This window comes from Sphingobacterium sp. JB170 (assembly GCF_900163865.1).
In the GTDB taxonomy this organism is placed as follows: domain Bacteria; phylum Bacteroidota; class Bacteroidia; order Sphingobacteriales; family Sphingobacteriaceae; genus Sphingobacterium.
Map to the genome: position 1 here is coordinate 1 of NZ_FUKU01000067.1, position 57,671 is coordinate 57,671.

Here is a 57,671-nt window from a genome sequence, read left to right on the forward strand (position 1 = left end):
ATAGCGATGAAGACGGGCTTTCTGTACCCAAAAAATTATTTAGGACGCTACTGATTTCATATTCAAAAAACTTAACGATATACGCCAAACGGGGATGACATCAGTATGTGGAACCACCCGACCGATAAGCAATAGTATCAATTAGGAATTTATAAAAAAATATTTGCAGACAATGTTTTAATATCGTAATATTGCAATATATAAAAAATACAATGGGACTTACTAGATCAGAAATATTCAACGAGGAACAAAATAGGCTAGCTTCCCGATTTAAGGTTTTGGGTCATCCTGCAAGAATTGCAATACTGCAGCATATCATTGATCAAAAAACCTGTATCTGCAACGACTTGGTCGAGGAGTTGGGCCTCGCGCAGGCAACTATCTCTCAGCACCTAAAAGAACTAAAGCAGATCGGAATCATACAGGGGACGATCGAAGGTAAATCTGTTTGCTACTGTGTGGAGGAAACCATATGGAAAGAAATTCAAACAGAGTTTAATGCATTTTTCGATCAGAAAGTGAAAGTTAGCAGCTGCTGTCCGTAGTATTTCGTTTAGTATCTAATATCGTTATATCGCAATTTACAATTAAATAAAATTACATCTAAAATAGAGTCACTATGAAACTATCAAAAATCAAAGAAATCCTACAATCATTGGACAATGTTGAGTTTCAGTTAGAGGATGGAACATTAGTTCCTGAACACTTCCACGTCACCGAAGTCGGCCAAATTACCAAGACTTTTATTGATTGTGGTGGCGTAACCCGGCAAGAGCAAGTCGTAAATTTCCAATTATGGAATGCCGATGATTATGAGCACCGTCTAAAACCTAGCAAACTGCTCCATATCATCAACCTATCCGAAGAGAAATTAGGTATCCAAGATGTGGAGATCGAAGTAGAATACCAAAGTAGTACAATAGGTAAATATGATTTGGAATTTAATGGAAAACGTTTTGTTCTTCAAAATAAACAAACCGCATGTCTGGCAAATGATGCCTGTGGTATTCCACCGGAAAAGCAAAAAGTAGAATTAGATGTATTAATAAATAACAGCTGTACACCTGGCTCAGGATGTTGCTAGTACTTAAAATCCATCGAAATGTATCCAAATCTAGCGGCAACGATTAACGAAATAATCGAGACCTCTATTATCAGCGAAGAACGCAAATCTATATTACAACCACTGATTGATAGTATTCAAAATAAAGTTGACAGCAAACAAGCGGTAAATATCAATTTCATCTGTACGCACAACTCTCGACGAAGCCATTTATCACAAGTTTGGGCACAAGCGGCGGCGGCATATTTTAATATTCCAAACGTTTTTTGTTATTCGGGCGGCACGGAGGAAACCGCAATATTCCCAACCGTATTGGAAGCGTTGGCGCGTCAAGGTTTTGCCATTTTCAAAATTACCGATTCAGATAACGCTGTATATGGTATAAAGTACAATGACAATGTCCCACCGGTAATTGGTTTTTCTAAAAAATATGATCACCGGTTCAATCCGGTATCAACTTTTCTCGCTGTTATGACCTGCTCGCAAGCAGACAGGGGTTGTCCTTTTATTGCAGGTGCTGAAAAGCGAATACCAATCACATTTGAAGACCCTAAGGTCGCAGACGGAACTCCGGAACAATCGCAGGTATATATGCAAAGAAGTCTGCAGATAGCAGCGGAAATGTTCTATGTTTTTTCATTGATTAACCGTTAGCTGATGCAACCAAAACTAAAATTTCTAGACCGGTACCTTACCTTATGGATATTTATGGCCATGGCGATCGGAATCGCATTGGGATATTTATTTCCTGGAATTTCCAATATTAACGAAGATTTATCGGTTGGCACGACAAGCATTCCTTTAGCAATAGGACTTATATTAATGATGTACCCGCCGCTGGCCAAAGTAGATTATTCGTTACTACCAATCGCATTGAAAAATAAAAAAGTAATCGGTATATCCCTATTTCTCAACTGGGTGGTAGGAACGGTCCTAATGTTTGGATTAGCAGTGCTTTTTTTAAGAGATCAGCCAGATTATATGTCAGGCTTGATATTAATTGGTTTAGCGAGATGCATTGCCATGGTGATTGTGTGGAACGATTTGGCAAAAGGCAATAGAGAATACGCTGCTTTATTGGTTGCGTTGAACAGCATCTTTCAAATCTTAAGCTATAGCTTCCTCGTTTGGTTATTTATTAACATACTGCCCAGTAAATTGGGGCTAGCCAATTTCAATGTAAGTGTATCGATGAAAGACGTGACACAAAGCGTCTTAATATACTTGGGTATCCCGTTTTTTTCTGGTTTTATGACGCGCTACACACTTGTCAAATCAAGAGGTAGCGAATGGTATAACCGGAAATTTATCCCCAAAATATCACCAATTACGCTATATGCATTACTGTTTACGATTGTTGTAATGTTCAGCTTGAAGGGTGATAAAATATTGGAACTGCCAATGGATGTGATTAAAGTGGCTGTGCCGCTTGTCATCTATTTTGTGTTAATGTTTTTCGTAAGTTTTTTTATCAACAAGTCCTTAAATATTTCTTACGACAAGAATGCATCAATTGCATTTACCGCCACGGGTAATAATTTCGAGCTGGCAATAGCGGTATCTATAGCAGTATTTGGTATTCATTCACCCCAGGCATTTGTCGGTGTTATAGGACCGCTGGTGGAAGTGCCTGTATTAATACTGTTGGTTAAAGCGAGTTTATGGCTTAAGAAGAAATATTACACGTAATAGCAAGAAATCAACGAGCGCTTTATCTTTCAGAGATAAGGGGTACCAATTTGATGAATGACGCTCCCCTCTTCTACGCAATGTAGCGTATCCAAGAGAAGTACGCTCGGGCTTATTACATTTATTGGAACGCAGAAAATCGGAAAAAAGCCCCAACGATTAGATTCTAAGAATTATTCATCACGTTAAATTAAGCTAAAAACTGAAAGACAGCGGGTTATTGAGCGTAAATAATCACTAAAGGAATGATTTAATATGATCGTTATATCCATAAATTGCTAAGATATCACCAGTTTCTAGTTTCGTATCAGGTCTAGGAATGCCATGTAACACGGTAGTCACTACACTTTTTCCAAACGAGGTTTGTTTCTCCGTATTCTTTAAAATAGTCAGTACTAGCAACTCATACTTCTCTCGAAATCCGATTTCCTGAATTGTCTTACCAACATATTTTTGCGGGACCACCACTTCTACAATCGAATAGTTACTGTTTAATTCGAAAGAATCAACTAGTCCTGTCATACAGAGCCGTTTGGCCCATCGCTCTGCGGATTCTTCTTCCGGGTGTGCTATTTCGGACACACCCAGAGCACCAAGCACCTTTTCATGTAGACGATTGACAGCCCTACTGATCAAACGTTTTACATTCGCTTCTTTACACAAAGCAGTAACCATGATATTTGCACCCTCGTTCTCGCCTATTGCAACAATAAATACATCTGTGTTTTTTAAAGGCAAAGATGCAAACGCAGTTTCGTTAGTTGCATCAAGGCAAATGGTGTGTGTGATCTTTTCTTTTAAATCTGTAACCTTTTCTAATTGCCAATCCACACCAATCACTTCGTTACCTTGCATGGTAAGTTTTTCTGCCAATGATGCGCCAAAGTTTCCTAAGCCTATAATTGTAAATTTCATAAATAATTAATTTATTGTAAGCTCCTCAGGAGCATACTTATAATGCGTGTAACGTACCTTTTTTACAAGCGCAATCAGAACCGACAGCATCGTTACCCTTCCGATGAACATCAATAGAATTAATATAATCTTGCTCTGCGGTACAAAGTCACCTGTCACCCCGAGTGATAGACCAACGGTACTATAAGCTGAAAAACATTCGAAAGCGACATCGACCAAAGGTCGGCTCGGCTCGAAAAAAGTTATGGCAAAGACGCCTAACCCGATAACAAGCAATGAAAGAAACATAGTAGCAAAAGCACGTTGAATTGAAATCGTCGCAATTTCGCGACGAAAAATCTCCGTTCTGTCTTTTCCTTTTGCTAAACTAATAACATTTAATACAGCAACAGCCAATGTACTCGTTTTTATCCCCCCACCAGTAGAATTTGGTGATGCACCTATCCACATCAGTAGCATTATGAACAATATGCTGGAAAAATGTAACTGAGCAAAGTCGATACTGTTGAATCCCGCCGTTCGGGGGGTGGTTGCTGTCGAAAAGGCAATGATCAATTTACCCAGACCTTCATGTTGATCAAATACATGATCATACTCGTTGATGTAGAGAACCATGGTCGCGATTACGGAAATAATAACAGTTGTAATAAGATTGATTTTGCTATTAATAGTAATCACCCAAGGACGATGGTAATTTCCTTTTAAAGTCCATTTTTTAAATAGTCTGTTCAATAAGTGTTTCAAATATTTCAGTACGTTAATAGCGATCGGAAATCCTAAACCGCCAAAAATGTAGACGCATGCAATTGTAAACTGGAAACCATAATTATATAAAACCAATTCATTCATGAGCCCATTAGGCAGTACGGAAAATCCCGCATTACAAAAAGAAGAAACCGAGTGAAACAACGATAAAAAAATTCGCTGACTAACAGCTAATTCAGAGGGCGTTTCCGCAAGGCTCCAGTATATCGCGATGGCTCCAACGATTTCTATACCGAAAGTTATCAAAACTGTGCGTTTTAAGAGAACAAAGACCTCTCCTAAACGATTTGTATTTGAAAAATCCCGAATAGCTAATTGATTCTCGTAACTACTTCCGCCCTTAAGAAAATAAGTAAACAATCCCGCAAAGGACAAGATCCCTATCCCCCCCGCCTGTATCAGCAACATGATAAAGAGCTGTCCCCAAAATGTGAAATGTGTTGCCGTATCCACAACCGCTAAGCCCGTTACACAAACTGCGCTGGTGGCTGTAAATAAAGCATCTATCCAAGTCAGAGGTTCATTTACAGCGACGGGAAGACGGAGCAAAAGAGTGCCTAATGCGATGAGTCCCAAAAAACTAGAAATAAACAACTGCGCAGGATTAAAAAAACTTCGCTTGATCACTTTTCAATTATTTGCGGTAAAACTAATAAAATAACTTGGTTTGCGTAAAAATACAAATATTATCAGGGAAATAATCTTCAGCACACCCTTCAAATAAAATATAGACGTTTACAATTAAACACACATCGTAATATAATCAGAATCTATGCAATAATTCCACCTGTCTCCAATAGATTTATCTACTTTAGCAAATAGACAATGCAAGTACTAAAACGCAAATTTTGATAGATAAAATTTATAATATAATTTGGAGCGATGCGCTTGTTTACTTTTGCCTATTGACGGGGATATACTTCACGATTCGCTTTCGATTACCTCAAGTAACGCAGGTTCCAGAAATGTTACGCTTGCTTTTTAAGGGCAAAAGTTCGACTCGTGGAATATCATCCTTTCAGGCTTTTTCTTTGGCAATATCAGGGCGAGTTGGTACCGGAAATATTGCGGGCGTCGCAACAGCGATAGGAATGGGGGGACCCGGCGCGGTATTCTGGATGTGGGTTATTGCATTTTTAGGAAGTGCTTCTGCTATTGTCGAGGCCACGTTAGGACAGATGTACAAAGAAATCAACGATGGAGAATACCGTGGTGGACCAGCATTTTATATTTTAAAAGGCTTGAATTCAAAATCATTTGCTTGGACGTTTGCCATCGTCACAATTGTGAGTACAGGATTTCTACTTCCTAGTGTGCAGAGTAATAGTATAAGTGCGGTAGTGGAGTCTGCATTCAATATATCCCCGGTAGTTACAGGAATATTCCTTGCAATATTTTTAGCAATAATCATTGTAGGCGGTGTAAAGCGAATAAGTAAAGTAGCCGAATATGTTGTTCCATTTATGGCAGGTGCGTACATTTTAATGGCTTTAGTAATTATCGGACTAAATTTCACACAGATTCCTGACGTATTATCCCTAATTATTAAATCGGCCTTAAATATGGAGGCCAGCTTTGGAGCGGTTGCTGGAACCGCTATCGCGTGGGGTGTGAAACGGGGCATCTATAGTAACGAAGCTGGACAGGGAACGGCTCCTCATGCAGCGGCAGCGGCGGAAGTGTCTCATCCGATCAAGCAAGGCCTTGTTCAAGGCTTTTCCGTTTATGTGGATACGCTGTTCGTTTGTACTGCAACGGCACTTATGATATTATTTACGGGACAATATAACGTGCGTAACCCGGATGGTGGATTTATTGTTCACAATCTACCATCCGTTGAAATTGGCCCTGCCTACACACAACAGGCGATATCTCATCATTTCCCCGTTATTGGAGGGGCATTCATAGCTGTAGCACTGACGTTTTTTGCGTTTACAACGATTATGGCCTACTACTATATTGCTGAGACAAACATCAGTTTTCTAATTAGAAAAGCCAATAAAACATGGGCCATTTGGATACTTCGTGTTTTGATTTTGAGCTCGGTATATTTGGGATGCGTCAGTACAGCGAAGTCCGCCTGGACACTGGGGGACATCGGAGTCGGTTTGATGGCCTGGCTAAATTTAATTGCTATAATCCTACTACATCGCAAAGTTGTCATTCTTTTTCAAGACTACAATGCGCAGAAAACGCAAAAAAAAGACCCTATTTTTAACAACAATATATTCAAGTTTCCGAATATGGAGACCTGGCTAGAAAACAATAAACAACAGAAAGATGAATAAGTTGATTAATTTAACGGTCTTCAGGGACTTCTTCAAATCGAGTAACGCAGGAGGAATTATCCTATTTATATGTGTGATTCTGTCACTGATCTTAGCAAACACACCCGCAGGCGTTGGTCTGCAAAACCTCTTAGATCGGCGAATAGGATATGAATCAGAACATATACACCTGAATTACAGCATCTTGTTATGGATAAATGACGGTCTTATGGCAATCTTCTTCCTTTTGGTGGGGCTAGAGATCAAGCGTGAAATCGTAGAAGGAGAACTGTCATCTCCAAGAAAGGCATCACTCCCGATTTTATGCGCTATTGGTGGGGCTATCGTTCCCGCGTTAATTTACGTAAGTCTGAATGCTGGCACCGAAACAGCCAGTGGCTGGGGCATCCCTATGGCAACCGATATCGCGTTTGCCCTTGCCGTTATTGGTCTTCTAGGAAAACGCATACCGCCCAGCTTAAAAATATTTTTGGCCGCCCTTGCAATTGTTGACGATCTGATTGCCATCATGGTTATCGCATTCTTTTATTCTTCGGGAATCGAGACAAGCTACCTATTATATGCCGCCGCGGGATTATCGGTTCTTATTATCATGAATCGATTAAACGTACTGAATCCATATCTTTATCTTATTCCAGGCGTATTTATCTGGTATTTTGTTCACCACTCCGGTATTCATGCGACAATTGCAGGTGTGTTAGTGGCAATGACAATTCCAACAAATGACACCGACGTAGAATCACCACTCGAACGACTCGAGCACGCACTTGTTAGACCTGTCAATTTTCTTATTATTCCGCTATTTGCATTTGCAAATACAAATATCACTTTGGCCAGTGAAATGATTGACGGACTGACGGCTCCTTTGGGGCTGGGTATTGGGCTGGGGCTACTATTAGGTAAACCGATTGGTATTTTTCTTATGGCATATCTTTGTACGAAGCTAAATGTTACCACCTTACCAGTAGGCGGTACTTACAAACAGATCATTGGTGTTGGATTACTTGCTGGTATCGGATTTACGATGTCGATCTTTATCTCGATCTTATCTTTTGAGGATGCATTGCATGTTAATGAAGCAAAGCTATCCATCTTGATCACCTCGATACTCGCCGGTATTGCTGGATATCTTTTTCTATACAACTCTCGTGTCGAACAAGCAAATAAGCTATAGGCCTTATTTTTCATCTATAGCTGGCGCAGTAATAGATTTTCTATATAAGTGATACTACCGGTTATTAACGCGGAAGCTGGAATCCGTGTAAAGAAGGTCGGTGACCCGGCAGTTGTACGCGTTGCAAGGAAATTACTCTGATGGGATTTCAAGCGAGTATGCTTGGTTACCGGATATTCCCTGGGACTTCAAATATCCCCTTTTAATAAAATGCATGATAAATTCCGCCGGTAATATTCACTTTTGTGTCAAGCCCCGTAAAGTGGGAAAAAGCAGGTAAAAATCAAATGATCGTCACCAACCAAAAACGCGGGAAAGTGATGCCATTTATTCACCGAGAGCTTCACCCTCACACCTGGGTGCACGTGTCCAGAAATCTGAGGGGTCCCCGCAAACACTTTCGGTTGATGGTCTGGCAAGGCGACTCCCGCTTTGCTATAGGCGCGATTAAGCTTATCTATCGAATTATGAACATGAATTTGCGCGAGACCATCAACGGCCTTCATGATCCGTTGCGCCTTACCTAAAGAATAGCCAACAAATACCGAGGTCCGCTTATTGGACTTGTTGAGCGTAACCCATTCTGCAAGTGCACGGTTCTGGCGCGTGACAGTGTCCCACTGGTAGATAGGTAAGCCGAACGTACTTTCGCTCACAAACTCATGGCACCTCACCAACTCAAAAGGTGTACTAAGTCCGTCCTCTTGCAGCTTATAGTCGCCGGAAACCACAACAACTTTTCCTTTATATTCCATCCTGATTTGAGCAGATCCGATAATGTGCCCGGCAGGGTGAAACGAAACGTGGACATTGTTAATAGTCATGCTTTCTCCATATTCGACACCCTGAATACGGATATCCGCACCAATTCGAGATTGCAAGATCGGCACCGTATAGTGATGACATAAATATTTCGTCATCCCCGCGCGCGCATGGTCAGCATGTCCGTGTGTGATTAAAGCGAGTTCAACTGGCCTCCAAGGATCGATATAAAATCTCCCAACAGAGCAATAGATTCCTTCGGGCCGAAATTCAATAAGCTGCATATTGTTTATAACGATGTGCAGACTCGTTTTGTTTTGATACCGCAAAGCTATTACACTAAGAATGCTGTAAATATTGGGTTTATCTCTCCGTCCAGAATGATGCGTAAAAAAAAGAACGATCAATTGATGTCATCGCATGATCGTTCTAAATATTCTTTCCCAGAGGAAGCGTTTTTAAAGTAACTTTAACACTTTAAAAATTCTACCACCGTTATTGTGTTACTCAATAGCCTGGATTTTGCTCTAATATGCCGTATGCTAAATCTATCTGCTTTTGAGGCACAGGCATCAAGTACAACTTGTCATCCCAGATACGTTCCTGGGCAAGCGCATTTTTGACGTTATAGATACTACCCATCACCGTTGGCGCTATTTCCCAGCGGCGAATATCGAGGTAACGAACACCTTCTAAAGCAAGCTCCACTTTACGTTCTTGGCGAATCGCTTCACGTAGGGACTCTTTGGAAGCATACGTCGTTCGATTTAACGCTGGCATCCCTGCACGAGCACGAACCTGATCGACTGCGTCGTAAACAGACGCATCGGGACCCGACGCTTCGTTTTGCGCTTCAGCATAGCTTAATAAGATCTCCGCATAACGAAATATGATAATGTTACTGTGGTTATCGAGCTGCTCTTTATTTGCTACCGGGTCGACCATCTTGCGGAAGTTATAACCCGTTTTTGACATATTGCTAGCACCATCAATCCATTTAAAGGTGTAATTTCCGGCGGTCGTTAACGCGCTCCAGGGTGCTGTTTCAAATAAAATGGAAGCATAGAATCTTGGATCCCTGTTTTTAAACTCTTCCACGAAAGCTGTCTTGTCTTTGTTGTAACGCTCTGCGCGTACCGCAGGTGCAACTACATCGACTATTTCACCTGTTTTGAAGCTTTGATAGCTATCCACAAGACTCTGCGTCGGGGCGATAGAACTCCATCCTCCAATACTTCCTTCCATCAGGTAGGTATTGAGGTAGTTCGCCTGTACTTGTTCGATAAATTGTCTATCCAAAATCACCTCGTTATTTCCTTCATTTACTTGGTGAAAAAGACCTTCATAACTGCGCAAACCTAAGCGAAATTTTTGTTCTTCAGCAGCATTTTCGAACGTTACAAATTTCGTGTAATCGTCCTTTTTGTCTAACGCCGATTCGCTGTTCACTTTAAAGAGCGCGTATCCGAGTGCTATAACTTCTTTAGCTGTGGCAGCAGCTTCCGTGTACCGAGCTTCGCTCAATAAAACGCGTGTTTTCAACGTTAGCGCCGCACCTTTGGTAATCCGTCCCCGCTCTTCTGTCTTGCCTCCAGAATAACTCTCCGGTAATAAAGCAGCTGCAGCATCGAGCTCACGGATGACAAAATCAATCACCTCCGCTTTAGGCGTTCTGGGAACATTAAGCTGCTCCTCGGTAAAGTCAAGGACAGAAGTCACCAACGGAATATCCCCAAAAAGGTTGGTCATTTTGAAATAAGAAAACGCTCTTATAAAACGAACTTCCGCTTTATAGCGTTCTTTTAATTCCTGATTCATCTCCGCCTTATCTACATTCTCCAGAAAGTAATTGGCTTTGCGTTGGTCTTCATATTCCCATCCCGCATTCAACGATGAGTTAACCACTCCCGAGGAGATCGTTGTCGCCGAACTCTCCCACCCATACTGTCCATGGGCAATGTCCGTTGCTGCATCATCGTACATGATACCTTCACCCGGAAGTGTTGCGTAAATAGCGTTAACGGCTAAATAAACATCATTATCCGTTTTCCAAAAGGTTTCTTCGGAAACAGAGTTCAAAGGTGTACGCTCCAAAAATTCCTCACTACAGGAGGAAAACGATAAACTAGCAAGCAAACCAAAATATATTATTCTTTTCATTGTAATCAATTAAAATATTAAAAACTAGCGTTTAGACCAATCGAGAATGTCTTCACTCCCGGATAGCTCGCCCTACCCGAACCAGTTTCCGGATCGTAGTCTGAGAGACGCTTGTCAGCCATAATTGTGAAAGGATTGTTGGACGAGGCAAACACACGTAGGTTGGAGAATTTCGCTTTTTTTATCAGCTCTTTATCGAACGTATAACCAAGCGTGATCCCGCGGATACGAAAATAGTTGCCGCTAAACAGCCAAAAATCTGAAGTGACGTAGTTTTGAACTGCATCCGAAGTGGTAGTAATACGCGGGAACGGAGCGTCCGCCACGTTATTCTGTTCTGTCCACCCATCTAACCAAGTCGATTTAATGTTTCCGCCGTTGAAAAATGGCTGCACCGCCTCTTGCTGAAAGTAAGTTTTAACGCCCGCCACCCCGTAGGTAAGCACGTTAATATCAAATCCTTTGTATGAGGCGCTGAAATTAAATCCATAGTTAAGCCATGGTACATCGTTTCCTAGAATTGTCCTGTCTTCTGCGGTCAATACGCCGTCACCATTAACATCAACATACTTGATATCGCCTACTTTCGAGTTTCCAGCAATCGAGGTTTGGCTGGGATGGTTATCGATTTCTTCTTGAGAGGTGAATAATCCGTCAGATTTATAACCGTAGTAGTCACCTACCGATTCTCCAACACGGTTGATATATAACCCGTCGATGATCTCGTCCCTTCCCGTACCAAGGCTATTTATCGTGTTATTAATTTTAGATATATTTCCTGAAATCGAATACTTGAACTCTTCACCAACCTGACCATTATAAGTCGCAGTCACTTCGATACCTTTATTTGTGGTCTCTCCTTGGTTGAAGTAAGCTGCTTTTTCCCATCCCGAAGTAGCGAGGAATGTAGGTTGTAACAATATCCCTCTCGTATTTTTCACGAAGTAATCGGCGGTTAAGGCAACTTTACCTTCAAATAATGCCGCGTCGATACCCAGGTTTGTTTGGTAAACTTTTTCCCATAGTGCTGCTTTATTTACCGCTGCAGTTTGCTGCGCACCATCTACAGGTTCGCCCGCAAAGCTATATAGAGAGCTGATGCTAATAAGGTCGTAATAGTTACCGATGGCGACGGCATCTTGGTTACCTAAAACACCCCATGACCCTCTTACCTTCAACGCGTCAACCCAGCGTACCTCGTCCATAAACGATTCCTTGTCAATTGCCCATCCAGCAGAAACTGAAGGGAACTGTGCGCGGCGATTCTCGGGCGAGAAGCGAGACGAATAATCAATACGGTAGTTAGCCTCAAACAAGTATTTCTCCATGTAGTTGTAATTGAAGCGTCCAAAGAAAGAGCGGATAGACCATTCATCTTGGATAGTTCGATTGGCCAGCCCGGTGTCGTCGCTGCTCATATCAGACTGCGAGGACGAACCGTTAATAATTGTCTCTAAATCGTTGTTGACAAAGTTTTTACGACCTAGGAATGCCTCCCGATATACATTCGACTCTTGCGACACCCCGGCACTTACTTTCCCGTAGTGGGCACCGAAGTTTCGTTCGTAATTCGCTACTGCCTGCAAAAGAAGCTCTTGGCGTTTTCCCCAATACTCTTCCATCTCGTTAATAGGAACGGCGGTACCTGGAAGAGAAGCCCCGGTTAAAAAATCAGGGATGAAGTCTTGCCTTTTGGTGAAGTCCCAACTATTTGTATTGGTGTATTTAAGGGACATTAACCCGTCTAAAGAAAAACCTTCAAATGGTGTGAATGAAGCATTTCCAGCTAACTGCAAATAGTTATCTCTATTCCAGCCTTCACCACCTTCAGTAATAGCGCGCATTTGATTGGTAGCGGCGATAGTGGAATTGGCAGTACCATTGGATATTGATCCCCACTGCCCGTCGGATTGGCGCAGTACGGTCATTGGCAAAGCGCGTCCCATTTCTACCCAACTAATACCAAGTCCTTCGCGGTCGTAATCTTGTTTCAAAAACGATACGTTTGTCCCCACTTTCAATAGCCCATCAATCACGTCGGTGTTGGTGTTAAACTTGATGTTAATACGATCTTGCTTTCGACCAGGAACGAGTGAATTTTGATCGAAGTAGTTTAAACCTAAGTAGTAGTTGGTAATTTTACCCGGCGCATTGATGCTTAAACTCGCCTCGCGCTGCGGCGCACCCTGATCTAAGATTTCCTTATACCAGTCGGTATTCGGATAGCGGTCAGGATCGGCACCTGTGCGGTACATATCGATGATATCACCGGTGAAGTGTGTTTGCTTACCAGCATTCGCCATCGCGCGGTTGTAGAGCTCAATATATTCGAGCGAGTTTGCGAATTCAGGCACAAAGGTAGAATGCTGCCAGCCATAGCTCGCCGAGAAGCCGATTACTGCGCGATCACCACCACCTCTTTTGGTGGTTACCAAAATCACACCGTTGGCAGCACGCGAGCCATAAAGCGAGGCTGATGCCGCATCCTTTAGCACAGACATGCTGCTGATATCATTCGGGCTAATGGCAGTAAATTCTGCGGAAGTTGCCGGGGTACCATCGATGATATACATTGGTCCAGGAGCTCCCAGGTTCGAGCGGCCACGAACGGTAATCGTTGCATTGTTGCCCTTGGCGACTTCAGCTGGTCTACTCAGGACCGTAATACCTGGAGAAATACCTTGTAATGCATTTTGAAGGGATGAAACAGGGCGCTCCGCCAATTCTTTCGGAGAGATCGACGCAACGGATCCGGTTAAATTAACCTTCTTCTGCGTACCGAAAGCCACTACAACAACTTCTTCTAAACTTTCTTGGTCAGCCTCGAGATCAATATCTATTACGCTTCCCTGGATGATAGACTCTGTTTTAAGGTAACCGATCGCGCTAACCAGAAGCGTTTGCCCTTGGCTCGCTTGCAAAATAAACTTCCCGTTTGCATCGGTCGAAGTGGCAATCGATGGGTTTTCTTTAATCGATACTGTTGCACCAATTACTGGTCCATCGACAGATTTCACGACGCCCGTAATGGATTCCTGGTTTTGGGTAAATAGAACGCGTGTTTCCATTTTTGCAGCTGCAGCAAATCCGAAGGAAGGTATAGTAATTCCCAGCAGAAGAGCCGAAGCGAATGGATAGGTTCTATTTACTAAATAATTTTTAGTAAATCTTTTTTTCATGAATATAGTTATCTGTAAATTCTAAATATTACAACAGATGAAAGATATACATTAAACCAATATCCCGGTAACAATAGCTAAACACAATCGATTGCTTTATCACCTAATCACAAAATATATTGCACAATGACGCATCCTGAATTTCGCAACAAATAAGTTAAATCAATTAATAATTGGTATTTAGGCTAAATCGTCCATTTTAAATATCGCAAACTATTGCATCGACACATTTCCAATCACTTTTAATATGTCTGACTTAACGATTTTTAACAGTTTTTAGCTAACTACTAGATAGTCAGCAAATAGAAAGCAAATTTATTCTAATTTTAAATCTTTAATACGAGAAAATTTAAGTGTTTTTTAGAATTTTAAATCGACATAGCACATGCCTGGCAAGACTTTGTTAATTCAAAATATGCTAAAAAAGGGACTTGAAATTTAACTTTCAGCCCCTCCCATCGTTTCTCGTACTGATCTCGTGCCAGGATCGCAATAACGCTACATACCACTGCCCACCGGCATAGCTAACTTCTTTGATTGTCTATTCAATTTTTTTTTCTGCCCCACCAGATCATGAATCCAGTAAGCGGAAGGCTCGCACAAATAGCACTGATAATAAAAGCCAGTATCTTACCCCACATTCCACCGATAGCGCCTACATGAATATCATAGTTCGCATCTAGCACCTTCACCGCTAAGCTCTTATTCTGGTAATTCACCGTATTGATGATTTCCGCAGTGTTTGGATCAAACATCACACGGTGGCTAATATGGTAGGAATAATCAAGCTGCTTGACATACACTTCATACGGATGTTCTGGATGTTCGTATTCCATATGCTCATAAGGAAATACGATTGAGTATTGCGCCGCCGTGGGGTAGCGGGCGGCTACTTTCGCACTCATCTTATCAAGCATCGAGAATTCAAAATTCTCAGTATCCAGTTCCCGGTTATATTCGCTATAAAAAGGATACGTCTCCCCGGATTTCGCAAATGTCGTAAACACGAGCCCTTGTATAAAAAGGAAGCTATAAAAGGCTCCCGTGATTGCTAATATCAAGGCAAATGGTATGACATAGAAGCCCAGTATATTATGAAGATCATAATTTTTACGCTTCCACCCTTTAACTTTCTTCCATCGAAACCAGAATCGCTGTTTGATGGATCTGCTTTTTTTAGGCCACCATAGGTAAAGTCCGGACAGCAGCATAAAAATAAAAATCAACGTCGGAACGCCTGTTATCCACTTTCCCCAAGTAGAGTTGAAGAGCAAGCTAAAGTGAATATATTTAACGATATGGAAAAATGTGTGTTCTTCATTAATAAACCGAAGTACTTCGCCCGAATAGGGGTCGACGTAAACCGACTTATAGCTAACGAACTCATCGAAATAGTTCCAGGCATCCGGGTCCATTTCCAAATATATAAACACATAGGATTTACGTTTATCAAGCGGGATGTCAACCCAGAAGACCTCGTACGGCTCCTTTGTAAAGGCCTTAACGTTCGCCTCAAGCTGCGCGAGTGGTAGCACCTGTTTGTTAGCAATATTCGTTTGGTGGTAAATAATGTCGCGCCGCAACCAACTGGTAATATCCTGCTGAAAGGCAAATAAGCAACCTGTCAGCGCTACAATAAATACGATTGTGCCCACGGCAAGGCCCAATATCAAATGGAGCTTACCCACAGCCTTTGTCAGCAGGTTTTTTGTCTTCATCCTTTAAAATTTATACGTGACACTCGCCGCGAAAGAACGTAGTTTCTGCGGGACTGCATTCCCCCATCCGACCCAGTATTTCTGATCGGTGATGTTATCAACTTTAATTCCAAATCGGTATTTCGCTCTATAGTCGTAAAAAACATTTGCATTTAATAAAAAATATTCGGGCAGTTCAATGGTCCCCATACTGACGGAGTTGACCACATCGTAAGCGCTCGCGTAATTACCGCCTACACCCAAGCCTAGTCCCTGCGCTTTGCCGTGCAGCATGCTATAGCTGGCATAGAAATTCGCCAGGTAGGGAGATGTAGCCGTGCCCGGACGGCGTCCTTGCACGTCAGCATCGGCTTTGGTATATTTCGAATTATTATAAGCAAAGCCCGCAAGTACGTTCAATCCGTTAATGGGCGTCCCTTGCACCTCAAGCTCAATTCCCTCACTAAGACGCGTTCCATCTTGCACCTGTTCACCGATTACGCTTGTTGGAACAGCACGTAATACATTATCAACCACGACGTGGTAATACGAGACAGTTCCGTTTAAACGCTTGCCGAGCAGTTCCACTTTCGATCCAACCTCCCATTGGTTGGCGAACTCGGGATCTGCGGTTTTTGTCACCTCGCCTTCCGCTAAATACATTCCTTTATTCGTGAAGCTATTTTGGTAACTACCAAACACCGACCAGATCGATTTTATAGGCTGATAAACAACACCGAATTTTGGCGACACAGTCACTTGATCGTATTTTCCCGATTCGATCGCACCCACTAGGCCGCCAATATTATTAAAGTAATCAAAGCGCACGCCGGCCATCAAGTTAAAGTTATCCGTCAAGTCTAATACGTCGGCGACATACGCGCTGTAGGTTTCCATCGTGCCGTCCAGCGGATAGGTGAAGTCCACATCACCTGCGGCATATTTGGTCCACATATTCGTACCGTTAAATGCTGTTATATCGACCACAGCATCAGTCACATTGATCATATCAAAGCTACTTCCGTAGAAATATTGCTTATCCCGCACACGCAGGTAGTCTAAACCAAGGACCATCCGGTTGCGCATCGATCCAATCTTAAAATCAGCATTGAAATTCTGCTGGATCTGAAAGTAGTTTTTCTTACTATCGCGAGTCGACTGGTCTGCACGTTGAACGTAATCCGTACCGGCAGCACTTTCAACGCCCGTTGCCACCGAATTGGGCACAAAGTAATAATAGGCACCGAAACCGTCCGAATAATTTTGTGAAAAAGAAATATTAGTACTGGACTTTATAAAAGGAGATATTTCGTAGTCTAGTATGCCAAATAAGTTTAAATTGCGATAGTCTTGATCAAGCCCATCGCCCTGAAGCGATAAATTATAGTCGATCGAAAAATCTTTGATAGAACGCACGCCATACTGCGTATCAGGATAGCTAAAACCTAGCATCTGCCCCATGTTACTACTTTTGCCTTGCGTATATTCCGCCTCCAGGGTAATATGGGTACGCGTGTTTGGGCTGTATGTAAAAGTCGGACTTACAAAGAAATAGGAGGTTTTAAGGTTACTGTTCTGAAAGGAAGATTCGGTATTATAAGCAGCATTTAGTCGAAAGAGCGCGGTCTTTTCGTCGTTTAGCACCCGATTCACATCGACCTGCGCGCGCAGCATATTGTTGGATCCCCCCGCAAGACTCGCCGAGCCAAAGTTATGATCTTCCGCTTTTTTGGTGATCCGGTTAATCATCCCACCGTAGCCCGCTAGCACGTTACCAAACAAAGTTCCTGAAGGTCCCTTGAGGACCTCGAGCCGCTCTAAATTCGCTGCATCGACCGTCCCGGATATTCCACCAGCCAGACCATTGCGTAAGGTGTTGGTAGACACAAATCCGCGCAAGCTTACGTAAGCCCCGCCATCACCCGAGCGGCTGGTCGCGTTCCATATATTTTGAAGCCCCGTAATATTACGAGAACCTTCATCAACGTTGAAAATTAACTGTTGATCGAGTAGATTGCCATCGATAACTGAGTAAACCTGTGCGTTCTCTAAATTGCGTAGTGGAATTTTAGCCACGTTGTAAGTTGGTTTTTCCAGCACCATAGGCGATTTATACCCCGTTACACTCACTTCATCCATTTCTACGGCCGCTGACTTCACCGTAATTAAGCCAACATATTGGTTCTGATTTTGTACCCGCACGGTTTTGGCGTACACCTGATTGCCTAAATAGTGAATGCGAAGCATATAACTACCCTTTTCAGGCACGCTAAGCTGGAATTCACCATTTTCGTTCGCCTGCGTGCTCCGCTCCGCAGGTTCCATACTGATAGTAGCATTAGTTAGTGGTTCTAAAAATTCCGTTTGAACTTTTCCTGTCACTTGAAGTTGCGCTTGAGTCATATTGAAAAATGACAGAAGAAGCGCTGTTAGTAGATATCTTTTCATTGTTCGATTTGATGCTTTTGGGAAGTAAATGTAGAATTTATTTAGATTAATTAAAAATAAAAAAAACAAATTTATCACCAATAAAAAACCATCAACAAACCTGATTAACACGCACACCAACAGTGACTTACGTATATAATATAACCGTCAAAAGGACATTAATTGCGGATACGACAACAGAATAACGTGGCAAAAAAAGTAGTAGATGTAGAAAACAATTGTTATAACAGCAAAATATTCGCTAGCGGGATGCCATCTTAAAACTAGACATTTCCGCCCGACAAGCAAGTCATCCACACGGGAAAATCGAGGCGATAGATGCTGCATATTGCCTGTAGAATTCACCGATATATTTACGTTTTGTCTAGCGCGGAAATGGTTTTATTGACGCGGTCGGGTTGTCGCCTCAGGAAGCACTAAAGGGAAACTTGATAGAAGATTGTCCCCAGCCCACGGAGTTCATTTAATTCAACTTTTTGATCAAAGATTCCATATACCGATGAACCCGAGCCGGACATCGATGCATATAGTGCGCCACGCTCATATAAAGCCAATTTTATCTGGCGAATAATTGGATACTGAGCAAACAAGCCCTGCTCAAAATCATTTTTTACATAAAATTTCCAGTCCTGAATAGGAAACTTAATCAGGTCAATCAGCGCCTGCTCAGGGACCGCTGGGCTCACCCCGGCATAGGCTTGCTGAGTAGAAACGTGGATATCCGGCTTAATTAGCACAATAAATTTATCATTTAAATCTAAATCGATGGGCGTTAGTTCTGTCCCTGTGCCGATCCCATACATTGCTGTATTGCGGATAAAAAAAGGACAGTCCGCCCCTAGCTCTGCTCCGTGCGCCTCCAGCTCGCCGCTTGTTATCCCTAAATCGAACTGATCGTTTAACATCATCAGCACGCGCGCTGCATCCGAAGATCCACCCCCCAGGCCCGCACCAAATGGTATTTGCTTATGCAGATGAATATTCACTTGGGGAATCGGGTAATTCGCCGCTAGCAGGCGGTAAGCCCTTAAGCAAAGGTTCGATTCATCGCCCGGCAGATCCATCCCGGTAATTGTGAGGGTAGTGTGCTCCTGCGCTGGAGTGATCTCCAAGATATCATAGAGCGCAAATGGAAAGAAAACGGTCTGCAGCTCATGGTAGCCGTCGGGCCGCTTCGCGGTGACATTTAACCCAATATTGATTTTAGCGTTAGCGAATGAAATCATATTACAATAATAACTAATCTCTACAGACTTTACGCCCTTGAACGCTATTTTTTGTTCCCTTTGCAGGTTTTTTTAAACCCCATACGCATTCCCTATCCACCCTCCCTTTTCAGCTTTGACACCCCTCATCAGGCCTACCTAGCAATGCGCACTGATTTGCTAAAAACCTGTCCGCCGCGTTATTTTGCTTGAGATGCTTCCTTCACTCGCCCGAACAAGAATCGTCGATATATGCGAAAAAAACCGGCTATTTTCCCTATTTTTACCTACTTTCAGAAAAACTGACTTTTTCGAAATAATAGTATTTTGTAGTAAATGAGTGAAGAAACAAATTTTCCAGAAGAAAATCAGGACCTTAACGAGCAAGGTCAGGACAACGAACCTAATTCGATAACGATCCCCTTATCCGGACTGTACGAAAACTGGTTTCTCGATTACGCATCTTATGTTATACTAGACCGGGCTGTACCCCATATTAATGACGGATTCAAACCCGTCCAACGCCGTATCCTTCACTCCTTAAAGGAGATGGATGATGGACGATTTAACAAGGCAGCCAACGTGATTGGTAACACCATGAAGTACCATCCGCACGGGGATGCCTCAATTGGAGATGCCATGGTGCAGCTGGGACAAAAAGATCTTTTAATCGATTGTCAGGGTAACTGGGGTGATCCCATTACAGGTGATTCTGCCGCAGCACCGCGTTATATTGAAGGGCGTCTTTCCAAATTTGCCTTAGAGGTTGTTTTCAATCCCGACACCACCGATTGGCAGCAGAGTTACGACGGGCGTAACAAGGAGCCGATCACCCTACCTGTAAAATTCCCTTTACTACTCGCTCAGGGAGCTGAAGGTATCGCGGTGGGTCTAGCGACCAAGATCATGCCCCACAACTTTATCGAGCTGATCGATGGGTCCATACAGGTGTTAAAAGATGAACGCCCCAACCTACTGCCGGACTTCCCCACAGGTGGGCTGGCGGATATGTCCAACTACAACGAAGGCCGCCGCGGTGGTAAAATACGCGTGCGCGCGAAGATCGAAGAGCGCGACAAAAAGACGCTTGCCATCACTGAAATTCCTTTTGGAACAACAACGGGTGGGCTGATCGACAGCGTGGTCACTGCGAACGACAAAGGAAAGATCAAAATCAAAAAAATTGAGGACAATACAGCCAAAGACGTAGAAATCATCGTCCACCTGGCTCCGGGAATTTCTCCCGACGTCACAATAGATGCCCTGTACGCCTTTACCGCGTGTGAAAGCTCGATTTCACCAAACACCTGCGTGATCATCGATAATAAGCCGCATTTCATGAGTGTGAATGATATGCTTATCACAAACACCAAACAAACAAAGGCCCTAATCAAAAGAGAGCTCGAAATAAAGCTCCACGAATTGCAGGAGAAAATATTCTTTTCTACGCTGCTTAAGATATTTATCCAAGAAGGTATGTATAAGAACTCAAGTTATGAAAACTCGGGTGATTTCGATACCGTAGTGCAAGTTTTAAACGAGCTATTCATGCCTTTCTTCCCACAGTTCTATCGGGAGATTATGCCTGAAGACTACAAACGTCTAATCGACAAACCAATGAGCAGCATCACGCGCTTCGATGTTTCCAAATCGGATGAGCAAATGCGCGCGCTCGAAGGCGATATCAAAACGGTGCGTAAACACCTGCGCAACCTGACTGACTACACAATAGAATGGTTTGAGCACTTGCGTCAGAAATACGGTAAAGGCCGTGGTAGAAAGACAGAAATAAGAGTGTTCGATAAGGTGGAAGCCTCCCAAGTAGCACTTGCAAATGCGAAACTCTACGTGAACCGAGATGACGGTTTCATCGGAACGGGTATTCGGAAGGATGAATTTGTTTCAGAATGTTCGGATATCGATGACATTATTGTCTTCCGCGCCGATGGCAAATATGCGGTCACCAAGGTGCAAGAAAAAGTGTTTGTAGGGAAAGAAATTATCCACGTCGCGGTATTCAAAAAAGGAGACGATCGTACGATCTATAACGCCATCTATAAGGACGGAGTAAGCGGAACAAATTATATCAAACGTTTTGCAGTGACCTCCGTCACCCGCGATAAAGAATACGATATCGGTAAGGGCAGTAAAGGATCGAAATTACTCTACTTTACGGCCAACCCCAATGGGGAGGCTGAAGTGGTAAACATCCAACTAAAACCGCACACAAAGCTGCGAAAACTGAATTTCGATCAGGACTTTGCCGAAATCGCGATTAAGGGGCGTGCCTCACAGGGAAATATTGTATCCAAATATCCGTTAAAGAAAATTATATTTAAAAATGCGGGAGCCTCTACGCTGGCCGGACGTAAGATCTGGTTCGACGATGTGCTGCGCCGGCTGAATGCAGATGAGCGCGGCCGATATCTAGGTGAGTTCGATGGTGAGGACAAAATACTCCTAACTTACCCCGATGGCACCTATGAGTTTTCATCATTTGATCTGAATAACCACTTCGACGCCAACGTCCATCGGATGGAGAAATATAGCGCCCAACACGTTTACACTGCGATCCATCAAGATGGTAAATCGGGAACCTACTATGTGAAGCGCTTCAAATTTGATGACCAGCCTATTGGAAAACGTCTGCCATTCATAAACGAGGCACCGGGATCCAAGCTTATTGTGTTAACAAATGCACCGGAGCCGCTTGCCCGCATCGATCTTTTAAAAGGGAAGTCCCAGACACCCGAGACACTCGATCAGTCGTTGAACGAACTGATCGATATCAAAGGAATGAAAGCCCAGGGAAACAGACTTTCCTTCCATACGGTAAAAAAAGTAAAACTCCTATCAAGCGAGTTGGATCTCGCTGCCCTGCAGCAGGCTGATTCCGCTGCTACCGAAGATGCCAGTGAGAAAAATGCAGATGCGGAAGCCCCTGCGGGGACTTCCGATCCAGTACCTGCGCCGCGGGAAATACCAACAGACGCACCGCACAGCGACACCCCTCAGGAGCCAGATGAAAAAGGAGAGAACAAACAGGAAGGAAAAAGTGACCAAGTGGATTTACAGGAAAAGCAGTCCAGTAAATCATCGGAAGCAAACGATGACGTGAGTCTGGAGATTACCAATCCAGATGATATTAATTTAGACGATAACGGTCAAACATCGCTTTTCTAAATTAAAATATATAGTTCGAAAGCAGCTCATTGTGCAGCAATATAATAGCTTGCGCAACGAGCTGCTTTTTATTTTTTACAATGCGGATCCTACGTCCTTTTCTGCTTCCGATCAGCGTCGATGTTACAGTATCCCCTTATCTAGTCTCGGAGTGAAAAGGCTATCGGAATAGGTCCAAATACTAGCCGATCCCTCCTTGATAACGTTCTACTTTTGGTAAACCTTTTCGTCGTGGGTGTTTTATTCGGCCCAGGTTCCCCAATTATTGGATACATTTTTAAAATGCGGTTCAAAGTAGTCCATCGACCGCGCAAATTTACCCTCTGCGATATTACCCATTTCAAACACTAACCAAATCATCAAAAGTTCGTGAGACCCAACCAGCCATTACGACTGGTATTCCTTTAAAAATTTCTGCAGTTTTGGTGCTATCACCGCCGCGCAGTACGGATTTCCTGGATTCTGATTAAAATAATCATGATGGTAATTCTCAGCCTCGAAGAAAGTGACAGCGGGTTCTACGGCTGTTACAATAGGATCGGCAAACACCCCCTGCTCTTGTAAGCTACTGATGAATTTATCGGTCATCTCTTTTTGCTGCTCATCATGGTAGAAAACCACCGAGCGGTACTGCGTGCCCACATCGTTCCCTTGTCTATTCAATGTAGTGGGATTATGGGTTCTAAAAAAGATCTTGAGTAACGCATCGAAATCGACTTTGGTTTCATCAAAATCAATCTGGACAACTTCTACATGGTCCGTATTTCCCTCGCATACCTGTTCATAGGTCGGGTTTTCAAGTTTTCCACCCATATAACCCGGCAATACGGTATGTACGCCTTCTATGTTTTGAAATATCACTTCGGTACACCAAAAACATCCACCTCCAAACGTTGCTTTCATACTATCTATTTTATTTAGTGTGTTAACTAACAAACATTTAATCCCTTAATAATAATGTTCACCTTGGACAATTCTTTCTTGATCACGCTCCTCGCAAACAGCGAATGTGAATCCCTCTTGCAACGCAAAAGAGCCATACTCACCATTTTTATTTAACGCTAAAAAGCCAACCTGAATATCTTTAGCGATATCCGGTTTCTTTTTTACAATACGTTCGACGGCCTCGCGGCAAGCCTCCCGAGGTGAGTACCCTTGCCGCATCAACTCCACGACCAGAAAACTTCCGACCGTACGAATCACCTCCTCACCAACACCTGTGGAAGTCGCCCCTCCGATTTCGTTATCCACGTATAACCCCGCACCAATAATCGGGCTATCGCCCACCCGCCCGTGCATTTTAAAAGCCATACCACTTGTCGTGCAGGCGCCCGAGAGGTTTCCTGCCTGATCAAGTGCGAGCATGCCGATAGTATCGTGGTTGTATTTATTTCCCGGCAAGCGTTCCTTGTTAAACGACGCATTTTCAATATTCATAACCGGAGCATACTTCTTCTCCTTAAGCCACTCCTTCCAGGCTTTCTCGGACTCCGCTGTAAGTAAATTATCACGTTCAAAGCCGTTCTCTAACGCAAACTGCAGTGCGCCCTCACCAACGAGCATCACGTGTGGCGTCTTTTCCATCACTAAGCGCGCGACTTGTATCGGGTGCGCAATATGCTCCATTGCCGCAACAGCGCCACAGTTGCCTTCGCTGTCCATAATGCAGGCATCGAGCGTGACGTGTCCATCACGGTCAGGGTACCCGCCCTTGCCTACTGTTGTATTGGAAAGATCTGCTTCGGGGACCATAACCCCGCGTTCTACCGCATCGAGCGAGTTCCCCCCTTTTCCTAGGATTTCCCAAGCAGCACGGTTCGCCGCAACACCAAAATCCCAAGTGGATATCACTATCGGCCGCAATGGTGCAACTCTTTTCGTTTTCGCGGATAATTGACCGATCGCCCCAACGCTGGCTGCCCCAATTATGGACTGTTTTATAAATCGCCTTCTTGTACTCATTGAAAAATCCCCATTTTGAATAAACAATGATACGAAATTTGCGGTACAAGTGCGCTTTAGCTGGTAAATCACCCGTGGTATTCAATAAAATTATTACATTCAAATAATTTTATGCTACATGCACCACTTAAAAATACCGAAAGCACACCCGAACTGCTGATTACTACAATAGTATCGTTAAAACCAATAAAAAAACGCAAAATTAATAGTCTTTTCTTGCAATTTGCGTTATATTCGCATAATAACTAATATGAACATGGCATCAATGTACTGGAAATCAGCATGCATAGCATTGCTATCGTGTGCTAGTCTTGAGTCAACCGCGCAAGTTGATTCGACACTTTATAAAAAACTAATTACGCTCATCGAATCCACGCGTGAGCAGATGGCCCCGGACAAGCGGCTTGCGGTTATTGAATTTTCCAAAACGGAAGTTCCCACAAATAGCTATATCCTTCAAACCAGTGACGCTATTATTAAAGACACGTTAACCCATAGACTGGCACACCTTGGTGCGGATATACAGGTCGTTGCATTTCCAACTAGCACCGTTGCCGAACGTCCCTACGGCATTGTTAATTTATCGGTTGCCAACTTACGCACGAAACCGGCACATTCGGCAGAGATGGCCACGCAAATACTTCTAGGGGCTAGAGTCGACATTCTGGATAAAGATGGCGGCGATTTTCGCGTGCGCACGCCCGAAGGCTATATCGCATGGGTCCCAACTTCGTCCCTTGTCGCGGTTTCTGCGAAAGAACTAGCAGACTGGGAAAAAGGGGACAAACTGATTTTCACCAATGGCTTCGGGGAATCCTACAGCGAGCCAAACACTAAAAGTCAGCGCGTCTCGGATTTAGTTTATGGTGACGTGCTTACGCTAATCAACCAGCAAGGCCACTACTATAAAGTATCTTACCCAGATAAACGTATTGCTTATATTCCAAAAGATCAAGCTGTAGTTTTTGGAGATTGGATAGCCTCCAGAGACCCAAGCAGTGAAAACATTATTTCCAGTGCAAAGTCGATGCTTGGGCTTCCCTACCTTTGGGGCGGCACATCGGTTAAGGGAGTGGATTGCAGTGGTCTAACGAAGACATCATTCTTTATGAACGGTTATATTATTCCGCGTGATGCGTCGCAACAAGTATTACATGGTGAGAAAATAGACATCCTAAATGAGCAAGGGGAATTTGATGCTACAAAAGCATTGAAAAACTTAAAACCTGCCGATCTTCTGTTTTTCGCCGGTGGAAAAAATAAATACCCGAACGCCCGTGTTACACATGTAGCGATATATATTGGTGAGGGGATATTTATCCAGTCAGCGGGCACCGTTCGCATCAACAGCATGCTTCCTGAAGCAGAGAATTACGACGACATTCAAGCAAAAACAATTGTCGCTGCACGCCGATACTTAGGATCAGAGGATCCAGCGATACAAAAAATATCAGAGAACAAATATTACTCTAAAAATTAACACCCATGCAACATACTGATTGGCAAACTATCACGATGGGTAAATTTACCCTACGGATCCGGCCCTACACCTTAACGATGCGTCATGTATTCACTGTGGCTTCCTTCAGCCGAACTACAACGCCGGTGGTTCTCACAGAGCTTACCTACGAAGGTATAACGGGCTACGGTGAGGCGAGCATGCCTCCTTACCTAGGCGAGTCGCAGCAGAGCGTAATAAGCTTTCTGCAAAAGGTCGACCTCTCGCCTTTCACTTCGCCTTTTCAGACCCAAGAGATCCTAACATACGTAGATGGTATCGCGACCAAGAACACCGCAGCGAAAGCTGCAATCGATATTGCCCTGCATGATCTACTCGGAAAACTAATGGGCCAGCCTTTTTATAAAATTTGGGGACTCAATCCCGCCGATATACCCGCGACGTCTTTCACCATCGGTATTGACACCCAGGACATGATACGTAAAAAAGTTACCGAGGCTGCCGAATTCAAAATCCTGAAAGTAAAACTCGGACTGGACTCCGACAAAATGATAATCGATACCATCCGATCGGTGACTGACGTTCCTTTGTGTGCGGACATCAATCAAGGATGGACCGATAAGGAACGGGCCTTGGAGATGGCGCACTGGCTGGCAGAACGTGGTGTTGTATTTCTAGAACAGCCCATGCCTAAAGAACAGCTCGAGGACAACGCCTGGCTAACAGAGCGTTCGCCCATACCAACCATTGCCGATGAAGGGTGTCAGCGTTATACAGACATCGCAGCCCTACAGGGCGTATACTCCGGGATCAATATTAAGCTCATGAAATGCACGGGTATGCGTGAAGCCAAAAAGATGGCTGAGCTGGCCCGCGCACTCAAAATGAAAGTAATGCTCGGCTGCATGACAGAAACCTCTTGTGCCATCAGTGCCGCTGCACAGCTTGCGCCACTAGTCGACTGGGCGGATCTAGACGGTGCACTTTTGATCGCCAACGATATCTTTCAAGGTATGGAAGTTAAAGATGGCTATTGCTATCTTCCCGACCAAGCGGGCATCGGCCTCGTAAAATCAACAACATCATAGAGCAACCCGACGGTTGCTTTTTTTTTACATTGTTCGCTCGAGTCGCCATGGAGCCGAATTAAATTCTCTAAATTAAATTAATTTATTAACAAAACTTTAATCAAAAGAAAATAACAAGTATATTAGGATACAAAAATCTAAACGATGAATAGACCTCTACTAACCACCATGTGTCTGATCGCCTGTAGTGCATTTCAGGTCGTCAACGCACAGCAAACTTCCATCGCCGGTAAAATTACTGACGCCGATGGCTTCCCCATCACTGGGGTTTCAATCGCTATAAAAGGAACCAATTTAGGGACCTCGACGAATGAAAGCGGCCTTTTTTCCATCAATGCAAACCCTAATGCGACACTGGTGATTACGGCTATCGGATTCCAGAAGCAAGAAGTCGCACTGACTGGCAGAAAGACCATTAACCTAAGCCTTATTAGCAATGAAACATCCTTGGATGAAGTCATGGTTGTCGCCTACGGAACAGCAAAGAAAAGCACCTATACAGGGTCAGCCGCAACGGTCAGCGCCGAACAAATCGAAAAACAGCCAGTGACCTCTTTTGAAAAAGCGCTAGCCGGCCAGGTTGCTGGTCTTCAAGTAAGCACAACATCCGGACAAGCCGGTGCGACTCCGTCGATTCGTATTCGCGGAATTGGATCAATGAGCGCTTCAAATGAACCACTATATGTAATTGATGGTGTTCCAGTTATATCAGGGGAAACATCTCAGCTCGAAGATCACATCTACAACAGCAATAACGTGATGAGTACGCTCAACCCCAGTGATATAGAGAGCATGACGGTGCTAAAAGATGCAGCAGCGTCTTCGCTTTATGGTTCACGCGCGGCAAATGGCGTGGTGATTATCACGACAAAACGAGGTAAATCGGGCGCGCCAAAAATCGATTTCAAGTCCAGTCTTGGTCTTAGTCCTTCCTGGGCAACGGACAACTACGAGACAGCTGACCCGCAAGACCAGATCAACACCCTATATAGCCTGCTATTCGATTCACGGATTGCAGGTGGCTTAAGCGACCAAGCAGCGAACACCTGGGTGCTAAACCGCTTCAACAATAACTTTGGCAAGCACGGCTATGAATTCTCGACAGACGGCACATCGATGTGGGAAAATGTGCACATCAGCGGAAAAACCGATGGCATAGAGAATCGGGAGGGTAAATATTTCGACTGGGATAATGCCTTATTTAGGACTGGCGTATTCAACTCCAACGATATCGCAGTAAGCGGTGCAACAGAGAAGACCAACTACTACACATCGTTAAATTACACGACCGACAAAAGTAGGGCCATCGAAAACAACTATAACCGGGTATCGGGCCGCGTCAACCTAACGCAGAAAATAGGTAAAATGCTGGAGTTTGGCAGTAACATCAACTTCGGACGGACAAAACTAATAGGTTTAAACGACACGCGTAACACCAGTACAAATTATCTGTATCAAACGCGGAATTTATTATGGCCCCTCTATTGGCCGACAGATTACAAGACGGGAGAGGATTGGATTGATCGCTACGGTAGCTTAGCACAAAATCAACTATATTACAACAATGAATGGGAAAACTGGTCAAAGACTTCCCGCCTATCAGCTATAGAATCACTTAATCTAAAGCTAACAAATGACCTGAATATAAAAACAGTATTTTCTTACGATGACACGGAAACAAAGGATCATATCTACTACAGCGCCAAGCATTATACCGGCGCGACCGATAATGGTACTGTTTCGGAGATGTCAACCAACTACCGTAAATTGGTATCCTCTACTACTGCGAATTACAACAAGAGCTACGGCGTACATAATCTCGGTTTACTAGCAGGGTTTGAAGCGGAAAAGAACGACATTGAATATATCCGTGCTACGGGGAAAGATTTACCAAATTCAGGACTTCCAACTGTAGCGACAGCTGGGTCTCTTGATGCCACCGCATACAGCTGGGGAAACACGATGATGTCCGTCCTCTCGCGTGCGGAATACAATTATGACGAACGCTATTTTGCATCTGCTTCTTACCGCCGTGACGGATCCTCAAAACTGAGTCCTGATGAACGCTGGGGAGACTTCTGGTCCGTTGCAGGCGCATGGACGCTTTCGAATGAGAGCTTCCTTAAAGATGTACCCGAAATTAACAATCTACGTTTACGTGCATCCTACGGTGTAAACGGAACACTACCGATTGACAACTTCTCCTGGCGACCACTAGTCAGTTACGGGTCAAAATACATGGCAAGCCCGGGCGGTGGCATAAGTAACTCGGCTAATCCGGACCTCTCATGGGAGCGTAACTTCACCACCAATATCGCCGTAGAATTTGGCTTATTTAATAACAGGTTATTTGGTACCGTAGAATACTTTAACCGCGATTCTAAAGATCTATTGCAAAATGTGCCACAATCCATGATCACCGGTTTTTCTAGCAGCATGAAAAATGTTGGACAGATTAATAATAAAGGGGTCGAAATTGAACTAGGTTCCGAAATTGTCAAGAATGAAGACTGGAAATGGACGCTTTCTGTAAACGCTAGTCACATAAATTCGAAAGTGATCAGCCTTAACGGTGGAGAAGACATCATCTGGAATGATCCAACAGGGGGAGACGCTCGAGCGCGTTACATTTACAGGGAAGGACAATCGACATTAGCTTTCTATGGGTTGGAATGGGCCGGAACCGACCAAACAAATGGTAAAAACATGTGGTTTTTAAATGATCCAGAAGCTGGTGAAGGCGATTTTCAAATCGACGGTAGAGCAGCGAGCTATGACTATACAGCGGCGCAGCGTACCATCATAGGAAACGGTACACCTAAAGTATATGGCGGGATAAACTCCAGTGTGGATTACAAAGATTTCAGTCTGGGCTTAAACTTCATATATCGTTTAGGTGGAGACATATATGACTCTGCAGACAAAGATGTTGCAGATGACGGATATTACTGGGAACGTATACACTCCCAATATTTTATAGACGAAACCTGGAGCCCACAGAATCCCAACGGCACACTACCGATGGTATCCGGACGGGATTTAGAAGATGTTAATCAAGTTAGTTCGCGGCATCTTTACAGCGGCACGTACCTACGCTTGAAAAACGTCTCGCTGACCTATAACATACCTTCACACTTAACCGATCGAATTAAGATGAGTAACGCCCGCGTTTTCTTCAACGGTAGCAATCTCTTGACATTCTCGAAGTTCAAACATGCTGATCCGGAAGTGAACCAATTTAGCACACGTGGGTGGGAAACCCCAATAGCTAAAACCTATACTTTTGGTGTAGAATTCTCCTTTTAACTTTTTGAAAAAAAGCCATGAAAAAATCATTTATAATAACATGCTTAGCCGCGGCATTAATCTCTACCTCCTGTAGCGATTTTCTAAACGTTGAGCCAACAGACTCTACCGATGCACCCACTGCGATTGCCACATCTAAAGATGCACAGGTTGTCATCAACGGATTGATGAGCAAGTTAACATCTTCCGATTACTACGGAAGAACATTCCCTTTATACGCCGATGCCAAAGGTGGCGATATTACGATCGGTTCACAGGGCCGTGGATATGACGCATTATATGTTTTTAACCATAGCGAGTCTTCGAATGCCTATTCGGGTTTTTGGTCGCAAGGGTACCATTGTATACTTCAGGTAAATAACCTACTAGGAGCCATTGAGACAATGCAATCCCAAGGGAGCGCGGAAGATTTCGACGATAAAATCGGTCAAGCACTCACCCTCCGCGCGTTGGTATACTTTGATCTCGTCCGTTTGTATGGTGAGCCTTATAACGAAGATAAGACTGCGCTCGGGGTTCCTAATATCACGGAAGTCCTTCCCAACGAAGCTAAAGAGCTTCGCAATACGGTCGAAGAAAACTACGCACAGATTATTAGTGACCTTACCGCAGCAGAGGACCTTCTTAGCGATGACAAAAGCAACGGTTTTGTCAACTACTATGGCAATCTCGCGCTGCAGTCACGTGTATACCTGTATATGGAAGACTACGACAAAGCGTTAACGGCCGCGCAAAAAGTTATGGACTCGGAAAAGTACACCTTGTATTCAAACGATGAATGGGCGGCTTCCTGGACGAAAGAATTTGGAACGGAATCGATATTGGAATTCGGAATTTATCCGAACGAAGAAGACCTAGGAAATACTTCATTAGGGGCTATGTACCGTAAAAAAGGACACGGAAGCACCAGCATACTAGGTTATTTTATAGCCAGTACGGATTTCCTAACTAAACTATCCGAAGACATGACCGACGTACGCTGGGCAGTGATGGAAGAAGATGAATTTAGTGAGACCTCTGAACATCCGGCCGAACGATTGGGATCGTCCTACAAATACAGCGGGAGCACGAGTCTTGCCGGGGATAAAAACGCCTCGAACAGTACCGCGGTGAACATCAAAGTCATTCGCCTCTCCGAGGTATATTTGAATGCGGCAGAAGCGGCTTTCTTGAAACCCGCACCGGACAAAAAAGCAGCCGTAACTTACCTTAACGCGATCCGCAAACGCTCCCCAGGCTTGGTGCCAGCAACGGCAGCCACGCTTACATTCGACATGATTAAGTCAGAGCGCGGCAAAGAGTTGTTTACCGAAGGACATCGCTTTTTCGATAAAATACGCTGGAATGATAACATCACATTCGACGACGCATTAGGTTCGATTCCTACCATACACCGCGAGAAAACAATCGATAGAACATTCTATAAAACGATTCTACCGATCTCGATCGATGAAATAAATGCGAACCCAGAAATTGAAGCGCAGCAAAACCCAGGCTATTAAGCGCCGCAATCCGCGATGACGTTGCGGCTGAATCGCTACCATTAGCTCATTAACAAATTAGCAGAACGGTATGTAATCAGGCATCAGGGTCTGTCCCGCTACGGGACAGACCCTTTTTACTTCCCGCTATCGCTACTAGGATAAAGAAGCAAACTCTGGAGATCTCTTAGTTCAAGATAAACCTATCGGTGCCCTTTTAACGTTATGATATCGAATGCTATTTACGTAAAATTTCAAACTGAATAGGTTTAAATATAAAATTATTAGATTGCTCGGCCGAGCAGGCCGTTAGCCCCACAATTAAATCCATTTTTGCTTCAAACAAAACATAATCACCAGCCTTACTTTGAGGTGGATCTACCGAAAGTTCACCGTCTAAACCAAATTGAACATTCATAAATATATTAAAAGCCGTAGGAATATCGTCGGGTTGAATCCCATATTCGGCCAGATTGGTATAGAGATTTTCAAAACAGCTCGGATGATATTCCGGATTGTCGTAAAGTATCTGAAAAGTCTCCGGACTGCAGGGAGCCAAAAGAAAATCATTACGTCCATTGGTGTCTTCTAAGATATCCACCATTTTGCGACTTCTATTGCTCCACAAATGATGCCCTTTGGTAATCAATATCGTATTTTCGAAATCCATCGTTTTTCCAGCTGAAATTTTCTCTCTACTGTCCTGCGCATTAAAAAGCACCATATCGCTAACTTGTTCTCCTACGGGATCTATCACGCGTAATATCTCGCCTTTTTTTAATTTAAATGCTTTACCCGTTTGCTTTTCTATAGTTTGAATCATTTGTGTATTTTATGGTCTATCGAATATTTTAGGTTCATATAATTACCGTCGGAACGGACACTTCCAACTTTGGCCTACCTGACGACCACTATATTGAGGGGCTTCCAAACCTTCCCCGTGATCTTTTAACATGGGATTGATATCTCCGTCATACGTTGCTTCTCGCTCGCGGATAGCGCGTTTCATTTTTTCGTATAGGTTATTTTCACGAAGCTTTTCAAACTGACTATGTAGATTAAAGGCCATACCACAGTAGCCAAATCGTCGGGCCTTTCGACTAGCATTCGGGTGAATGCCCACGACAAAAAAGGCGGTGCCATGAAAACTAAAACTAAAATCATCCTCCTGAGGATTGCTGCTAACAGCAGGATCCCACGGTTGGCTACCTTTTTCGAAATCATGAAGGCTTTGTAACTGTTCCCATAATTTTTTTTCGAAGGCAAGTTCCGATTGCACGACATCTGTAAATACCGCAATCATCGTCATATACTGACTATCTGCTGCGATTGTTTCCTTTATATACTTTTTGAGATCCCTCGCGAGTGACACGGTGCTTTCGGGATTTCCCATTTCTTCGTAAATACCAAATCGGTAATGGTTGGTGTGTATTGCGGACTTAGCACCTAAACATGGGTAATCGGTAGCGTCTACCTTTTGAATAAAATCTTGATAAATTTTTTGTATTCTCTTACTTGACTCGACTTCGATATCTTGCGGCATATAATAGGTCTCTCTCTTCTTTATTTCCATGTTGCATCATTTACTTTGTAAGCTATACACCCCGGCACGTAATTGGCTGATTGCTTTTCCTTACGAACAATCAACCATCGGATTAGTTTTAATTTTGTCTTATCAACAGATGAATACTTCAGTACACTGTTTGCAAAAATGGATCAAAAAACAGCGCATAACAATATATTAAATAACACGACTGTATTTATTTTCTCATAGCCACTAGCACCTTTTACAAACAATTTTAGTGGTTGAATAAAGGAACGCACTACGGCTGGACAAGCCATTCATCACGATCGCTCCGACCTTGCCTGCCTCTGCCTCGAGCGGCAAGCAAAGTAGCGTAAAGTTAGGTGACTCCAATCATACCGCAAAAACACCGGTATGATTCCGAGATTACCCGAGCTCATCTACCATTGATCTACAGCTAGGCACTCCAAGACAATAAGTACCATATATTGTTATTTATCGTCCCTCTTGTGGGTAGCAACCTCTCAATGCTATCTGTCAAGATCGTCACCTACATACTGCCCGAACGCAAAAGGGGCTTACACGATGAAATGTAAGCCCCATTACCCTTATTAGCGTCCCTTTAACTACCAGTAAAACGCATACAGCGCGACGGTGATTAGAATTACAAGCAACGCGCCTGCAATAAATCCGGTGTGTGGTTTAAACATTTTCGTATCCACTTCAAGACCATTAGGAACAACTCCGCGCGCAATATCGATCTTACTGATGATAAACATCCCGATGATACATATAATGAACACAAAACCCATGCGGTCTAAAAATGGAATCTCGTAATATCCCGAAGCAGTGCTTAATACCGAGAAGCCCGATGAGCTTAAGAACGATAGATCCACATACGCCGGCATAAACTTAAATATAACCGATAATAGAAAGCCTCCTATTGTAGCAAACAAAGCAGCGTTCGACGTCGTTTTCTTCCAAAAGAATCCTAGGATGAACATTGCAAAAATTCCCGGAGAAACAAACCCAGTGTATTCCTGAATATACTGGAAACCACCCTTTTTATCGATTCCTAAGTGCGGCGCAATAAGTACTGCTAATACCATTGCTACAATGATCGTGATTTTACCTACGTTTACCAAGTTACGTTCACTCGCATTTCTATTGAAAACCTTCTGGTACACATCCAGCGAAAAAATCGTTGCAATACTATTGGCCTTCCCGGCAAGTGAAGCAACAACCGCTGCTGTAAGTGCCGCAAAAGACAAACCTTTAAGACCAACAGGTAACAGGTTCAGTAGAACTGGATATGCGCGGTCAGGGTTTAACTCCCCCCCTTGCAACATCTCGTTCTGGAAAAAACCATCTTTCCACAACACATACGCCGCAATACCTGGTAACACCACAATAATCGGCATCAAAAGTTTCAAAACAGCCGCAAAAAGAAGTCCGTTTCGCGCAGTTTTCAAATCTGCCCCCAATGCACGCTGGGTGATATACTGGTTACAACCCCAATAATTAAGGTTTACAATCCACATCCCCCCCACAAGCACTGTAAGACCTGGAAGGTCAAGGTAGTTCTCATTTTCTGGTTTAAGTATCATATGGAAATGTTCCGATGCCTTATTGACCATCGTTGAATATCCGCTGATAATTCCATCGCCTCCATAATGTTGCGAGACTAAATCTAATGCTAAATAGGTCGTTGCTAAACCACCTAAGATCAAAAAGAACACTTGTATAACGTCCGTGTAACCGATCACCTTCATTCCGCCAAGTGTAATAATCACGGCGAAGACAGCGATCGCATACATACAGAATTCCAAACTAAATCCTGAAATACTACTCACCGCAAGAGCACCGAGGTAAAGGATCGAGGTCAAGTTCACCACCACATAGAGCATCAACCAAAACACCGCCATAATCATCGCCACGGTACCATTGTACCGTTTGTGCAAAAATTGTGGCATAGTGAAGATCTTATTCTTTAAGTAGACCGGTATAAAGAAGACAGCTACAATGATTAACGTTATAGCCGCCATCCATTCGTAGGTCGCAATAGCGAGCCCCATCTTAAAACCCGAGCCGCTCATACCGATAAACTGTTCGGCCGAAATATTCGAAGCAATAAGTGATGCCCCAATCGCCCACCAAGTGAGTGAACCTTCAGCCAAGAAGTAATCTTTGGAATCTCCCCCCACTACTTTAGATCTTTTTCGGTTATAGACCCAAATACCGTAACCAGCGACGATTACGAAGTAAACAAGAAACACCAGGTAATCTTGCGTTGATAATATGTTATTCATTATACACGGTTTATTGTTATGATGGAAACGAAGGTAATAAAAGTATTAAAAAATTTATATAAACCGGTTAATTAAATTCTCTAAATACTCTTGTTTACCACTCGTGCGTGCTGGCTCTCCATGTTGTGCCGCGTAATTGCGTAGATCTTCTAAGCTTAGCTTACCTTGTTCGTAATCTGCGCCGATTCCACTATCGAAACTTGCGTAGCGCTCCTGACGAATTTTCTTGTAATCGGATTTCTGAAGGATGTTGTCTGCAATCACTAGTGCACGTGCGAAATTATCCATCCCACCGATATGTGCATAAAATAAGTCTAAAGGATCCGTAGAGTTACGTCTAATTTTCGCATCGAAGTTCACTCCGCCCCCCTGAAAGCCACCACCTTCAAGAATAATTAATAACGATTCTGTAAGTTCATTTAGATCCGTTGGAAACTGATCCGTATCCCATCCATTTTGGTTATCACCACGGTTCGCGTCGATCGACCCCAATAGACCCGCATCGACAGCTACCTGCAGCTCGTGCTGGAACGTATGCCCAGCAAGCGTCGCATGATTGACCTCCAGGTTTAACTTGAAGTCAGCTAATAAGTCGTACTTTTGCAAAAATCCGATAACCGTCGCCGCGTCGTAATCATACTGGTGTTTTGTCGGTTCACAAGGTTTTGGTTCAATGAAGAAAGTTCCTTTGAACCCATTTTTACGTGCATAATCTTTCGCTGTGTGTAAAAAACGGGCCAAATGCTCCTGCTCACGTTTCATATTGGTATTCAATAGCGACATGTACCCTTCACGGCCACCCCAAAACACATAATTTTCGCCTCCTAAAGCAATCGTTGCATCGAGAGCGGCCTTCACTTGCGCGCCGCCATGTGCGAGCACATGGAAATCAGGGTTTGTCGAAGCGCCGTTCATATAACGGTGGTGGGAAAATAGGTTTGCCGTCCCCCATAACAGTTTAATACCACTTGCCTGTTGCTTTTGCTTCGCGTATTCGACGATTTGAGCTAAGTGATCTTCATTTTCCTTAACGTCTTCTGTATAATCGACAAGGTCTACATCGTGAAAGCAGTAGTACGGGAATTGCACTTTGGTCATAAATTCAAAGGCAGCGTCCATTTTATCTTTCGCGCGATCAATTATCGTATCCTTGTTGTCCCACGGAAAGAACTGTGTCGGCCCGCCAAAAGGGTCCGAACCATTCGCATTGAATGAATGCCAGTACGCGCAGGCAAACTTAAAATGCTCTGCCATGGTTTTGCCGGCTACCACGCGCGAGGCGTCGTACCAACGAAACGCGAGCGGGTTGTCCGATTCGACGCCTTCGTAAGCGATCTGCCCAACATTTTTGAAATACTCCTGATTTCCTACTAAAATTTCCATATTATTTATTTTTTAATTTATTCTCTAATGATTCTTTCCACTGGCCATATAATTCCTCGTACAAAGCCATATTCGACGGTTCTACTTGACCATTTTGCTTCATGCCTGCAAAAGCCTCCTGTCGGTTCGTAAATGCAGAAGCACCTAAACCTGCTCCTAAGGCAGCACCCACACTACCATCATTATCATATAGTTGAACCGGAACATTAGTAACACCTGCAAAAGACTGCTGAAATACCTCACTCAAAAAAAGATTAGCATAGCCCGCCTTAATCACGGCCGGATTAATACCGTTCTCGCGCATAATATCAAGACCATAACGAAACGAAAAAGCGATACCTTCCTGTGCGGCACGCCATAAATGCGCTTGAGTGTGATGTACAAAATCTATATTCTCAATATGCGCTCCTACGGTACGGTTGCACAGCATCCGCTCGGCACCATTGCCGAATGGCAATATGCGCAGCCCCCGTGAGCCAATGGGTATTTCTGCAGCTGCTGCATTGATTTGGGGATAGCTTAAACCCGGAGCCGTTACGCCCTTCATCCAACTATTTTGAATTCCTGTTCCGTTAATGCACAATAGTACACCCAAGTTAGGTTTATTATGCTTGTGATTTATGTGGGCAAAGGTGTTTACGCGCGAGAGCTTGTCATACACCAGCTGGTCACTCACGGCATATATCACTCCCGAAGTACCGGCCGTGGAAGCTACTTCCCCTGGCTCAAGGACATTAAGGGAAAGCGCGTTATTGGGCTGATCTCCCGCCTTATAGGCGACAATCGCTTTGCTAGATAAGCCTAGCTCCGCGGCTACTTCGGCCCTAACCGATCCATAATTGGAGAATACCGGGTGGTTTTCAGGCACCAATGCTTCATCAATGTCGTAATAGCTTAACAGCTCCCTAGATAGTGCATTCTTCTCAAAGTTCCAGAATACGCCCTCCGAGAGTGAACTAATATTACTATTAATTTCTCCCGTTAAACACATACTCAGATAATCACCCGGTAGCATAAATTTATCGATCCTTTGATACACCTGCGGTTCATTTCGCTTAACCCACGCGAGCTTCGAGGCTGTAAAGTTACCTGGAGAATTCAGGTGCGACTGCAGAAACCCATTTGGAGCAAGAGCCTCAAAAGCTTCATTTCCTAGCTCAACAGCCCTGCTATCACACCATATAATTGAATTCCGTAAAACTTGCTGATCTTTATCAACGATCACGAGCCCATGCATCTGATAGGCAATACCGATCGCCCCGATATCTTTGGAATTATAAAGGCCCGTACTATTCACTTTTTTTATCGCTTGCTTGGTGTAATCCCACCAACTTTGCGGGTCTTGTTCCGCCCATCCGCTGTGATCAGACAAGATCGGAGCTTCTGATTCCGGGTAATTTGCTGAGGCAATTGTACTGCCCGTACTCCCGTCGACCACTGATACTTTTATAGAGGATGTCCCCAAATCTATTCCCAATAATAACATAGTTTTTTCATTAATATTAATGCAACCGCTTGCATAAAATTATTTATAATGTTTTATATTTACAACATTATTTTTTTAAAAACGTAAATCATTGGCAAAGAGAACCACCATATACGATATCGCGAAAGAGCTAAACATTACCGTTTCCACGGTTTCTAGAGCCTTAAACAACATTTCGACGATAAGCGAGTCGACGAAAAAATCGGTAATTGAAACTGCAAAAAAATTAAACTACCGTCCCAATAAAGTGGCTTCATCGCTCACTTCGGGTAAAACTTACATCATCGGTGTCCTAATACCCAGCGCGCAAATCCATTATTTTGCAAGCGTGATCCATACACTAGAGAAATATCTTAAGTCGTACGGGTATAGTATTTTGCTCTACCAAACTAACGAATCACTCGAGTCCGAGCAAAACGGTATATTGACGTTTCTCGAGGCGCAGGTTGATGGTATTATTGCATCGATGTCGTTAGAAACTCAGGACCTCTCCCATTTTAGAAAGGTGATAGATGAAGGAAAACCTCTGATTATATTCGATCGTACGCATGATGATTTGCAATGTCCGACGGTCAAGATCGATGATAAAAAGGCAGGTTATCAGGCAACAAAACATCTGATTGATCAAGGGTATAAAAAAATAGCGTACCTGACTACGATAAATCAGATAAAGATCTTCCGGGAACGTTTTGAAGGTTATAAACTTGCCCTTGAGCAGGCTGGCCTCCCGTTTGTACCCGAGCATGCCATCTTTGGTGAGCTCAACGTAGAGGGAGGCTATAGCGGCACAACACAGCTGCTAGCTTTAAAAAATGTGCCCGATGCGATAATCGGCGGCGACGATTACGTAGCGCTAGGAATCATCAAAGCGTTACACGAGAATGGAATCACACCGCCCAAAATTGGTGTAATCGGATTTGCAAATCAGAACTTCTCCGAGCACATTATCCCGAGTCTATCGACGATCGATCAACAGGCACCAAAAATTGGTAAAGAATGTGCAAAAATGTTTTTAAAGATCATTGAGCGTAGCCCTTTCTCGGACCCACAGATTGAACCGGTTGTCGTTGAGTCGATTCTCCTCGCAAGAGCCTCGACAGATAGACAGAAATAGTGTTTCACTTGTATTCGATTTTGCAAGATATCAATAACTGAGTGCGTCGAACCGTATGTAAACAATAAAGCCACGACCGGGGTGACGTGGCTTCTATATTTGATTACAAATTTACTTTTAATCAGCGTTTTGTATTCTTAAATCTTTTCTATAATCTTGTCAGCAAACTCGCTCGTTTTAAGGAGGGTTGCGCTCTCCATCAAGTTATAGAAATCTACCGTAACCGTTTTATCTTTGATCGTCTGCGAGAGTGCTGAAACAATCGCGTCCGCGGCCTCCTGCCAACCCATGTATTCCAACATCAACACCCCGCTTAGGATGACCGACGAAGGATTCATTGTATCCGTATCTGCAAAACGTGGCGCCGTACCATGGGTTGCCTCAAATACCGCATATCCCGTTTTATAATTAATGTTAGCTCCTGGAGCAATACCAATCCCGCCGACCATTGCAGCCAACGCATCAGATATATAATCTCCATTCAAGTTTAACGTTGCTACCACCGAAAACTCACGTGGCGCCAGAAGAATCTGCTGCAGGAAGTTATCGGCAATCATATCTTTAATGATGATCTTTCCATCACGCTCTGCTTGCTGCTGCTCATGATTTGCTGCATCTTGGCCTTTTTGTGCCTTGGTCCGCTCCCACTGTCCCCAAGTATATGTCTTATCTCCAAATTCAGTCTCCGCGAGATCAAACCCCCATTGCTTAAAGGCTCCCTCGGTAAATTTCATGATATTCCCCTTATGCACCAGGGTAACGGAACTTTTTTTATGTTCAATTGCATACTCGATGGCTGATCGAATCAGTCTTTTGGAGCCGTTTTCGGATACTAGTTTGATGCCTATACCCAAATCATCCGTAAAGGGATAATCAACATTCAAGGTGCCACCTAGAAAATTTTGCAACTGCTTGCTTTCGCTAGATCCTGCAGCAAACTCAATCCCGGCATAAATATCTTCCGTATTCTCCCGAAAGACAACCATGTCAACATATTCCGGGTGCTTAACTGGAGATGGAACACCCTGATACCATTTTGTAGGACGCATACATACATATAAATCGAGTTCCTTGCGTATGGCGACATTTAATGAGCGGATACCACCACCAATCGGCGTGGTAAGGGGCCCTTTAATGCCAACCAGGTATTCTTTAAATGCCGCGATGGTTTCAGGGGGCAACCAGTCTCCCGTTTGATTAAATGCCTTTTCGCCTGCAAAAACTTCCTTCCATTGAATTTTACGCGTACCGTCGTAGGCCTTGTTAACTGCGGAATCAAATACACGCACGGCGGCATGCCAGATATCCGGCCCGATCCCATCCCCAATGATAAAAGGTATTGTTGGCTGATTTGGGACTTGCACGCGCCCTTCTTTAGAAATTGTTATTTTATTATCCATATCAATCCTCCGATTACTACTCTTTATTAAACATGTTTCCTATCTCACGGCTGATCTTCCGAAATATCGGTGCTGTTTTCACATCTTCGTATGCATCAATATGTATACTTGCCCTGCGCGCGGGATAAATTAAAATCAAATTTTGCTTTTTATAGTAACGACCTACTCGTTTGGCTAGACCATCCAACGAATCACGATACGAAACATCTCCATATCGAGCAGATATAAAGACCAATAGATCCTCGTCCGTGCTAAATTTGGTTAATCCAAAAATATTATTCCAGTCGTGGTATTCCAAGAAGCTTGCGGATGTATTGGATTTCATCTCTTCCATGAGCTCCATGACAGCATACTCGGTACGTTTAGTACAAACAAATTTCAACGGTAACGATAGTTCAAGAGCGAGCTTCAAGATTTTTTCCATCCAGAATTCAAACCCCACCTCGGATTCCGAAAATGGCGGAGAGAACACGATAATAGACCTATGGGTTAACAATGGAATATCAAGGCGGCACATGAATAATGTCGTGTCTGTTCTATTCAGAATACTTTCCGCTTTCTCGCCTACGATTTTTTCAATAAAGGAAGTCGCACTAGGCCACCCCAAGATAATACCATCGGCGAACAAATTTTTAGAGGTGTGACCAATTCCGTTGGCAATATTATAATCAATTGTCGTGATCAAATCCAACTCGGTTTCCGAGCCTGATGCGTATTTTGCCATTTTATCCAGATTCTTACGCGCAAGATTAATATTCTTTGCTGCCTGTTGGTTATTTTCAACCACACTTAGAATGTGCAAAGGATATGGGGATTTCTTTGATTTAACGAGAGTAGCGAAATCGATAATCGGTTCCATGTTATTTAAGTTGGCAATCGGAATCAAGATTTTCTCCTCATGCGCTTGTACATGCCCAGCATCGCTATTATCTTGATGCCCTTCCAATACTACTTTTTTCGACGCTTTCTCCGTGAGCAGTGATGCGAACAGACATGAAATCAATATAAGCGCAACAGCTCCATTTAGCATACTCTCATCAACAATCCCTATATCGTGCCCCACTAGAATTACAGCTAAGGTTGCTGCAGCATGCGCATTACTCAACCCATGCATTAAGTTCCGTTCATTATTCGTGTATTTAAATACCAGCTGGGTAACAAAGGCAGCAAGAAATTTACCCAAAATAGATACGGCAGCCAGCGCAACAACGATAATCAGTGCCCAAGTACCGCTGAAAAGCACCCCTAAATTTACGATCATACCTACCGAAATTAAAAAGAAAGGTATAAATAAGGCGTTACCGATAAACTCGATACGGTTCATTAGAGCCGACGATGGTGGTATCAACTTGTTCAACGCTAAACCAGCGATGAAAGCCCCGATGATATGCTCAAGCCCCGCCAATTCAGCTAAAAATGCAGCAACAAACACAACTGTAAGCACAAAAATGTAATGCGAAGTCTGCTCTCCTTGAACCTTAGCAAAGAACCATTTGGCAACCCTGGGTATAACACCAAACATAATTGCAATAAATACCGCTAAAGAAATCCCTAAGGTTAACCAAAAATCCATTCCTATTTGTCCCTGCGACAAGCCTTTAATTACGGCAAGTACCACCAATACGGCTGTATCGGTAAGAATGGTACCTCCTATAGTCACAGCGACAACTTCATTTTTGGAAATACCGTAGCTTGTCACGATCGGGTACGCTACGAGCGTATGGGTAGCAAACATGCTTGCTATCAGCACACTGGGCAGCAAGTCATAACCTAACAAGAAATAACTCACAGGAAACCCAATACATATAGGGAATGCGAAGGTTAAAAAACCAAAAAGTAGACTCTTATTTTTTGTTTTCTGAAACTCGTTCATATCGAGCTCGAGGCCTGCGATAAACATAATATACAGAAGGCCGATCGTCGAAAACAGATCTATGCCATCCACGCCGGTCATGTCACCCGTGTGGCCGTCCATTTTTGCTAACCAATTAAGCCCATGTGGACCAATCAGCACGCCAAGTAAAATAAAACCAATGATTCCAGGAATTTTTATAGGCCGTAAAATTATCGGAGAAATCAAGATAATAAATAACACGACGATAAAAACCAGAACTGGGTTAGTTAACGGGGAGGTAAAAGCCTCTGAAGCATGTTCTAAGAATTTATCCATAGAATTCATAAAGCAATTTTGTTGTAAAGTGCAACGAAAAGTAAGAAAAACTTAAGCTATTTCCTAATTAAATAAATGTTACTGCTTGTATACCACTGATAATAAGATCAAACCACAGATTTAAAATTCACGTCTTTAGGAGGTAGCTACCTTTGGTGGTTACCCTTGTTCCGCCAAAACTGGTATAGACCTTTAATTCGATAAGAAACTATAGAGGCACTATCATTCAGCTTGAGAAGTACTACTATTTTATGAGGGGAGTTATAATACAAAGGCTTGCACAATACCCCAAATCGAGGTTAGTATCACAAGTGTACTCACCATGATCATAAGGATTTTTGCGTTAATTCTTGATGCGAAATATGCGCCAAAAGGTGCTGCTAAAACCCCTCCTATTACAAGCCCCAACACGATATCCAAGTGCTGAACGCCAAGAACAAATATAAAGACGGCTGTTGCAAAATAGGTCACGAAGAACTCAGCAGTATTCACTGTACCAATTGTATGTCTCGGGCTATTCCCCTGACTCAATAAATTGGACGTCACAATAGGTCCCCATCCTCCACCACCAATGGCATCCATAAACCCGCCAAAGAAAGCCAAAGTAGAAGCGTATTTCGTTTTTGGCTTCGCCTCAGATTTCTTCTTAAATGCTTTGGTAAAGATATAAATCCCCAAAAAAAGCAAATAGATGGAGATATAAGGTTTGATTAAATCCCCGTCAAGTAGGTCTGAAAGTAAATAAGCACCAAGTACAGCGCCAATCACCCCGGTGATGACAATCTTAAAAAACAATTGTTTGTCAATGTTTTTAAAACGAATATGCGAAAGACCTGAAACCCCAGTTGTAAAAATTTCAGAAGTGTGCACACTCGCGGAGGCTAATTTTGCTGGTACCCCCAGGCTCAAAAGAAAACTTGTACAACTTACCCCGTAGGCCATCCCAAGCGCACCATCTATCATTTGTGCAATGAAGCCAGCAACGATGTATAAAAGAAACATCGAATCAAAATGAATATTATTATTAGCAATACCTGTCACCAAATAGTAACCCATAAACGCCGTTACAAGCAATTTCATAACCAGAATAGTAACCGCCAGATATGAAAACCCAATATCCCATGCTTTCTTCTTTGGTAAGTTTATTGCTTTTGTTTTTGACTCCATATAAATGCTTCTGCCTTCAGTTTAAGCTTGATATTTAATTAATAGGATCAAAAATAGTAAATGTTTTATTTAAAAACTACTAATTCTATAGAGTTAATCCTAATATTTACAAAAAAGCAAATGCCGACCAGTGGTTGCAGAGAAATCGTCTGCTCCATTACGCTAAGTTAAAAGCAAGTATTATAATGCTTTACAATAAATTAAAACGCGAAACCGTTAATAGTTTTGAGTTCATATTTAAAAACAAATTATTTTAACAAATTGTAATATTTACTGATATTGGCTACGGGAATTAAACATAATGACCTCAATTGATGAAATACTCACAAATTATAATACAAATCATTGTAGGTTATTACCTCTCCCCTTATCCAATAAGAACATCTAATGCCTTCCATGTAGACTCTACCTCTCCGAATTATCAACATCTTAATCTAAGATATCAATCACGCCTAAAAAAAACTACAAATAGAGCCTTTCACGTCGAAAACTCATACGTTCACGTCGTATATTGATACTTTCACGTTTTTTTGAACCCGTATTTTTTATGTGCCGATCACGCCGGCGAGAAAAATGCGCATTTACGAACACCAGTCTTCAAAGTAAAAATAGTAGTCTTATAGCAAAACAAGAAGAACTACTGCACAGTCTGGATAGTCTTCGCCGCCATCTGTTCGGCATTGTACCTTATTCATGCCATTTCTAGTAATGTCAGGTCGGATACATTTCTTAAATTAGCATCTGAATAATAGTTTAGTAAAAGAAATAGAATATCGGTTAAATAAGCACAGTTATGAAAAAGCAAATTTCCCCCTTTAAGATCAATATACCTGACGAACGATTGGCCATCATTATGGCAAAGGTCATTGCTTACGATTGGAGCCAGCTTCCTGATGCGGGAGGTTGGACATCCGGCGTCGGGATTACCGATCTCAGGCGGCTGGTTGACTACTGGCAAACAAGCTTTGACTGGCGTAAGGTCGAACGGCGTCTCAATGAACTTCCCCATTTTACAACAGCTATCCAGGGGCAGCATATCCATTTCATCCATTTAAAGGGCAACGGCTCCAAACCGCCTTTGCTTCTTTTGCATGGCTGGCCAGGGTCGTTCCTTGAATTCGAAGCCATCATCCGTCCGCTTGCAGCGGATGGGCATGATGTGATTGTTCCTTCACTTCCCGGCTTCGCTTTTTCCAATCCTATTACTGGTATAATTGGCCCCCGCCAGGCGGCAGAACTCATGCAGGGTCTGATGGCCCAGCTTTTCGGCGAAACGCGTTACATTGTTCAGGGTGGCGACTGGGGAGCACATATTGCGAGCTGGATGGCTTATACGAAACCGCAGGCCTTGCTGGGCTTTCACCTCAATATGGTTAGTATCTATGCCGAGGATGCTGTCCCGACATCTCCCGAAGAAAAGGACCTTTTCTCTCGCCGTGCCCTTATCCTGGACTGGGAAACTGGATACAATCATGAGCAGGAGACTCGTCCGCAAACACTGGGCGTAGCAATGGCTGATAGCCCTGTTGGCGCCGCCGGATGGATCCTGGAAAAGTTCGGGCAGTGGGCGGACCTGCCCAAACTGGCGGACGGAAGCCCGGATATATGGAGCAAGTTCACGGAAGAACAACTGCTGACCAACATCATGCTCTATATAGCCCCGTCTGCAGTCGTCACCGCCACCTGGATATACCAGGGAAAGCGACTGGAAGGTTCAAGTCATTTTCCCGCCGGAACCCACATCAGCGTGCCGGTTGGCGTAGCTGCATTTCCCGATCCTGTATTCCTGCCCACGCCGCGCTCATTCGCCAAAAAAACTTACAACATTATACACTGGACTGAAATGCCTGCAGGAGGGCATTTTGCCGCGCTGGAGCAACCCGAGCTGATGCTGACAGATTTCCGGAAATTCATTTTTACGGCATCAGGAGGGCAAGAATGAAGTCGGAAATTTCGGCTTCCCAGGCCCGTCGCTTTGCACTCACCGCTCAAGGTTTCAATGCCTTGTCCCGCGACAAGAATGTAATTTCGACGCATATTAGAAATGTGATTGACCAACTCGGACTGCTGCAAATAGACAGCGTGAACGTTCTTGTCCGTGCACAATACGTTCCAGTTTTTTCACGCCTCGGCTTTTATGACCGTAGTGCTCTTGACGCGCTTATCGCCGGTCGGCCCCGACGCTATTTTGAATATTGGGGACATGAAGCATCAATACTGCCCGTTGACTGTCATCCGCTGCTCCGTTGGCGTATGGCCGATGCGTACCAAGGAAAGGGGATTTGGCGCCAGCTGGAAGTTTATGCCGGTGAGAAGCGTGGCGAGGCTGACGCATTACTTGAACGCATACGGGCCGAGGGACCTTTAGCCGCTTCAGATGTGGCGGGCAGCAGAGCCCAAAAGGGGATGTGGGTATGGAGCGGGGCCAAACATGCGTTGGAATGGCTGTTCTGGGCCGGGCGGATTACGGCTACTCACCGTCGTGGTAGTTTTGAGCGGGTGTATGATCTTCCTGAGCGTGTGCTGCCGCAGGCTATTCTACAGTTGCCCACGCCTGACCAAACTGATGCCAAACGGGCGCTTCTTGCCCGTTCCGCGCGGGCACTGGGCATTGCCACGGCAGATGAACTGCGCGATTACTACCGTATCCCGGTAAAGGAGGCACGACTGCCGTTTGAACAGTTGGTGGAGGAAGGCACCGTGATCCCCGTGCTCGTGCGTGGCTGGAAGCAGCAGGCCTATTTGCATAAGGATGCACGTGCGGGCCGCCGCGTTGGGGGTGCTGCTTTATTATCACCTTTTGATCCGCTGATCTGGCACCGCGCACGAACGGAAAGATTGTTCGACTTCCGCTATCGGCTCGAAATCTATACACCCGCGCATAAGCGCGAGCATGGATATTATGTGCTGCCATTTTTATTGGACGGCGCCCTGGTCGCTCGTGTTGACCTGAAGGCTGACCGCCAAAACAGCACCCTGATTGTTCGGCGATTGCACATGGAACCTAATGCACCACCACATACAATAGAGATGCTAATGAACGAACTGCGAATGATGGCATTATGGCTTGACCTGACGGACATTGTTGTTCCGGAAATCTCTTCGGCTTCACGTATACAAACGAACTAGCCGTTAAATTCAGGCGATTCAATTGGGATATTTTAAATTTCTGAATGAAAAGCGTTTACGCTTCGCTTTATATCAGCATATCACCAGCTTTTGGCTCCATGATCGATAGCGAATATACCGACGAAAAAAAATATTGATATGTGGTTTTTATGTCAAAAACGATATGGTTCCAATATTTTTTCATAAATAGATAGTTCGATATCTAACTATTTATTTTACCTTTGTACCCGAAATGAAACAAAGAAAAGAAATTAGAGAAGCGAAAGAATTCGTAACCGCCATGAATAATCTGAGAACAGGCATGCGGAATTATATTCGAAAAAAGCTTAGAGAGTCTAATTTAGATTTGACCTATGAGATGCTTCAAGTTCTTGGCGTTTTATGGTCTAGAGGAGATCTTAATCAACAAGATATCGCCGATACCGTTGCAAAAAATAAAGCTAGTTTAACCTCCATTCTAGATAATCTAGCTAAGCGTGACCTAATCATCCGCACGGAAGATCCTGCCGACCGTCGCAGTAAAATCATATCCCTGACAAAAACGGGCCAGGTATATGAAGATGAGTTAGACGCACTAATGAATGGCTTATACATAACTTTAAAAGCCAAGCTTCCCGAAAAGGATCTTGTCTATGCCACTTCGGTGATAACGAAGATGTCCGAAAATTTGTAAAAAGCATTTAATTTTTTTTCGCCTTATTAGTTTGATATTAAACAGTCAGTATTATTACTTTAATGAAACACACAATTCTTCTATTGTTAATTGGTTTATATTTACCTTTTTTTTCCACCGCACAACACGTTTATACGTTAGAGCAAATTTTTGAGCTCACCTTAAAAAACAATCAATCCTTAAAAATCAGTAACTCCGCAGTAGAAGTTGCCAAGCAACGTGTCGAGGTAGCCAAGCTGCAGCGATTACCAAATCTTGACGCGTCATTAACTGCCGGCTACATGGGAGATGCTTTAGTAATTGACAAAGATTTCTCCAGCTCCACGCGGATCCCGGTCCCGCATTTCACCAATACATTTGCGCTAGAAGCAAGTCAAGTCATTTTTAAAGGGAATGCGGTCAACAATTCGATTGCTAACACATCGTTGCAAGAGCAGGTCTCTTTATTAAATATGCAAGAAAATACACTGGGAATTAACTTGCTGGTAGCGGGTAATTATCTAGATCTGTACGCCTATTATAATCAACGAAATGTTTACGAGCAAAATATTGCGCTCGCGGAGATGCGACTCGCACAAATCGAGAAGTTCTATCACCAGGGCATGGTAACACGAAATGATGTTATACGTAGCGAACTGCAAATAGCAGATTTAAATCTCGCATTAGAAAGTGTGAAAAACCAGATCAACGTCGTCAATAAGCAACTTGCAATGGCGACTGGTTTGCCCGACAGCGTATCGATCTTGCCCGACACGACGATATTAAATCGAAATCTTTCAATTTCATCACTCGAAGCATCCCAACAGACGGCATTAAAAACGCATCCGGCTATCCAGTCAGCAGATATTCGTACCCAGATTGCTGAAAAAAATTTAGCAATCACCAAGGCTGATCGCCTCCCTACACTGTCTGCTTTTGCGGGTAACAACATGCAACGTCCAATTACGACAAGTAGCCCTGCAGTCGATAAGTACAGCAACGGATGGCAGGCAGGGTTTAGTCTCTCCTACAATATCGCTTCGCTTTATGATGCAGCAAAAAACATTCATTTAAGCAAGCTCCAAGTAGATGAAGCCAACGAACAAGCAATCTTAGCGCGGCAAAATAAAGAGGTAGCGGTGAATGCCGTTTACATCGCGCATCAAGAAGCTTTAACCCGCGCTCAAACGTTGCAGCAAAACGTACGCCTGGCGAACGAGAATTACCGAATTATCGAAAAAAAATATATGAACCAGCTTGCCCTTTTAGTGGACATGCTCGATGCATCAAACGCCAAACTTGGGGCCGAATTACAACAAACAAATGCCGCAATCAATGTTTTGTACACTTATTATCAGTTGCAAGCAGAAATCGGGGCACAGTAAAACAGGACACCATTATATTTTAGAAAATTTACACACGATATTATATGTCTAACGGTCAATTACAAAAGCGCAAAGCAGGAAAGAACAATCGCCGAATTACCATCACAAATTTCTTGATTTTCTTAGTCGTCGCCTTAGCTTTATTATGGATTCTGAAAAGCTATCTACACATCGGCGATAAAGGATACGTGAACGATGCGCAGGTAGAGGCTTTTATCAACCCCATAAATAGCCGGGTATCTTCATACATTACAGAAATTCGATATACCGAACATCAACGCGTAAAAAAAGGAGACACGTTGGTAATACTAGACGACAGGGAAATTCAAACCCAATTAGGGCAGGCCGAAGCAGCTTATATGAACGCTCTGGCGAGTAAAAAAGTTAGTTCTTCGTCAATTAGCACCCTGAAGAATAACGTCGAGGTCGCTAACGCAAATATTGCCGGCGCAAATGCTCGCCTATGGAACGCAGAGCAAAACTATAAACGTTATGAAAGCCTCCTGGCCGACGAGGCGGTAACTCGGCAGCAGTTCGAGCAGATCAAAACCGAATACGATGCACAAAAAGCGGCCTATGAATCGTTAATCAGTCAGCGTGGAACCTCCTATCTGACGGTAAATGAGGCAATCAGCAAAGTGGAGGTCAACGACGCAGAAATCAAACGTACCTCGTCGGCGCTTGAAATGGCGCGCCTCACGTTATCGTATACCGTCATTACGGCGCCTTATGATGGCGTGATGGGTAGGCGCATCATTAATGAGGGCCAGCTTCTTCAGAGCGGGCAACAAGTAGCAACCATTGTCACCGAAAACAGTAAATGGATTACGGCTAATTACCGAGAAAAACAATTATCGCAAATAAGCATCGGAAAAAAAGTAGATATCAAAGTGGATGCGCTAGATGGCAAAGGATACGAGGGCGTCGTCACGGCGATCTCCGAAGCCACAGGTGCAAAATACTCGGCCGTACCGCTCGATAATTCAACGGGAAACTTTGTGAAGGTACAACAACGGATACCCGTGCGCATCGAATTCACCTCGACAAACAGCAAAACGAGTCTCGATAGTTTACGTGCCGGGATGAACGTCGAATTAAGATTTAAATAACATGTACACGAAAGAGCTTTTTCATTCTTGGGTGCCTAAAGTATTACAAAAAATCTTCCTGTTTGTACTGGCCATACCTCTACTTGTCGGCTCTAGCATATATACGGCGAATATGGGAGATATGTATTCTGGGCTTGGAACATACGCCGAAACATTAACCTTCGCCAACTATAGCTCGACAATAGGCATGATGGTGGGGCTGGGTGTGATATTAAAAATAAAGCCGCGCTTTAAGTCCAAAAACATCATAGTTTTCGCCTTTATCAGCTTAGGACTATTGACCCTTGCGATAGGTTCTACCCAGCGTATAGATATCATTGTCGTGTGTAGCGTGATAATGGGTTTCATAAAAGTGTTCGGAATGATCGAGCTGGTGGTGCCGATTATGTTTATCGTGTCCCCAAAAGGCGACAGAGGTGAATTCTATGTGGTATTTTATCCGCTAATACTCGGAGCAAGCCAGCTCGTGGGTTTTCTTACTGCGAATTTAGCCTACAACCTAAACTGGAATGCGGTTTATTTAATGAGCGCGATAATATTATTCGGATGCGCGTTACTATGTATCGCGTTAATGCATAATAAATGGACAGCGAAAAGGATGCCTATCAAGGGCCTCGATTGGTTCAGTATTGTGTCGTTTACCGCAGCCTGTTTACTGTTAAACTACATTTTGGTCTTCGCCAAACAGCAGGGCTGGTTTTATGCATCGATGAATTTAAGGTTAGCATTGGCCGCGTTTATTATATGTGCGGCACTATTTATCTATCGGCAAAGGACTGCAGCGATACCGTTTTTCTCGCTCGCCATTTTCACTAAGCGCCGTGTTTTGACGGCTATCGTTTTATTTTCTTTGATGGGCATGTTTACAGCAACGTCTTCGCTGCAGTCTGCCCTTACTTCAATCTTACAATATGATGCCCGCACGAATGCAACGATAAACCTCGCCATGATACCTGGCATTATACTAGGAGGCTTTATTTGCGCTATGTGGTTTAAGCGTGAGGGCTCAACACGGTCCCTATTATTTATTGCTTTCAGCTGCTTTTTGTTGAATACGATTTGCTTGTACTTTTTAATTTCGCCGGTTGTAGATATCCGGTATTTCATATTGCCAACCTTCGCTAAAGGTTTGGGCATGGCACTGGTGTATATTAGCGGTGGATTCTACTTTGCGAGTTCGCTCAAACCAACAGAACTAATGGGGGCCTATCCTGTTGTTATCGGGATACGTTCGTTTATCGGCACTGCTTTTTTTAGCGCCGTGTTTTCGTGGGGACTTTATCAATTCCAGTCCGATAGCATGATGGAGCTGGCCAACGGAATGGATACGATGGATGCATGGGTACAAGCGCGCGGCGGAGGAATGCAGCTCTACGCCAGTGTGCGGACACAGTCCACACTTATCGCAGTTAAAGAACTTTTTGGATATACAGCGCTAGCGGGTATACTTGTACTTGTGTATATTTTACTACACCCTTTTCACCATTTGCACCGTCGTCAATTAATTATACGGCGCAAACGTCTTAAAGGCGAATCGATAGACGGTCTGCGTGCCGAGAGTTTTGATGGCAAAGATATTACAGCTACGGCGGCTTCGGTATCCACGTAATGCCCCCTATACTTTCCTAGCGTTGGATGTTAAATTCTATATGCTCGCCGGGAAACTCTCGCGCCGGGGGGATTCTATTTAAACTGAATGGTTTTAATAGGTGAAATACTTGTAATGAGCATGGCAGGAATAAACAAGGTCAATATACCGATAACCGCCACACCCAAGTTTAAATAAAGCACTTCCAGCCAGGAGATGGCCATTGGCACATATTCTATATAATACGTCGAGGGGTCCAAAGCAAACAGGTGTGTACTGGTTTGAAAAAAGTACAGCGCTAAAGCGAGCGCGTTACCAATTAATAGTCCAATCCCTATCAGGTACGCCGAGTTATACAGAAAGACCGTTCGGATACCATTACTGTGATACCCGAGCGCTTTGAGTATCCCGATCATGGAGGAACGCTCCAAAATCGTGATCAATAGTGCGGAGATCATATTAATCACCGCGACCACCACCATCAAAGCGAAGATGATGTTATCGTTCATATCCAACATATTCAGCCAGTTGAAGATATCAGGCATTTGTTCGACGATGTTCGTTGCATTAAGCTCCGGGGGTAACACGGCATTGATCGCACTGGTGGCAACCGCCAAGGAATCAAAAGAATGCAAACGGATTTGATAAGCACCAACCTCACCCGGATTTAAGTTATTTAACCGCCGTATCAAATCCAATGATCCAATAACATAGGTTTGATCTAATTCCTCGGCATGACTGCTGTATATACCTTTGATCGTAAAAGGCCGTTTCCGTATAGGCTCCTGAATAAAATACATAATGAATTTATCCCCTACCCGAAGCCCTAGTCGGTTCGCAAAATATTCAGAAATCAACAACTGCGTATTCGGTTGGTCTGCGAAATCAAGGGTATCCCCTTCGGTGATACTGCGCATCAAGAACTCCTGGTTGTAGCTGCTATCCACGCCCTTCATAAGCACGCCTTCAACCTCCCCATCTACATTCATGATGCCCGCTTTGGTGGCAAAAGGTGTAATATGATCTATATGTCCCGCGCTTGCGATCTCCGAAAGTTGCTCGCTGGATAGGGAAATCGGCGAATTCTCATAAGAGGCATTCAAATCGTTCTGTGTAACAATCACATCCCCAAAAAATCCGCGCTGCTTTTCGATGATTTCCGATTTAAAGCCGTTGAGTATCGCAACCGAAAGGATAATCGCAGATATGGCAAGCGCTAATGCACCGATTGTCACACGTACAATTAGTTTCGAGAAAGTACGGTGCCCCTTGGACATAATCCGTCTGGCTATAAAATATGGGAAATTCAAGCTGAAAATTAATTTGTAACTTCGCAAAGTTAATAATTTTTGTCAGTTAGCGACAGCTTGTACCGATTACATCAGAAAAAATTAAACAATACCTATGCGCATAGTATTTATGGGGACGCCGGATTTCGCCGTAGCGTCCTTAGAAGCATTAATAAATGCAGGAGAAACAATTGTAGCCGTAATAACAACTCCCGATAAGCCTGCTGGGCGCGGACAAAAGATGCATGAATCTGCGGTCAAGCGCTTTGCACTTTCCAAAAACTTACCCGTATTACAACCGGTAAAGCTAAAAGACCCTACATTTTTAGAACAGCTGAAATCCTATCAAGCAGATCTGCAAGTCGTTGTTGCTTTCCGTATGCTACCGCAGGTCGTCTGGAATATGCCCAAGCACGGCACAATTAACGTTCATGCATCCTTGTTACCGCAATACCGTGGTGCCGCGCCGATAAATCATGCCATTATGGCCGGTGAAGAATTTTCCGGTGTAACCACCTTCATCCTGCAACAAGAGATTGATACCGGCAATATTTTATTTTCCGAAAAAGTAGCTATCGGCCCACAGGATGATGCAGGCGTGCTTCACGATGCGCTCATGGACGCTGGAGCACGCGTCTTGATTAAAACGGTCGATGCGTTAAAAACAGGTGACTACCAGGCTATCGCACAGGACGAAATTCCCGAGCAGAGGCTCAAACCGGCGCCAAAAATATTTAAGGAAGATTGTGAAATCGACTGGAAACAACCGACTATCGACGTATATAACCAGATACGCGGTCTCAGCCCCTATCCAGCAGCATTCACGAACCTTGCGGGAAAAGTATTAAAAATATACAAAGCTGAAAAAGGGGAACCGATCGGCGAAGCGCCGGGAGAATTTCAGAGCGATGGTAAAACTTATCTTCGTTTTGCAACAAAAGACGGCTCTCTGCATATTCTTAGTCTTCAGCTCGAGGGAAAGAAAAAGATGGGTGTGGAGGAATTTCTACGCGGATATCGGTTTACCGAATAAGCGAGCATCAATTATCTTCCTCCACATATTCGATAATGTCTCCCGGTTGACAGTTGAGCGCTCGACATAACGCATCTAGTGTACTCAACCGAATTGCTTTGGACTTTTCGTTTTTAATGATGGACAGATTAGACAGCGTAATGCCAACTTTCTGACTTAGCTCATTCAACGAGACCTTATTTTTGGACATGATGTCATCTAATCGGATTCGAATAGGCATAATCTAACAGTTGTTAATTTTATAAGTTTCGACTTCTACCTAATTGTAACAACTATAAAATACAAATGTTTTACGGTTTGTCAAAACAAATAAAAAAAGATTAAACCAATTCATACTAAACAAGTTACAACACACATTTCTTATGCATTGGTCAAAACAATTCATTTACCTGTTGGTTTAACTACAAAAGGAAACGGAATTGGAATAATTTTTGCTAGTGAGAAAGCACAAAACTGATTTTCTTAACTATCTCATAATGAGTGATTAATTTACACTCATATGAAGATATTTTGGCGAAAATTTACTATGTTTGCAAACATTTCAAAGAGAAAGGTATTTATACAATAAATGAGACAGCTCAAAATCACACAATCCATTACCAATCGTGAGTCCCAGTCACTAGACAAGTACTTACACGAAATTGGTAAAGTAGACTTAATTACCGCGGAAGAAGAAGTTATCTTAGCCCAACGTATACGCGAAGGTGACCAAGTCGCTTTGGAAAAATTAACAAAAACCAACTTACGTTTCGTTGTATCAGTAGCAAAACAATATCAGAATCAAGGTCTTACACTAGGTGACCTGATTAACGAAGGCAATTTAGGCTTAATTAAAGCTGCTAAACGTTTTGACGAAACAAAAGGGTTTAAATTTATTTCCTATGCTGTATGGTGGATTCGTCAATCTATCTTGCAAGCAATCGCTGAGCAGTCGCGTATCGTACGTTTACCGTTGAACCAGGTAGGTTCACTAAGTAAGATCAGCAAAGCCTTCTCTAAACTAGAGCAGACCTACGAACGCGAACCATCCCCGGAAGAACTGGCGGACATCCTGGAAACGACCGTCGACAAAGTGTCTGATACGTTAAGTAACTCCGGTCGCCACGTGTCCATGGACGCTCCATTCGTACAAGGGGAAGAGAATACGCTTCTTGATGTATTAGAAAACGCGGATCCAGAGACCGATAGCATCCTGATTGATGAGTCGCTTTCCGAAGAGATCAAACGCTCACTCGCGACTTTGACAGATAGAGAACGTGAAATCATTGTCCTATTTTTTGGTTTGGGAACGAATCACCAACTTTCACTTGAAGAAATTGGAGAGAAGTTTAGCTTAACCAGAGAGCGCGTGCGCCAGATTAAGGATAAAGCACTTCAACGTCTTCGTCATACTTCACGCAGCAAAATATTAAAATCATACTTGGGTTAACTCCTCAAAAAAACATGCAGATGCGCAACTTAACCGTTGCGCATTTTTTTTAACCTATATTCTCAGAAACCCCACTTTTACCCGATTATTTTAAATTTGTTATACGTTAACTCAGGCTAGCCAGCAAATTTTGGTTAATATTGACCAACCAAACAACGAACATGACAAAACAAAAAATCGGCCTCTTGTTTTTGGGATTAAGTATAATATCGCTTTCTTATGCCCAAAAAAAGCCGCTCACTCACGATGTGTATGACGACTGGAAATCCGTAAACGACGCGCAAATAAGCAAATCCAGCAAGTACGTACTCTACACCGTATCTCCGCAGCAAGGAGATGCACTATCGCGGTTAACAACGCCCGATCAAACGAATATTTTGCAGATTCCGCGCGGGTTTAACCTTTCCTTGACCGACGACGAACAGTATCTGGTCAGCCTCATTAAAGCTCCATTTGCGCAAACCAGACAGGCGAAAATAAAAAAGAAGAAAGCCACAGAGATGCCTAAGGACTCCCTTCTGATATTTCATATTGCTCAAAATACAACAAGCAAATTTCCTAACGTCAAATCCTTTAAATTACCCCGTCACGCCTCCACCCACTTAGCATTTCTATCGGAATGCCCTGCGGCGGTAAAAGACTCTGTCGCCCTAAGCGCTAACGAAAAAAAATCAGATAAAACGGAGGCTGTGTTGTCGGTTTTAAACCTCGCTACCGGCGACACCACGAACATCGCTAAAGTCGACGCCTATCAATGGTCTGAAGACGGCAAGCAGCTTGTGTACAGCATTAAATCCACTGGCAAAGATTCCCTGAACGAGTCCGGTCTTTTTATCCTAAACGTTCCCGCGCTCACAAAAAAGAAAATCAGTAGCGGGAAAGGAAACTATAAGAGCTTCACGTTTGACGATGCATTCAGCCAATTGACATTTTTGGCTGACAAGACGCCCGAAAAATCCTTGCTCAAAGAATTCAATCTCTATTATTACACCGCTAATCAAGATACGGCAGTCGTACTCGCAAACCGACATAGTACCGGCATGCCACAAAACTGGTTCGTATCGGGCCATGGTGAGCTCAAATTTTCAAAATCGGGCACAAGGCTCTACTTCGGACTTGCACCGATCCCAAAAGTAAAGGATACAACACTGGTAGAATTTGAACACGCCAAGCTAGACGTATGGCACTGGAAAGACGAATACCTGCAGCCCATGCAGCTGGCAAACTTAAAACGTGATCAAACAACATCCTACACAGCAGTACTTAATTTAAAAACCAATCGCACGATACTTCCACTTTCGGATCAAAGGTATAACCGCATTTCCTTAACCCCAAATGCCGATGAAACATGGGCCTTAGCCACCTCGGACAAACCATATCGCATTGAGTCACAATGGATTGGCCGCGCGAAATCCGATATCTACGTCGTCTCGACAGTAAACGGTCAACATAAAAAGATTGCGCAAGCGAATGCGGGTTCGGCTTATCTCTCTCCTAACGGCGAGTACGTGGTGTATTTTAATGGCGAGGACAGCAACTGGTATAGCTACCATATTGCGTCCGAAGCTACAAACCTGTTAAACGACGGCGTGCCGGTAAGCTTTGTCGATGAAAAGAATGATGTTCCCTCTTACGCTCGCCCTTACGGCATTGCCGCCTGGTCTGAAGACGGAAAAAAC

Annotated in this window: 41 protein-coding genes (1 of these 41 running past the window's edge); 21 read left to right on the forward strand and 20 right to left on the reverse strand. The window is 43.5% G+C overall.

The genetic code is table 11. From position 1 onward, the window contains the following. The first annotated feature begins 212 nt into the window (after positions 1 to 212). The 4 genes from FM107_RS16955 (at position 213) to arsB (ending at position 2,752) form a co-directional block, all read left to right on the forward strand. Complete coding sequence (locus FM107_RS16955; protein ID WP_086949676.1) at positions 213 to 545, forward strand: helix-turn-helix transcriptional regulator; 333 nt, start codon at positions 213 to 215, stop codon at positions 543 to 545. Positions 546 to 619: 74 nt separating this feature from the next. Beyond that, entirely contained in the window at positions 620 to 1,084 is a 465-nt protein-coding gene (locus tag FM107_RS16960) for a DUF6428 family protein (RefSeq protein ID WP_086949677.1), read from the forward strand. 18 nt (positions 1,085 to 1,102) lie between these two features. Continuing rightward, entirely contained in the window at positions 1,103 to 1,717 is a 615-nt protein-coding gene (locus tag FM107_RS16965) for a low molecular weight phosphatase family protein (protein WP_086949678.1), read from the forward strand. Positions 1,718 to 1,720: 3 nt separating this feature from the next. Beyond that, a complete protein-coding gene (gene arsB / locus FM107_RS16970) occupies positions 1,721 to 2,752 on the forward strand; it encodes an ACR3 family arsenite efflux transporter (protein ID WP_086949679.1) in 1,032 nt (343 codons plus the stop codon). Positions 2,753 to 2,989: 237 nt separating this feature from the next. On the opposite strand, the gene FM107_RS16975 is transcribed toward arsB, so the two are convergent. Both FM107_RS16975 and FM107_RS16980 read right to left on the reverse strand, forming a co-directional pair. Next, a complete protein-coding gene (locus FM107_RS16975) occupies positions 2,990 to 3,667 on the reverse strand; it encodes a TrkA family potassium uptake protein (protein ID WP_086949680.1) in 678 nt (225 codons plus the stop codon). A 6-nt stretch (positions 3,668 to 3,673) separates the two neighbouring features. After that, the gene (locus FM107_RS16980) at positions 3,674 to 5,059 is read right to left on the reverse strand and encodes a TrkH family potassium uptake protein (RefSeq protein WP_086949681.1); all 1,386 of its coding nucleotides are present in this window, start codon (positions 5,057 to 5,059) and stop codon (positions 3,674 to 3,676) included. A 221-nt stretch (positions 5,060 to 5,280) separates the two neighbouring features. Between FM107_RS16980 and FM107_RS16985 the strand changes: the two genes are divergently transcribed. Together FM107_RS16985 and nhaA are read left to right on the forward strand one after the other, a co-directional pair. Then, positions 5,281 to 6,720: a sodium:alanine symporter family protein gene (locus FM107_RS16985; RefSeq protein WP_256959607.1), complete on the forward strand. Its 1,440-nt coding sequence runs from the start codon at positions 5,281 to 5,283 to the stop codon at positions 6,718 to 6,720. After that, positions 6,713 to 7,894 (forward strand): Na+/H+ antiporter NhaA, encoded by a 1,182-nt coding sequence (gene nhaA, locus FM107_RS16990; protein WP_086949683.1) that lies wholly within the window; start codon positions 6,713 to 6,715, stop codon positions 7,892 to 7,894. The genes FM107_RS16985 and nhaA overlap by 8 nt, the downstream gene beginning before the upstream one ends. A gap of 248 nt (positions 7,895 to 8,142) precedes the next feature. On the opposite strand, the gene FM107_RS16995 is transcribed toward nhaA, so the two are convergent. The 6 genes from FM107_RS16995 to ispE all read right to left on the reverse strand — a co-directional run bounded on the left by FM107_RS16995 (position 8,143) and on the right by ispE (position 19,366). Further along, positions 8,143 to 8,985, reverse strand: coding sequence for a hypothetical protein (locus FM107_RS16995; protein ID WP_086949684.1), 843 nt, complete (start codon positions 8,983 to 8,985; stop codon positions 8,143 to 8,145). Between the two features lie 178 nt (positions 8,986 to 9,163). Further along, the gene (locus FM107_RS17000) at positions 9,164 to 10,816 is read right to left on the reverse strand and encodes a RagB/SusD family nutrient uptake outer membrane protein (protein ID WP_086949685.1); all 1,653 of its coding nucleotides are present in this window, start codon (positions 10,814 to 10,816) and stop codon (positions 9,164 to 9,166) included. 17 nt (positions 10,817 to 10,833) lie between these two features. Further along, positions 10,834 to 13,995 carry a TonB-dependent receptor gene (locus tag FM107_RS17005; protein ID WP_086949686.1) on the reverse strand — a complete coding sequence of 1,054 codons (3,162 nt, stop codon included), beginning with the start codon at positions 13,993 to 13,995 and terminating at the stop codon, positions 10,834 to 10,836. Positions 13,996 to 14,540: 545 nt separating this feature from the next. Further along, positions 14,541 to 15,713 carry a PepSY domain-containing protein gene (locus FM107_RS17010; RefSeq protein WP_086949687.1) on the reverse strand — a complete coding sequence of 391 codons (1,173 nt, stop codon included), beginning with the start codon at positions 15,711 to 15,713 and terminating at the stop codon, positions 14,541 to 14,543. Between the two features lie 3 nt (positions 15,714 to 15,716). After that, positions 15,717 to 18,140, reverse strand: coding sequence for a TonB-dependent receptor (locus FM107_RS17015; RefSeq protein ID WP_086949688.1), 2,424 nt, complete (start codon positions 18,138 to 18,140; stop codon positions 15,717 to 15,719). A gap of 416 nt (positions 18,141 to 18,556) precedes the next feature. Further along, positions 18,557 to 19,366 carry a 4-(cytidine 5'-diphospho)-2-C-methyl-D-erythritol kinase gene (ispE, locus tag FM107_RS17020; protein ID WP_086949689.1) on the reverse strand — a complete coding sequence of 270 codons (810 nt, stop codon included), beginning with the start codon at positions 19,364 to 19,366 and terminating at the stop codon, positions 18,557 to 18,559. 315 nt (positions 19,367 to 19,681) lie between these two features. On the opposite strand from ispE, the gene FM107_RS17025 reads away from it, so the two are divergent. Next, positions 19,682 to 22,528, forward strand: coding sequence for a DNA gyrase/topoisomerase IV subunit A (locus FM107_RS17025; RefSeq protein ID WP_086949690.1), 2,847 nt, complete (start codon positions 19,682 to 19,684; stop codon positions 22,526 to 22,528). Between the two features lie 387 nt (positions 22,529 to 22,915). Here the strand turns inward: FM107_RS17025 and msrA are convergent, their stop codons facing one another. Then, entirely contained in the window at positions 22,916 to 23,431 is a 516-nt protein-coding gene (gene msrA, locus FM107_RS17030) for a peptide-methionine (S)-S-oxide reductase MsrA (RefSeq protein ID WP_086949691.1), read from the reverse strand. Positions 23,432 to 23,476: 45 nt separating this feature from the next. Further along, positions 23,477 to 24,490 (reverse strand): N(4)-(beta-N-acetylglucosaminyl)-L-asparaginase, encoded by a 1,014-nt coding sequence (locus FM107_RS17035; protein WP_086949692.1) that lies wholly within the window; start codon positions 24,488 to 24,490, stop codon positions 23,477 to 23,479. Between the two features lie 265 nt (positions 24,491 to 24,755). On the opposite strand from FM107_RS17035, the gene FM107_RS17040 reads away from it, so the two are divergent. The 4 genes from FM107_RS17040 (at position 24,756) to FM107_RS17055 (ending at position 31,845) form a co-directional block, all read left to right on the forward strand. Next, positions 24,756 to 25,970 carry an SH3 domain-containing protein gene (locus FM107_RS17040; protein WP_256959608.1) on the forward strand — a complete coding sequence of 405 codons (1,215 nt, stop codon included), beginning with the start codon at positions 24,756 to 24,758 and terminating at the stop codon, positions 25,968 to 25,970. Positions 25,971 to 25,975: 5 nt separating this feature from the next. After that, positions 25,976 to 27,037, forward strand: coding sequence for a dipeptide epimerase (locus FM107_RS17045; protein ID WP_086949693.1), 1,062 nt, complete (start codon positions 25,976 to 25,978; stop codon positions 27,035 to 27,037). A gap of 144 nt (positions 27,038 to 27,181) precedes the next feature. Beyond that, positions 27,182 to 30,343, forward strand: a complete 3,162-nt coding sequence (locus tag FM107_RS17050; RefSeq protein WP_086949694.1) for a TonB-dependent receptor — start codon at positions 27,182 to 27,184, stop codon at positions 30,341 to 30,343. 17 nt (positions 30,344 to 30,360) lie between these two features. Beyond that, a complete protein-coding gene (locus FM107_RS17055) occupies positions 30,361 to 31,845 on the forward strand; it encodes a RagB/SusD family nutrient uptake outer membrane protein (RefSeq protein WP_086949695.1) in 1,485 nt (494 codons plus the stop codon). A gap of 217 nt (positions 31,846 to 32,062) precedes the next feature. Here the strand turns inward: FM107_RS17055 and FM107_RS17060 are convergent, their stop codons facing one another. From FM107_RS17060 to FM107_RS17080, 5 genes are all read right to left on the reverse strand, one after another. Continuing rightward, entirely contained in the window at positions 32,063 to 32,647 is a 585-nt protein-coding gene (locus tag FM107_RS17060; protein WP_086949696.1) for a DUF1989 domain-containing protein, read from the reverse strand. A 42-nt stretch (positions 32,648 to 32,689) separates the two neighbouring features. Then, positions 32,690 to 33,397, reverse strand: a complete 708-nt coding sequence (gene gntA, locus FM107_RS17065) for a guanitoxin biosynthesis heme-dependent pre-guanitoxin N-hydroxylase GntA (RefSeq protein WP_086949697.1) — start codon at positions 33,395 to 33,397, stop codon at positions 32,690 to 32,692. Between the two features lie 578 nt (positions 33,398 to 33,975). Continuing rightward, complete coding sequence (locus FM107_RS17070; protein WP_086949698.1) at positions 33,976 to 35,658, reverse strand: sodium/sugar symporter; 1,683 nt, start codon at positions 35,656 to 35,658, stop codon at positions 33,976 to 33,978. Between the two features lie 54 nt (positions 35,659 to 35,712). Then, entirely contained in the window at positions 35,713 to 37,041 is a 1,329-nt protein-coding gene (gene xylA / locus FM107_RS17075; protein ID WP_086949699.1) for a xylose isomerase, read from the reverse strand. Between the two features lies 1 nt (position 37,042). Further along, positions 37,043 to 38,527, reverse strand: a complete 1,485-nt coding sequence (locus tag FM107_RS17080; RefSeq protein ID WP_086949700.1) for a xylulokinase — start codon at positions 38,525 to 38,527, stop codon at positions 37,043 to 37,045. Positions 38,528 to 38,618: 91 nt separating this feature from the next. Here FM107_RS17080 and FM107_RS17085 point away from each other — a divergent pair, with 91 nt between their 5' ends. Next, positions 38,619 to 39,641: a LacI family DNA-binding transcriptional regulator gene (locus FM107_RS17085; protein ID WP_086949701.1), complete on the forward strand. Its 1,023-nt coding sequence runs from the start codon at positions 38,619 to 38,621 to the stop codon at positions 39,639 to 39,641. 137 nt (positions 39,642 to 39,778) lie between these two features. On the opposite strand, the gene icd is transcribed toward FM107_RS17085, so the two are convergent. From icd to FM107_RS17100, 3 genes are all read right to left on the reverse strand, one after another. Then, on the reverse strand, positions 39,779 to 41,041 hold the full coding sequence (gene icd / locus FM107_RS17090; protein WP_086949702.1) for an NADP-dependent isocitrate dehydrogenase: 1,263 nt from the start codon (positions 41,039 to 41,041) through the stop codon (positions 39,779 to 39,781). 16 nt (positions 41,042 to 41,057) lie between these two features. After that, the gene (locus tag FM107_RS17095) at positions 41,058 to 43,211 is read right to left on the reverse strand and encodes a cation:proton antiporter (protein ID WP_086949829.1); all 2,154 of its coding nucleotides are present in this window, start codon (positions 43,209 to 43,211) and stop codon (positions 41,058 to 41,060) included. 261 nt (positions 43,212 to 43,472) lie between these two features. Continuing rightward, positions 43,473 to 44,378: a sulfite exporter TauE/SafE family protein gene (locus FM107_RS17100; protein ID WP_086949703.1), complete on the reverse strand. Its 906-nt coding sequence runs from the start codon at positions 44,376 to 44,378 to the stop codon at positions 43,473 to 43,475. A 793-nt stretch (positions 44,379 to 45,171) separates the two neighbouring features. Here FM107_RS17100 and FM107_RS17105 point away from each other — a divergent pair. The 6 genes from FM107_RS17105 to FM107_RS17130 all read left to right on the forward strand — a co-directional run bounded on the left by FM107_RS17105 (position 45,172) and on the right by FM107_RS17130 (position 52,262). Next, a complete protein-coding gene (locus FM107_RS17105; protein WP_086949704.1) occupies positions 45,172 to 46,320 on the forward strand; it encodes an epoxide hydrolase family protein in 1,149 nt (382 codons plus the stop codon). After that, positions 46,317 to 47,507 carry a winged helix-turn-helix domain-containing protein gene (locus FM107_RS17110; protein ID WP_086949705.1) on the forward strand — a complete coding sequence of 397 codons (1,191 nt, stop codon included), beginning with the start codon at positions 46,317 to 46,319 and terminating at the stop codon, positions 47,505 to 47,507. Before FM107_RS17105 ends, FM107_RS17110 begins: the two co-directional genes overlap by 4 nt. A 280-nt stretch (positions 47,508 to 47,787) precedes the next feature. Continuing rightward, positions 47,788 to 48,180: a MarR family winged helix-turn-helix transcriptional regulator gene (locus FM107_RS17115; RefSeq protein WP_179204534.1), complete on the forward strand. Its 393-nt coding sequence runs from the start codon at positions 47,788 to 47,790 to the stop codon at positions 48,178 to 48,180. A 62-nt stretch (positions 48,181 to 48,242) separates the two neighbouring features. Beyond that, complete coding sequence (locus FM107_RS17120) at positions 48,243 to 49,544, forward strand: TolC family protein (RefSeq protein WP_086949707.1); 1,302 nt, start codon at positions 48,243 to 48,245, stop codon at positions 49,542 to 49,544. A 44-nt stretch (positions 49,545 to 49,588) separates the two neighbouring features. Beyond that, on the forward strand, positions 49,589 to 50,653 hold the full coding sequence (locus FM107_RS17125) for an HlyD family secretion protein (protein WP_086949708.1): 1,065 nt from the start codon (positions 49,589 to 49,591) through the stop codon (positions 50,651 to 50,653). A 1-nt stretch (position 50,654) separates the two neighbouring features. Continuing rightward, positions 50,655 to 52,262: a hypothetical protein gene (locus FM107_RS17130; RefSeq protein ID WP_086949709.1), complete on the forward strand. Its 1,608-nt coding sequence runs from the start codon at positions 50,655 to 50,657 to the stop codon at positions 52,260 to 52,262. Between the two features lie 74 nt (positions 52,263 to 52,336). Here the strand turns inward: FM107_RS17130 and FM107_RS17135 are convergent, their stop codons facing one another. Then, positions 52,337 to 53,518, reverse strand: coding sequence for an ABC transporter permease (locus FM107_RS17135; RefSeq protein ID WP_256959610.1), 1,182 nt, complete (start codon positions 53,516 to 53,518; stop codon positions 52,337 to 52,339). Positions 53,519 to 53,645: 127 nt separating this feature from the next. Between FM107_RS17135 and fmt the strand changes: the two genes are divergently transcribed. Next, positions 53,646 to 54,563 carry a methionyl-tRNA formyltransferase gene (gene fmt / locus FM107_RS17140; protein WP_086949711.1) on the forward strand — a complete coding sequence of 306 codons (918 nt, stop codon included), beginning with the start codon at positions 53,646 to 53,648 and terminating at the stop codon, positions 54,561 to 54,563. Between the two features lie 7 nt (positions 54,564 to 54,570). Here the strand turns inward: fmt and FM107_RS17145 are convergent, their stop codons facing one another. Then, complete coding sequence (locus FM107_RS17145; RefSeq protein WP_086949712.1) at positions 54,571 to 54,783, reverse strand: helix-turn-helix transcriptional regulator; 213 nt, start codon at positions 54,781 to 54,783, stop codon at positions 54,571 to 54,573. 348 nt (positions 54,784 to 55,131) lie between these two features. Between FM107_RS17145 and FM107_RS17150 the strand changes: the two genes are divergently transcribed. Together FM107_RS17150 and FM107_RS17155 are read left to right on the forward strand one after the other, a co-directional pair. Then, a complete protein-coding gene (locus FM107_RS17150; protein WP_086949713.1) occupies positions 55,132 to 55,992 on the forward strand; it encodes an RNA polymerase sigma factor RpoD/SigA in 861 nt (286 codons plus the stop codon). Positions 55,993 to 56,153: 161 nt separating this feature from the next. Beyond that, positions 56,154 to 57,671: the 5' portion of a prolyl oligopeptidase family serine peptidase gene (locus tag FM107_RS17155; protein ID WP_086949714.1), read on the forward strand. Its footprint extends 1,290 nt past the window's final position; the window shows 1,518 of its 2,808 coding nt (coding positions 1-1,518); the start codon lies at positions 56,154 to 56,156; its stop codon lies off the right edge, out of view.

What these genes read in the sequence shown, in the direction of transcription:
- FM107_RS16955 (WP_086949676.1), top strand. Translation starts at nt 213, where the DNA reads ATGGGACTTACTAGATCAGAAATATTCAACGAGGAACAAAATAGGCTA.
- FM107_RS16960 (WP_086949677.1), top strand. Translation starts at nt 620, where the DNA reads ATGAAACTATCAAAAATCAAAGAAATCCTACAATCATTGGACAATGTT.
- FM107_RS16965 (WP_086949678.1), top strand. Translation starts at nt 1,103, where the DNA reads ATGTATCCAAATCTAGCGGCAACGATTAACGAAATAATCGAGACCTCT.
- arsB (WP_086949679.1), top strand. Translation starts at nt 1,721, where the DNA reads ATGCAACCAAAACTAAAATTTCTAGACCGGTACCTTACCTTATGGATA.
- FM107_RS16975 (WP_086949680.1), bottom strand. Translation starts at nt 3,667, where the DNA reads ATGAAATTTACAATTATAGGCTTAGGAAACTTTGGCGCATCATTGGCA.
- nhaA (WP_086949683.1), top strand. Translation starts at nt 6,713, where the DNA reads ATGAATAAGTTGATTAATTTAACGGTCTTCAGGGACTTCTTCAAATCG.
- FM107_RS17000 (WP_086949685.1), bottom strand. Translation starts at nt 10,816, where the DNA reads ATGAAAAGAATAATATATTTTGGTTTGCTTGCTAGTTTATCGTTTTCC.
- FM107_RS17005 (WP_086949686.1), bottom strand. Translation starts at nt 13,995, where the DNA reads ATGAAAAAAAGATTTACTAAAAATTATTTAGTAAATAGAACCTATCCA.
- FM107_RS17010 (WP_086949687.1), bottom strand. Translation starts at nt 15,713, where the DNA reads ATGAAGACAAAAAACCTGCTGACAAAGGCTGTGGGTAAGCTCCATTTG.
- FM107_RS17015 (WP_086949688.1), bottom strand. Translation starts at nt 18,140, where the DNA reads ATGAAAAGATATCTACTAACAGCGCTTCTTCTGTCATTTTTCAATATG.
- ispE (WP_086949689.1), bottom strand. Translation starts at nt 19,366, where the DNA reads ATGATTTCATTCGCTAACGCTAAAATCAATATTGGGTTAAATGTCACC.
- FM107_RS17025 (WP_086949690.1), top strand. Translation starts at nt 19,682, where the DNA reads ATGAGTGAAGAAACAAATTTTCCAGAAGAAAATCAGGACCTTAACGAG.
- msrA (WP_086949691.1), bottom strand. Translation starts at nt 23,431, where the DNA reads ATGAAAGCAACGTTTGGAGGTGGATGTTTTTGGTGTACCGAAGTGATA.
- FM107_RS17035 (WP_086949692.1), bottom strand. Translation starts at nt 24,490, where the DNA reads ATGAGTACAAGAAGGCGATTTATAAAACAGTCCATAATTGGGGCAGCC.
- FM107_RS17040 (WP_256959608.1), top strand. Translation starts at nt 24,756, where the DNA reads ATGTACTGGAAATCAGCATGCATAGCATTGCTATCGTGTGCTAGTCTT.
- FM107_RS17045 (WP_086949693.1), top strand. Translation starts at nt 25,976, where the DNA reads ATGCAACATACTGATTGGCAAACTATCACGATGGGTAAATTTACCCTA.
- FM107_RS17050 (WP_086949694.1), top strand. Translation starts at nt 27,182, where the DNA reads ATGAATAGACCTCTACTAACCACCATGTGTCTGATCGCCTGTAGTGCA.
- FM107_RS17055 (WP_086949695.1), top strand. Translation starts at nt 30,361, where the DNA reads ATGAAAAAATCATTTATAATAACATGCTTAGCCGCGGCATTAATCTCT.
- FM107_RS17060 (WP_086949696.1), bottom strand. Translation starts at nt 32,647, where the DNA reads ATGATTCAAACTATAGAAAAGCAAACGGGTAAAGCATTTAAATTAAAA.
- gntA (WP_086949697.1), bottom strand. Translation starts at nt 33,397, where the DNA reads ATGGAAATAAAGAAGAGAGAGACCTATTATATGCCGCAAGATATCGAA.
- FM107_RS17070 (WP_086949698.1), bottom strand. Translation starts at nt 35,658, where the DNA reads ATGAATAACATATTATCAACGCAAGATTACCTGGTGTTTCTTGTTTAC.
- xylA (WP_086949699.1), bottom strand. Translation starts at nt 37,041, where the DNA reads ATGGAAATTTTAGTAGGAAATCAGGAGTATTTCAAAAATGTTGGGCAG.
- FM107_RS17080 (WP_086949700.1), bottom strand. Translation starts at nt 38,527, where the DNA reads ATGTTATTATTGGGAATAGATTTGGGGACATCCTCTATAAAAGTATCA.
- icd (WP_086949702.1), bottom strand. Translation starts at nt 41,041, where the DNA reads ATGGATAATAAAATAACAATTTCTAAAGAAGGGCGCGTGCAAGTCCCA.
- FM107_RS17095 (WP_086949829.1), bottom strand. Translation starts at nt 43,211, where the DNA reads ATGGATAAATTCTTAGAACATGCTTCAGAGGCTTTTACCTCCCCGTTA.
- FM107_RS17100 (WP_086949703.1), bottom strand. Translation starts at nt 44,378, where the DNA reads ATGGAGTCAAAAACAAAAGCAATAAACTTACCAAAGAAGAAAGCATGG.
- FM107_RS17105 (WP_086949704.1), top strand. Translation starts at nt 45,172, where the DNA reads ATGAAAAAGCAAATTTCCCCCTTTAAGATCAATATACCTGACGAACGA.
- FM107_RS17110 (WP_086949705.1), top strand. Translation starts at nt 46,317, where the DNA reads ATGAAGTCGGAAATTTCGGCTTCCCAGGCCCGTCGCTTTGCACTCACC.
- FM107_RS17115 (WP_179204534.1), top strand. Translation starts at nt 47,788, where the DNA reads ATGAATAATCTGAGAACAGGCATGCGGAATTATATTCGAAAAAAGCTT.
- FM107_RS17120 (WP_086949707.1), top strand. Translation starts at nt 48,243, where the DNA reads ATGAAACACACAATTCTTCTATTGTTAATTGGTTTATATTTACCTTTT.
- FM107_RS17125 (WP_086949708.1), top strand. Translation starts at nt 49,589, where the DNA reads ATGTCTAACGGTCAATTACAAAAGCGCAAAGCAGGAAAGAACAATCGC.
- FM107_RS17130 (WP_086949709.1), top strand. Translation starts at nt 50,655, where the DNA reads ATGTACACGAAAGAGCTTTTTCATTCTTGGGTGCCTAAAGTATTACAA.
- FM107_RS17135 (WP_256959610.1), bottom strand. Translation starts at nt 53,518, where the DNA reads ATGTCCAAGGGGCACCGTACTTTCTCGAAACTAATTGTACGTGTGACA.
- fmt (WP_086949711.1), top strand. Translation starts at nt 53,646, where the DNA reads ATGCGCATAGTATTTATGGGGACGCCGGATTTCGCCGTAGCGTCCTTA.
- FM107_RS17145 (WP_086949712.1), bottom strand. Translation starts at nt 54,783, where the DNA reads ATGCCTATTCGAATCCGATTAGATGACATCATGTCCAAAAATAAGGTC.
- FM107_RS17150 (WP_086949713.1), top strand. Translation starts at nt 55,132, where the DNA reads ATGAGACAGCTCAAAATCACACAATCCATTACCAATCGTGAGTCCCAG.